At 60.1% G+C, this 57,671-nt stretch carries 43 protein-coding genes, 1 tRNA gene and 1 pseudogene (1 of these 45 cut by a window edge); 24 read left to right on the top strand and 21 right to left on the bottom strand.

The window, feature by feature from the left end:
- Positions 1–1,198 (top strand): glycosylhydrolase-like jelly roll fold domain-containing protein (locus QVP03_RS07525; protein ID WP_369677401.1); only part of this gene is annotated, 1,198 nt, incomplete at its 5' end.
- Positions 1,199–1,324: 126 nt separating this feature from the next.
- Here the strand turns inward: QVP03_RS07525 and QVP03_RS07530 are convergent.
- The 3 genes from QVP03_RS07530 to aspS form a co-directional block, all read right to left on the bottom strand.
- Complete coding sequence (locus QVP03_RS07530) at positions 1,325–1,819, bottom strand: metallophosphoesterase family protein (RefSeq protein WP_022332895.1); 495 nt, start codon at positions 1,817–1,819, stop codon at positions 1,325–1,327.
- A gap of 75 nt (positions 1,820–1,894) precedes the next feature.
- Positions 1,895–3,169, bottom strand: coding sequence for a replication-associated recombination protein A (locus QVP03_RS07535; RefSeq protein WP_022332896.1), 1,275 nt, complete (start codon positions 3,167–3,169; stop codon positions 1,895–1,897).
- Between the two features lie 130 nt (positions 3,170–3,299).
- Positions 3,300–5,054, bottom strand: coding sequence for an aspartate--tRNA ligase (aspS, locus tag QVP03_RS07540; protein ID WP_018694831.1), 1,755 nt, complete (start codon positions 5,052–5,054; stop codon positions 3,300–3,302).
- 189 nt (positions 5,055–5,243) lie between these two features.
- Between aspS and QVP03_RS07545 the strand changes: the two genes are divergently transcribed.
- From QVP03_RS07545 to QVP03_RS07560, 4 genes are all read left to right on the top strand, one after another.
- The gene (locus QVP03_RS07545) at positions 5,244–5,693 is read left to right on the top strand and encodes a nucleoside deaminase (protein WP_018694832.1); all 450 of its coding nucleotides are present in this window, start codon (positions 5,244–5,246) and stop codon (positions 5,691–5,693) included.
- Between the two features lie 105 nt (positions 5,694–5,798).
- Complete coding sequence (locus QVP03_RS07550) at positions 5,799–6,758, top strand: tetratricopeptide repeat protein (protein WP_022332897.1); 960 nt, start codon at positions 5,799–5,801, stop codon at positions 6,756–6,758.
- Between the two features lie 93 nt (positions 6,759–6,851).
- Complete coding sequence (locus QVP03_RS07555; protein WP_022332898.1) at positions 6,852–6,974, top strand: hypothetical protein; 123 nt, start codon at positions 6,852–6,854, stop codon at positions 6,972–6,974.
- Positions 6,967–9,108 (top strand): fimbrillin family protein, encoded by a 2,142-nt coding sequence (locus QVP03_RS07560; protein WP_022332899.1) that lies wholly within the window; start codon positions 6,967–6,969, stop codon positions 9,106–9,108. Before QVP03_RS07555 ends, QVP03_RS07560 begins: the two co-directional genes overlap by 8 nt.
- An 83-nt stretch (positions 9,109–9,191) precedes the next feature.
- On the opposite strand, the gene queG is transcribed toward QVP03_RS07560, so the two are convergent.
- Positions 9,192–10,100 carry a tRNA epoxyqueuosine(34) reductase QueG gene (gene queG, locus QVP03_RS07565; protein ID WP_022332900.1) on the bottom strand — a complete coding sequence of 303 codons (909 nt, stop codon included), beginning with the start codon at positions 10,098–10,100 and terminating at the stop codon, positions 9,192–9,194.
- Positions 10,101–10,199: 99 nt separating this feature from the next.
- On the opposite strand from queG, the gene QVP03_RS07570 reads away from it, so the two are divergent.
- A complete protein-coding gene (locus tag QVP03_RS07570) occupies positions 10,200–11,879 on the top strand; it encodes an AMP-binding protein (protein WP_022332901.1) in 1,680 nt (559 codons plus the stop codon).
- Between the two features lie 30 nt (positions 11,880–11,909).
- Here QVP03_RS07570 and QVP03_RS07575 read toward each other — a convergent pair whose 3' ends face one another.
- The 3 genes from QVP03_RS07575 to QVP03_RS07585 all read right to left on the bottom strand — a co-directional run bounded on the left by QVP03_RS07575 (position 11,910) and on the right by QVP03_RS07585 (position 17,655).
- Positions 11,910–12,152 (bottom strand): helix-turn-helix domain-containing protein, encoded by a 243-nt coding sequence (locus QVP03_RS07575; RefSeq protein WP_055203540.1) that lies wholly within the window; start codon positions 12,150–12,152, stop codon positions 11,910–11,912.
- A gap of 350 nt (positions 12,153–12,502) precedes the next feature.
- Positions 12,503–15,736: a glycosyltransferase family 117 protein gene (locus QVP03_RS07580; protein WP_022332903.1), complete on the bottom strand. Its 3,234-nt coding sequence runs from the start codon at positions 15,734–15,736 to the stop codon at positions 12,503–12,505.
- Positions 15,737–16,047: 311 nt separating this feature from the next.
- Positions 16,048–17,655, bottom strand: a complete 1,608-nt coding sequence (locus QVP03_RS07585; RefSeq protein ID WP_117507020.1) for a DEAD/DEAH box helicase — start codon at positions 17,653–17,655, stop codon at positions 16,048–16,050.
- Between the two features lie 182 nt (positions 17,656–17,837).
- Between QVP03_RS07585 and cysS the strand changes: the two genes are divergently transcribed.
- The 5 genes from cysS (at position 17,838) to QVP03_RS07610 (ending at position 24,183) form a co-directional block, all read left to right on the top strand.
- A complete protein-coding gene (cysS, locus tag QVP03_RS07590) occupies positions 17,838–19,313 on the top strand; it encodes a cysteine--tRNA ligase (RefSeq protein ID WP_022332905.1) in 1,476 nt (491 codons plus the stop codon).
- Positions 19,314–19,533: 220 nt separating this feature from the next.
- Positions 19,534–20,937 (top strand): MATE family efflux transporter, encoded by a 1,404-nt coding sequence (locus QVP03_RS07595; RefSeq protein ID WP_022332906.1) that lies wholly within the window; start codon positions 19,534–19,536, stop codon positions 20,935–20,937.
- Positions 20,938–20,945: 8 nt separating this feature from the next.
- Entirely contained in the window at positions 20,946–21,590 is a 645-nt protein-coding gene (locus tag QVP03_RS07600) for a cytidylate kinase-like family protein (protein ID WP_022332907.1), read from the top strand.
- 19 nt (positions 21,591–21,609) lie between these two features.
- On the top strand, positions 21,610–22,722 hold the full coding sequence (gene prfB / locus QVP03_RS07605; RefSeq protein ID WP_022332908.1) for a peptide chain release factor 2: 1,113 nt from the start codon (positions 21,610–21,612) through the stop codon (positions 22,720–22,722).
- Between the two features lie 243 nt (positions 22,723–22,965).
- Positions 22,966–24,183, top strand: coding sequence for an exo-beta-N-acetylmuramidase NamZ family protein (locus QVP03_RS07610; RefSeq protein ID WP_022332909.1), 1,218 nt, complete (start codon positions 22,966–22,968; stop codon positions 24,181–24,183).
- Between the two features lie 387 nt (positions 24,184–24,570).
- Here the strand turns inward: QVP03_RS07610 and QVP03_RS07615 are convergent, their stop codons facing one another.
- The 4 genes from QVP03_RS07615 to serS form a co-directional block, all read right to left on the bottom strand.
- The gene (locus tag QVP03_RS07615; protein WP_022332910.1) at positions 24,571–25,152 is read right to left on the bottom strand and encodes a sugar O-acetyltransferase; all 582 of its coding nucleotides are present in this window, start codon (positions 25,150–25,152) and stop codon (positions 24,571–24,573) included.
- 193 nt (positions 25,153–25,345) lie between these two features.
- Positions 25,346–26,224, bottom strand: a complete 879-nt coding sequence (gene bla, locus QVP03_RS07620; RefSeq protein ID WP_217733937.1) for a class A beta-lactamase — start codon at positions 26,222–26,224, stop codon at positions 25,346–25,348.
- Between the two features lie 67 nt (positions 26,225–26,291).
- The gene (locus QVP03_RS07625; protein ID WP_018694847.1) at positions 26,292–26,459 is read right to left on the bottom strand and encodes a DUF362 domain-containing protein; all 168 of its coding nucleotides are present in this window, start codon (positions 26,457–26,459) and stop codon (positions 26,292–26,294) included.
- Positions 26,460–26,511: 52 nt separating this feature from the next.
- On the bottom strand, positions 26,512–27,783 hold the full coding sequence (gene serS, locus QVP03_RS07630; protein WP_022332912.1) for a serine--tRNA ligase: 1,272 nt from the start codon (positions 27,781–27,783) through the stop codon (positions 26,512–26,514).
- Positions 27,784–27,987: 204 nt separating this feature from the next.
- On the opposite strand from serS, the gene QVP03_RS07635 reads away from it, so the two are divergent.
- The 4 genes from QVP03_RS07635 to QVP03_RS07650 are packed head-to-tail and all read left to right on the top strand — an operon-like array spanning position 27,988 to position 34,196.
- Positions 27,988–29,802 (top strand): peptidase U32 family protein, encoded by a 1,815-nt coding sequence (locus QVP03_RS07635; RefSeq protein ID WP_022332913.1) that lies wholly within the window; start codon positions 27,988–27,990, stop codon positions 29,800–29,802.
- 21 nt (positions 29,803–29,823) lie between these two features.
- Positions 29,824–32,877 (top strand): glycoside hydrolase family 2 TIM barrel-domain containing protein, encoded by a 3,054-nt coding sequence (locus QVP03_RS07640; protein ID WP_172977232.1) that lies wholly within the window; start codon positions 29,824–29,826, stop codon positions 32,875–32,877.
- Positions 32,878–32,885: 8 nt separating this feature from the next.
- Entirely contained in the window at positions 32,886–33,896 is a 1,011-nt protein-coding gene (locus QVP03_RS07645) for a class I SAM-dependent methyltransferase (protein ID WP_022332915.1), read from the top strand.
- A 12-nt stretch (positions 33,897–33,908) separates the two neighbouring features.
- Complete coding sequence (locus QVP03_RS07650; RefSeq protein WP_022332916.1) at positions 33,909–34,196, top strand: hypothetical protein; 288 nt, start codon at positions 33,909–33,911, stop codon at positions 34,194–34,196.
- On the opposite strand, the gene QVP03_RS07655 is transcribed toward QVP03_RS07650, so the two are convergent.
- The 4 genes from QVP03_RS07655 to QVP03_RS07670 form a co-directional block, all read right to left on the bottom strand.
- Complete coding sequence (locus tag QVP03_RS07655) at positions 34,161–34,880, bottom strand: hypothetical protein (protein WP_022332917.1); 720 nt, start codon at positions 34,878–34,880, stop codon at positions 34,161–34,163. The genes QVP03_RS07650 and QVP03_RS07655 overlap by 36 nt on opposite strands.
- Before the next feature lie 30 nt (positions 34,881–34,910).
- Positions 34,911–35,483 carry a chromate transporter gene (locus QVP03_RS07660; RefSeq protein WP_022332918.1) on the bottom strand — a complete coding sequence of 191 codons (573 nt, stop codon included), beginning with the start codon at positions 35,481–35,483 and terminating at the stop codon, positions 34,911–34,913.
- The gene (locus QVP03_RS07665) at positions 35,480–36,022 is read right to left on the bottom strand and encodes a chromate transporter (protein ID WP_022332919.1); all 543 of its coding nucleotides are present in this window, start codon (positions 36,020–36,022) and stop codon (positions 35,480–35,482) included. Before QVP03_RS07665 ends, QVP03_RS07660 begins: the two co-directional genes overlap by 4 nt.
- Positions 36,023–36,114: 92 nt before the next feature.
- Positions 36,115–36,834 (bottom strand): 16S rRNA (uracil(1498)-N(3))-methyltransferase, encoded by a 720-nt coding sequence (locus tag QVP03_RS07670; protein WP_022332920.1) that lies wholly within the window; start codon positions 36,832–36,834, stop codon positions 36,115–36,117.
- A gap of 96 nt (positions 36,835–36,930) precedes the next feature.
- On the opposite strand from QVP03_RS07670, the gene QVP03_RS07675 reads away from it, so the two are divergent.
- The 3 genes and pseudogenes from QVP03_RS07675 to QVP03_RS07685 all read left to right on the top strand — a co-directional run bounded on the left by QVP03_RS07675 (position 36,931) and on the right by QVP03_RS07685 (position 42,423).
- Positions 36,931–39,102 (top strand): M3 family metallopeptidase, encoded by a 2,172-nt coding sequence (locus tag QVP03_RS07675; protein WP_022332921.1) that lies wholly within the window; start codon positions 36,931–36,933, stop codon positions 39,100–39,102.
- A gap of 73 nt (positions 39,103–39,175) precedes the next feature.
- A pseudogene (locus QVP03_RS07680) lies at positions 39,176–41,260 on the top strand (M3 family metallopeptidase).
- Between the two features lie 155 nt (positions 41,261–41,415).
- Positions 41,416–42,423: a hypothetical protein gene (locus QVP03_RS07685; protein ID WP_022332925.1), complete on the top strand. Its 1,008-nt coding sequence runs from the start codon at positions 41,416–41,418 to the stop codon at positions 42,421–42,423.
- A gap of 387 nt (positions 42,424–42,810) precedes the next feature.
- Here QVP03_RS07685 and QVP03_RS07690 read toward each other — a convergent pair.
- Positions 42,811–42,881 (bottom strand) — tRNA-Gln (locus tag QVP03_RS07690).
- Positions 42,882–43,019: 138 nt separating this feature from the next.
- Between QVP03_RS07690 and QVP03_RS07695 the strand changes: the two genes are divergently transcribed.
- Complete coding sequence (locus QVP03_RS07695) at positions 43,020–44,264, top strand: nucleoside permease (protein ID WP_022332926.1); 1,245 nt, start codon at positions 43,020–43,022, stop codon at positions 44,262–44,264.
- A 67-nt stretch (positions 44,265–44,331) separates the two neighbouring features.
- Here QVP03_RS07695 and QVP03_RS07700 read toward each other — a convergent pair whose 3' ends face one another.
- A complete protein-coding gene (locus QVP03_RS07700) occupies positions 44,332–44,775 on the bottom strand; it encodes a GNAT family N-acetyltransferase (protein WP_022332927.1) in 444 nt (147 codons plus the stop codon).
- A 45-nt stretch (positions 44,776–44,820) separates the two neighbouring features.
- Between QVP03_RS07700 and QVP03_RS07705 the strand changes: the two genes are divergently transcribed.
- Positions 44,821–45,684, top strand: coding sequence for a nitroreductase family protein (locus QVP03_RS07705; protein ID WP_022332928.1), 864 nt, complete (start codon positions 44,821–44,823; stop codon positions 45,682–45,684).
- Positions 45,685–45,844: 160 nt separating this feature from the next.
- Here QVP03_RS07705 and QVP03_RS07710 read toward each other — a convergent pair whose 3' ends face one another.
- The 4 genes from QVP03_RS07710 to QVP03_RS07725 all read right to left on the bottom strand — a co-directional run bounded on the left by QVP03_RS07710 (position 45,845) and on the right by QVP03_RS07725 (position 52,109).
- Positions 45,845–46,612: a DNA/RNA non-specific endonuclease gene (locus tag QVP03_RS07710; RefSeq protein ID WP_256166041.1), complete on the bottom strand. Its 768-nt coding sequence runs from the start codon at positions 46,610–46,612 to the stop codon at positions 45,845–45,847.
- Between the two features lie 63 nt (positions 46,613–46,675).
- Entirely contained in the window at positions 46,676–48,781 is a 2,106-nt protein-coding gene (locus tag QVP03_RS07715; RefSeq protein WP_022332930.1) for a BACON domain-containing protein, read from the bottom strand.
- A gap of 12 nt (positions 48,782–48,793) precedes the next feature.
- Complete coding sequence (locus tag QVP03_RS07720) at positions 48,794–48,982, bottom strand: hypothetical protein (RefSeq protein ID WP_022332931.1); 189 nt, start codon at positions 48,980–48,982, stop codon at positions 48,794–48,796.
- 256 nt (positions 48,983–49,238) lie between these two features.
- Positions 49,239–52,109, bottom strand: a complete 2,871-nt coding sequence (locus QVP03_RS07725) for a putative LPS assembly protein LptD (protein WP_022332932.1) — start codon at positions 52,107–52,109, stop codon at positions 49,239–49,241.
- A gap of 142 nt (positions 52,110–52,251) precedes the next feature.
- Here QVP03_RS07725 and QVP03_RS07730 point away from each other — a divergent pair, with 142 nt between their 5' ends.
- The 4 genes from QVP03_RS07730 to alr all read left to right on the top strand — a co-directional run.
- On the top strand, positions 52,252–53,538 hold the full coding sequence (locus QVP03_RS07730; protein ID WP_022332933.1) for an N-acetylmuramoyl-L-alanine amidase: 1,287 nt from the start codon (positions 52,252–52,254) through the stop codon (positions 53,536–53,538).
- Between the two features lie 13 nt (positions 53,539–53,551).
- The gene (locus QVP03_RS07735; protein WP_022332934.1) at positions 53,552–54,553 is read left to right on the top strand and encodes an MlaD family protein; all 1,002 of its coding nucleotides are present in this window, start codon (positions 53,552–53,554) and stop codon (positions 54,551–54,553) included.
- A 20-nt stretch (positions 54,554–54,573) separates the two neighbouring features.
- A complete protein-coding gene (locus tag QVP03_RS07740) occupies positions 54,574–57,069 on the top strand; it encodes an endonuclease MutS2 (protein WP_022332935.1) in 2,496 nt (831 codons plus the stop codon).
- Positions 57,070–57,189: 120 nt separating this feature from the next.
- On the top strand, positions 57,190–57,671 hold the beginning of the coding sequence (alr, locus tag QVP03_RS07745; RefSeq protein WP_022332936.1) for an alanine racemase. The gene runs 1,888 nt beyond the window's last position; 482 of the gene's 2,370 nt are visible here — the first part of the coding sequence; it begins with the start codon at positions 57,190–57,192; its stop codon lies beyond the right edge, outside the window.

Genomic DNA, 57,671 nt, shown 5'->3' on the forward strand with positions numbered 1-57,671 from the left:
GAGCGTGATGCTTCTGGGAGCGGTACCCGCCTCGGTGGATGAACGGACGGTGCTGGACAACCTGCCCGGCACGGCGTCGGGCGTGGAGGCAGCCGGCGTGCGGTACGACTGGCAGCCCTATGCGTTCTCATGGCGCTGGGGCGTCGAGGGCGACTTCGGGCATCAGGGCTGGCACGGCCTGAAGGCGGAGATGTACGACGATTTCATCCGCCTGGGTGCGACCGAACGGGCTTTCAACGGCATGGTTCGCAAGGCCGAGGCATCCGGAATGAAGGATTATTACCTTTACACCTGCGTGGATGCCCCGCGCGACGGGTTGTACGACGCCGAATGGGGCGGGATGCAGCCCGTGGGGTTCTATGTCGGCGGGGAACGGCGGGAGCCTGCGCCGCAGGTCGCCCTGAAGCAGGGCATCAACGAGATCGTGCTGCATTACGATTCGTTCGGCACGGCGCGGTTCGCCCTGCGCGACGGTGCGGCGGACATCGCGCCCGAGACGCTGGCCGAGGCCCCGTTGCGGATGAAGTTCCGCGGCGACCGGGCGCTGCTGCCGTTCGACAGCCGGAAGACGGCGGATACGCGGGCGCGGTTCACCTTTACGGCGGCGCCCGGGCTGGAGGCGCTGGAATTCACGGCTTTCGGCCGGAAACCCGAAGTGCGTGCCGACGGCCGGAAATGCCGGGTCGCCGAGGTCGCACGCCGCAGCGACGGCGCCGTAACCTACAGTGCCGTGTTGCCCCGGCGTGCCGAACTTCCGGCGGAGGTGTCGCTGACGCTTACCGAAGAGCGCGGGTATGCCGGCGGTGCGGCGATAGACGGCCCTGTGAAGCTGGTTTGCGGGGCGGGACGCTATACGGCCGGCGATTGGTGCCGTAATGATGCCTTGCGTACTTATTCCGGTGCGGCGTGGTACGGCCGGGACTTTACGCTGACGAAGAAACCCGCGGGTCGTGTGACACTCGACCTGGGCGAGGTCGTCTCGACGGCACGGGTGCTGGTCAACGGTCGTGAGGCCGGTTTGAGGCTGACGTCGCCCTGGCGTTTCGATGTGACCGGACTGTTGCAGGAAGGTGCCAACCGGATCGAAATCCGGGTTTGCAATACGACGGCCAATATCTTCCTCTCTTCGCCGACGGTCTACCGCGGCGATACGAAGGCCGGAATACTCGGCCCGGTGCGGATCGAGATCGCCGAATAATCTGCGGCCGGGAGTGTTAAGGCAGGCGCCGCAATTTTGCGGCGCCCGCCTTAATCGGATGAAGCCCCGGCGTGGATTCTCCGGCGTATTTTCGGGCGGGCGTCTTCGGTACGTCTTCGGGGCGGATTATTTCCGCGGCCACTCCCCGACCTCCATGTCGCGCATGTCGGCGCCGTCGATCACCAGCCGCACGGCCGTGCGGACTTTGTGGAAACCGTATTCGCCGGCTGCGCCCGGGTTGACATGCAGCAGGTCGTAAACCGGATCGTAGACCACCTTGAGGATATGCGAATGCCCGGCGATGAAGAGTTTGGGATGCAGCGCCTGTATCTTTGCCGCTGCGCGCGGGTCGTAATGGCGCGGGTAGCCGCCGATATGGGTCATCAGCACCCGCACGCCCTCGCATTCGAATGCGAGGAAATCAGGGTAGACGCGGCGTGTGAGCCCTCCGTCGATGTTGCCCGAGACGGCGCGCAGGGGTTTGAACGACGCGATCGTGTCGGCCAGTTCGAGCGAGCCGATGTCGCCCGCATGCCAGATTTCGTCCACGTCCTTGAGGAATTCGCGCAGCGTGTCGTCGAATGTCCCGTGGGTGTCGGATATGATGCCGATGCGTTTCATTTTATAGTCTTGATGCGGATTGCCGGGCCGGGAATCGTGCGTATGCCGCGCGTGCCGCCGGAAATCTTCGATGTACTATTTATACTTGTCCTTCCACAACTCCTGCATGCGCTGGGCGATCTTCGCCTCGGTGGCATTCCCGGTGTTGGGTTCGTAGAATTTCGTCCCTGCGAGGCTTTCGGGCAGGAACTCCTGCTCGGCGAAATTGCCCGCGTAGTCGTGTGCATATTTATACCCTTTGCCGTAGCCTGCCTTGTCCATCAGCTTGGTCGGGGCGTTGCGCAGGTGCAGCGGCACGGGGCGGTTCGTGGTGTCGTGCTCGACCAGCGACATCGCCTTGTTGATGGCCATATAGGCCGAGTTGCTCTTGGGGCTGGTGGCCAGGTAGATCGTCGTTTCTGCCAGCGTGATCCGCGCTTCGGGCATGCCGATCTTGTGTACCGTGTCGAAACAGGCGTTGGCCAGCAGCAGTGCGTTGGGGTTCGCCAGCCCGATGTCCTCCGAGGCGAGGATCACCAGCCGCCGTGCGAGGAAGCGTGGCTCCTCGCCCCCGGCCAGCATGCGCGCCAGATAGTAGATCGCGGCATTGGGGTCGCTGCCCCGCACCGATTTGATGAAGGCCGAGATGACGTCGTAGTGCTGCTCGCCGTTCTTGTCGTAGAGGGCGATGTTCTGTTGCAGGCAGTCGGTGACGTACTGGTCGGTGATCGTCAGTTTGCCCTCCGTCGCCCCGGCCAGTATGTCGAGGATATTGAGCAGCTTGCGGGCGTCGCCGCCCGAGAATTTGAACAACGCACCCGTCTGCTTCACTTCGATCTGGCGTGCTTTCAGTTCCGTGTCGGTCGTCAGCGCCCGGTCGAGCAGCGTTTGCAGGTCTTTGTCCTCCAGCGATTTGAGGATGTAGACCTGGCAACGGCTCAGGAGCGGCGAGATCACCTCGAACGAAGGGTTTTCGGTCGTGGCGCCTATGAGTGTCACGACGCCCTGCTCGACGGCTCCCAGCAGCGAATCCTGCTGGCTTTTGTTGAAACGGTGGATTTCGTCGATGAACAGGAAGGGCGGCTTGGCGTCGAAAAAGCGCTGTTTGCGGGCCGACTCGATCACTTCGCGCACGTCCTTGACGCCCGACGTGACGGCCGAGAGCGTGAAGAACGGACGGTCGAGCTGCGTGGCGACGATCTTCGCCAGCGTGGTTTTACCCACGCCCGGCGGGCCCCAGAGTATGAACGACGGCACGTTGCCCGTTTCGAAGAACTTGCGGAACACGCCGTTCTTACCCACGAGGTGCTCCTGCCCGATATATTCGTCTATCGTGCGGGGGCGCAGTCTTTCGGCTAAGGGAGCTGACATGATCCGTGTTGTTTTATGATCCAAAAATAGGTATTTTTCCCGGAACAGGCAAATGCGGTGCCGTGGATGCAGGCAAAAAAAGGTGCCGCCGTCAGGCGGCACCCTGTATCGCACGGAACCCGGCCGGGCGTTACTCTTCCGGCTTTACCAGCGAGAGGCAGAGCTCGTCGAGCTGCGCCTGGTCGATGCAGCCCGGGGCGTCGAGCATCACATCGCGGCCCGCATTGTTCTTCGGGAAGGCGATGTAATCGCGGATTGAGTCCGAGCCGCCGAAGAGCGAGCACAGGCGGTCGAAGCCGAACGCAAGGCCCCCGTGAGGCGGCGCGCCGTATTTGAAGGCGTCCATCAGGAACCCGAAGCGCAGCTGTGCCTGTTCGGCCGTGAAGCCCAGCACTTCGAACATCTTGGCCTGCAGCTTCGAGTCGTGGATACGGATCGAACCGCCGCCGATTTCGGTGCCGTTGCACACGAAGTCGTAGGCATTGGCACGTACGCGGCCGGGGTCGCTGTCGATATACTGTACGTCCTCCGGCTTGGGCGAGGTGAACGGGTGGTGCATGGCGTAGTAGCGCTGCGTTTCGTCATCCCACTCGAAGAGCGGGAAGTCCACGATCCAGAGCGGCGCGAACTTCTTCGGGTCGCGCAGTCCCAACTGCTGGGCCACTTCCAGACGCAGGGCGCAGAGCTGTGTCAGCGTTTTGAACTTCTTGCCGCAGAGGATGAAGACCATGTCCCCGGCCTTGGCGCCGCAGCGGCCGGCCATCTCCCGGATCTCGTCGGGCGTGTAGAACTTGTCGACCGACGATTTTACGCCCTCCTGTTCGACGCGGATCCAGATCAGCCCCTTGGCGCCGATCTGCTGGCGCTTGACGAACTCCGTGAGGGCGTCGATCTGCTTGCGCGTGTAGGCGGCGCAGCCCGTGGCGGCGAATCCCGTGACGTATTCTGCGTCGTCGAAGACCTGGAAGCCGTGGCCTTTCGCAAGGTCGGTGAGGTCGGCGAACTCCATGCCGAAGCGCAGGTCGGGTTTGTCCGAACCGTATTTCTCCATCGCCTCGATCCACGGCATACGGCGCAGCGGCTCAGCCAGTTCGATGCCCATTACCTCCCTGAACATGTGCTTGGCCCAGCGCTCGAAAATTTCCAGCACGTCTTCCTGCTCGACGAACGACATCTCGCAGTCGATCTGTGTGAACTCGGGCTGGCGGTCGGCGCGCAGGTCTTCGTCGCGGAAGCAGCGCACGATCTGGAAATACTTGTCGTAGCCGGCGACCATCAGCAGCTGTTTGAGGGTCTGCGGCGACTGGGGCAGGGCATAGAACTGGTTGGGGTTCATGCGGCTGGGGACGACGAAGTCGCGGGCGCCTTCGGGCGTCGAGTTGACCAGATAGGGGGTTTCGATCTCGAGGAAGCCTTCCGCGTCGAGGAAGCGGCGGATTTCCTGCGCCATCTTGTGCCGCAGGATCATGTTGCGCTGCAACGGCGGGCGGCGCAGGTCGAGGTAGCGGTATTTCATGCGCAGGTCGTCGCCGCCGTCCGAAACCTCTTCGATCGTGAACGGGGGAACTTCGGCTTCGTGGAGTATGGTCACCTTCTGGGCGGCGACCTCGATGTCGCCGGTTGCCATCCTGGGATTTTTCGATTGCCGCTCGATGACCTTGCCGACCACCTGGATGACCCATTCGCGGCCCACGCAGCATGCCGTTTGGCGGGCTTCGGCGGGCGAGTGCTCCTCGATGACGACCTGAGTAATGCCGTAGCGGTCGCGCAGGTCGATGAAGGTCATGGCGCCGAGGTTCCTCACTTTCTGCACCCATCCGGCGAGGGTGACGGTCTGGTTTACGTTTTCGGCTCTCAGGCAGCCGCACGTATGGGTTCTGTACATAGGGGTTTGTATTTTTTGTTTGTTTTGTCCTTGCAACCCGCAAAGTTAAATAAAAGAAGCGAAATACGGAACGCGGGCCGGGATTTTTATTTGGCGCGTGGCGTGCCGCGGCGGCTCCTGCGCGGGATAATCCGCCGCCGGACGAGGCCGTTTGTAAAAGTTTGTCTATTTTTGCGGAAAATACCCGAAATGGAAGAACAGCGGAAAACCGACGAAAAATTCATGCGCCTCGCACTAAACGAGGCCCGCAAAGCGTTAAATGAACAAGAGGTGCCGATCGGTGCGGTAGTTGTAGCCGACGGTGCGGTGGTGGGCCGTGGCCACAACCTTGTCGAAACGCTCTCCGATCCTACGGCCCATGCCGAGATGCAGGCCCTCACGGCCGCGGCGTCGACCCTCGGCGGCAAATACCTGCAAGGGTGTACGTTATATGTCACCGTCGAGCCGTGTATCATGTGCGCCGGAGCCATCGGCTGGGCACAGGTAGGGCGTGTGGTGTGGGGTGCCGACGATCCCAAGAAGGGTTACAGGCGTTATTCCGAGGCGGTCTTCCATCCGAAAACGACGGTCGTGCGCGGCATCCTCGGCGGGGAATGCGAGGCATTGATGACCTCTTTTTTCGCCGGGTTACGCGATTAGGCCGCATTTAGATTTTGAAAAAAAGGAAAAAAAATATACTTTTGCATCCAACGTACCCGCAAACCGGGATGTATGAACTGAAAAACTTAAAAAACGAATAGGAGAATGAAAAAATTATTAGTATCGGTAATTGCGCTGTTCGGGGCCGTATCGCTCTCGGCGCAGGATGTTACGGCAATTTACAATGAGGCGGCGGCCGCTTTCGGAGCAAAGAATTTCACCGAAGCAGCTACCAAGTTCGAACAGGTCATCGACCAGGGCATGGACAACGAGAGTGCCGCTTCGATGGTGGCTACGGCAAAATCGACGCTGCCCAAATGCTATTTCATGCTGGGCGGCGGTGCGTTGAAGACCAAGAATTACGACGAGGCGCTGAAGAACTTCGAGAAATCGGCCGAGCTGGCCGAACTTTACGGCGACATGAACCAGATGGCCAAGTCGAACGGCTGGGTTGCCAAGATTTACCAGATACAGGGCGGCGACGCTTTCAACAATAAGGACTATGTCACCGCGTCGGAAATCTTCGCCAAGGGCTATGCCGCCGACCCCGACAACACGGGCATGGCGCTCAACCTGGCGATGAGCTATTGCGAAATGGCCATGAGCAGCGGCGATATGTCGCAGTACGAAAAGGGTATGGAAATCTACGAGGCCGTTGCTGCCAAGACGCACCCCAAATATGCCGAAGATGCCGCCAAGGCCAAGGAGGATATGGCGCTCTATACTAACAATATGGTTGCCAAGATGCAGGTTGCCAACGATTTCGACGGGATCATCAAGATGGCCGATGACCTGCTGGCCAAGAATCCCCAGAGCGCACTGGCGCAAAATGTCCGCCTGCAGGCTTATGCCAACAAGAAGGACTATGCCAAGGTCATCGAATTGGGACAGGCTGCTGCCGATGTACAGACCGATCCGGCCGACAAGAGCCTGATGTACTACCTGCTGGGCGCCGCTTACAATGCCAAGGAGATGAAGCCGCAGGCTATCGCCGCCTTCAAGCAGGTGACCGACGGCCCGGCTGCCGAGAATGCCAAGGCTGCCCTGGCCGAACTTTCCAAGTAAGAGGGTAAGTGCCGATCGTAAGCGGGCTCCGGAAGGGGCCCGCTTCTTTTTGGTACGGAATATGCGTTGTCCTGCGCAAATCAGCTTTTTATTATGGGACGAGAATCGTATATGCGACCCGAAACCGAGGTGCTCGACGTCAGTGTCGGGCTGGGTTTCGCGGCTTCGGTAGAGGGAAAGGTCGAAGGTTTCGACCGGGAGGACTGGGATGAATAGGTTTACGTGGATTGTGGCGGCCTATTGCGTGCTGCTGAGCGGTTGCGCCGACGACGGCCTGCAGGATGTACTGCCGTCGCGGACGGTGACGCGCAACGTGCGGATCGCTGCTTGCGTCCCGTCGACGCGCACCGAACTGGCGCCGGACGGGTATAATGTGCTTTGGTCGCCGGGCGACCGTATCGGCGTCTATGTCAAGAGCGGCGACACGTTTACTGCGGAGAATGTCCCCTTGGCCTTCGAAGGGAAGGAAGCGGCTTCCGGAGGTTTTTTCAGCGGAGACATTACCCTTGCGGAAGGGGCGTCGGAGTACACGCTCTATGCCTATTATCCCTATTCGGAACAGACGTCCGCGGATGCGACCGGCGTGGGTTTCACGCTGGCGTCGCAGCAGGTGCAGGCGGCAACGGGCGATTCGTCGCACCTGGGGGATTACGACTTCCTGGTCGCCGATGCCTTGACCAGTGCCACGGGGGATTTCGGTGCCCTGCTTTTCAGGCACGCTTTTGCCATCATCGAGGCAGACCTGACGGGATCGGGAGAAATGGCCGGAAAAAACATCGCTTCGGTAATGCTTTTCAATACGGACGCCGCTTCGGTCGCCTCGAACGGTGCCCTGACCGATATGGCCAATATGACGGGCGGGTTCTCGTTCGACCTGACGGCGCCGGCGGGCAACAATACGGCGACGTATACCTATCCGTCCGTGCAGCTCAACCTGTGCGGGCTGACCTTTACGGAGCCGCCCGTACTCGGGACGTCGCCCGTAAAAACTTATTTTACGGTGAATCCCGCCGACTATTCGCGCGGCGACGGCCGGGTTTATGTCGTGGTGAATACGACCGACGGTTATACGGCGACCTATTCGCGGCCGGGACTGGTCATCGGCTCCGGGCAGATGAAAGTCATCACACAGGATATTGCCGCGGGAACCGCGCGCCAACCCGTCATAGACCTGACGGCGGATGGTAAGACGGCCAACTGCTACATTGCCACGCTTTCCTCGCAGGCCTATTCGTTCGATGCGACGGTCGCCGGCAACGGCGTGATTACCGACGGTTTGCTGCAGGCCGTACAGAAGTTCGAGGGACGTACGCTCTCGGCCTCGCTTTCTGGCGGTGAGGCCCGCCTGCTGTGGCAGAGCAACCCCTATCTGATCGAACCGGGAAGCATCTCCTATGCCGGCGGCAGAATCGGATTTTCCCTCTCGGGGCGTCCCGTTTCGCTCGGGGGAAATGCCGTGATCGGGCTTTTCGCCGATGCCGCAGCTACGGAGGCGCTCTGGAGCTGGCATATCTGGATTACCGACAAGACCAATGACGAGCTGCTCGCACAGGCGGAAACGTATACGATGTACCCGGCCTATGAACAGGCTTACGGAGCCGGAACGGCCGTCATGATGGATCGAAACCTCGGGGCGATCTTCAAGGAGGACGGCGCTTACGCCCGGTCGTTCCGGGCGCCGCTCTACCAGTGGGGACGCAAAGACCCCTTCCCGTGGGGGCTGGTGGTGTTCGATGCGCAGAGCGTACCGCATAATTACATCGACGGATGGCGTCCGGTGCAAACGACGGGTGCCCCCGGCCAGTATGTGGGCTACGTAGGCAATACGTGGTACGCCACGGCGCATCCCGACCTCTTTATCGCGACCGTGGCCGGGACGTCCTATGACTGGTATTACGGAGGGGGCAAGGGCAACGGGCCGGATTACCGCAACAATGAACTCTGGGGTAACCCTACGGGCTATACCGTGGGGCAGACTACGACCAAAACACTCTTCGATCCCTGTCCGCCGGGATGGAAGATGCCCCACCCCTATGTTTTCAGTGCATTTACCAAGACAGGCAATACTGCGACGGTGGCCAGCGGCGACGTGAACACTACGGGCTCTTTCGTCCAGGGGTGGAATTTCGTCTACGACGGTACGAATACGACCTATTACCCCGGTGTGGGTTACCGTTACGACGAATACGGTACCTTCTCGTTTACGCCGTCGGGATATTACTGGTCAAGCGCCCCGGCGCCCTCGGATACATTCGGGGCATGGGTGTTCGGCCTTACGGGCGCCAGTATCTACCAGCGCTACTCCGACCCGCGCGGGTTCGGGTTGCCCGTGCGGTGCATGAAGGAGTGATCCATCCTCCCCGGGATGAGGATTGCTTCCGAGTCGCTTTGCTCCGGGACGGTGCTGCTCCCAGCGATGTTGCCGGGGCGGGGTTATTCTCTGCCGATGTTGCTTCGGATGCGTGCCAGTCCGCTGCGGGTCAGCGGTGTCGTGCCCATGCGGGCTTCGAATTCCGTTTCGTCCATCGCCAGCCATGCCTCGGCGTCCATCGCCAGCGGGTCGAACACGGGGTCGAAGGCCGGGTTGGTGTGCATCGGGGCTTTCTGGTTGTGGGGGCAACAACTCTGGCAGCGGTCGCAGCCGAAGATCCAGCCGTCGAGGCCGATTCCTTCGGTGGGCTCTTTCTCGATCGTGTGGCAGGAGATACAGCGTCCCGTGTCGATTACCTTCGGGGCGACGATAGCGCCCGTCGGGCAGCTTTCGATGCAATTGTGGCAGCGTCCGCAGCGCGACCCTTCGAAAGGCGGGTCGTAGGCGTCGGCATCGTCCGTGAGCAGCAGTTCGCCCAGCAGGACATAGGTGCCGAAACGGGGTGTCACCAGCAGCGACTGACGGCCTATCCAGCCCAGCCCGGCTTCGACGGCCAGTTGTTTTTCGAGCAGCGGGGCCGTGTCGACGAACGCCCGCCCCGACAGATCGGGGCGGGAGGCGCAAAGTGCATCGAGCATCCGGCCGAGCATTCCCTTGATCGTCGTGTGGTAGTCGGCCGCACAGGCATAGGAAGCTACTTTCGTGCGGTGTCCGGGAGGGTAGCCCTCGCCTGCGCGGTTTTTGTAACTCACGGCGCAGACCACGGCCGTACGTGCGCCCTCAACCAGTTTGCGCGGGTCGGCGCGCTTCTCGACATTGCGCTCCATGTAGGCCAGCGACGACTGGTAGCCCTTGCCGAGCCATGCCCGCAGCATCGACTCGTTCTCGACCAGGTGCCGGCACGGAGCCAGGCCGCAAAGGTCGAACCCCGCATCGGCGGCAAGTTTTTTGATGTACTGATGGTCGAGCATTTTATTATTTTGGTTCAAAAATAGTGATTTTTAACCGGAAATTAGTAATTTCGCCCCAAACTTTCGCGTTATTGAAACGTAGTTAAAACGAAACGTATTATGACCATCAATACACTTTACGAACTGGTCCGCAACAGCGTGGAGAAGTTCGCGTCGAAAGTCGCATTTTCGATGTTCGAAGGCGACGACGTGACCTATGCCGAGGTGGGCCGGCGTATCGAAAAAGTGCAGGAGATACTTACCGGTGCGGGGCTCCGTGCCGGGGACAAGGTTGCCTTGCTCAGCAGCAACATGCCCAATTGGGGAGTCTGCTATTTCGCCGTTACTTCGGCCGGCATGGTCGCCGTGCCGATCCTGCCCGATTTTTCGGGTGAGGAACTCGACATGATCATCGCGCATTCCGAAGCCAAGGCCCTGCTCGTTTCCGACAGGCTCTTTACCAAACTCTCGAAACAGACCATCGAACGGCTGAACGTCGTGGTGCGCACCAAGAACCTGGGCGTCATTGCTCAGCGGGTCAGGGGGGAGGGCACCATGGCCGTGCCGAAGCCCGATGACCTGGCCGTGATCATCTATACCTCGGGTACGACCTCGAAGCCCAAGGGGGTGATGCTGACCCACGCGGCACTCTGCGCCCAGGTCGGGATTTCGTCGGGCATCTTTCCCGTACTGCCCGACGACGTATTCCTCTCGGTGCTGCCGCTCTCGCACACCTACGAATGTTCCATCGGTATGATCTATCCCTTCTCGATGGGTGCCAGGGTCGTTTACCTCGACCGTCCGCCCACGGCCTCGGCACTGATGCCGGCGCTGCGGGCCGTGCGTCCCTCGGTCATGCTGATCGTGCCGCTCATCATCGAGAAGATCTACCGCCACCAGGTGCTGGCCAAATTCAATTCCAACGGTTTCTGGCGGACGCTCTATAAGGTGGGATTCTTGCGCCGTTACCTCCATCGCGTCGCGGGCAAGAAACTGCTCAAGCTCTTCGGCGGGCGGCTGCGGTTCCTCGGCATCGGGGGCGCCAAACTCGACGGCGGTGCCGAAAAGTTCTTGCTGGAGGCGAAAGTGCCTTATGCCATCGGCTACGGGCTCACCGAGACCGCGCCGCTGCTTGCGGGCGCCGCACCTTCGCAGGTGCGCCTCGGCTCGACCGGGCCCCAGGCGCCGGGCGTGCAGTTGCGCCTGGAGCATATCAACCCCGACACCCGGCAGGGCGAGGTCGTGGCGCTGACGCCCAGCGTCATGCTCGGGTATTTCAAGAACCCCGAGGCGACGAAAGAGGTCTTTACCGATGACGGCTGGTTCCGCACGGGCGATCTGGGCGAGTTCGACAAGGACGGCTGGCTTTATATCAAGGGGCGCCTGAAGAATATGATCGTAGGCCCCGGCGGCGAGAACATTTATCCCGAGGATATCGAAACCGTACTCAATTCGCACGTATATATCGCCGATTCGATCGTCACCGAACAGGAGGGGCGCCTCGTGGCATTGGTGCATTTCAACCGAGATGAGATCGAGGCCATGGTCGACAACTGGCGCGAGGAGTGGGAGACGAAGAAGGAGGCCTGGGAGGCCAAGACCGAGCAGCTCAAGAAGGAGATCATGGATTTCGTGAATGCCAAGGTCAACCGCTTCTCGCGGATTTCGGAGGTGGTCGAGGAAAAGGACGATTTCGCAAAGACTCCGACGCACAAGATCAAACGGTTCCTGTACAACAGGAGCAAAGACAACGACAAACCGCAGCGGGAACAGCCTGCCGGAAAACCCGAAACCAAATGACAAGACGCCCCTCCGCGGAGGGGCGTCTTGTCATTCTGCGTCAGACCTGTCTTCTACCTGGTCGAAGAATGCGCCGAGCGATATGCCGTAATAGCGGCAGAGGCGGGCGAGGGTGCTCACCGTGATATTGTATTTCTCGGTCTCGATCTTGCCGATATGGATGCCCGTGTCCTCGTAGACGGTTTCCTGGGAAACACCTTTTTCTGCACGCAGTTCCCTGAGCCGACCTGCGATCGCCTTCAGTAATGTTATGTCCCGCCAAGGTTGTTTCATGTTAACAAAGAAACAAACCTCCCCAATATTTGATAATGATTTATACATCATTATCGGGGAATTTGCCTATCTTTGTCATCATACAGGAAACGCGCCAAAACGGCTTGGCAACTCACTGTGCGGGATGAGGCGTCACTGAAAATGTGTACCCGTTGCTGCCGATACCGTTTTGACCGCAGGGAACCCACCGAGGCGGGGGTTCCCTGTCTTTTTACGGCGGGTGCCCGGGGACGGGATGAGGCGGTTTTGGTTGTTGCAGCTGCACTGTTTCCGCCCGGAAGCCCCGATCCGTAATATGGGAAAAGCCCCTCCGCAAAGGAGGGGCTTTCGCCTTTTGTCCGTGGTAGTTGCTATTGCGCGGTGTCTTTGCGCGGGATAAGGGTCGTATCGACCTGGTGGGGCTTGTCGCCCACATCCACGAGGTTCTCCTCTTCGACCCCGAGCGAACGGTAATAGGCGTTGATCTCGCCGATGATTTCCTTGCGACCGGCATATACAGCCAGGTAGTAGACGTCGCCCAGCTGGTCGAGTTTCTCGTCGATGATAGGCGACACCATGTCGCCCTGCACGCCGTCGAAACGCAGGTAATATTCGATGTACTCGATCAGCGTCCTGGCGTATTCGCGCAGCAGTGCGTCGCCCTTGTCGGCCGCATCCTCCACGCCCATCGCCGAAGCGGCGTAGTACGCTTCGAGGAACGGATAGGTGTTGGAGTCCGTAAAGCGTATCTGCGACGGGGGCAGCTTCTCAAGCCCCATGTCGAGCAGTTCGACGGCTTCCTGCGCGCGATCCTGCCGCAGTAGTTCCTTTGCCACGCGGGCAAAGGCATCGCGGGCGTGCGAGGCGCTCAGGTTGTATTGGATGAAGTAATCGGCATATACCCTCGGGTCGGCCAGATTCCCGTAGCGGAATGTCTCCTTGAGCAGCGGCGCCGCGTAATCCGCGTCGATGCGCCCGATTTCCCAGGGGTTTTGCACGGGAGTGAGGATCGGCACGAAACGGTAGGCGTAGCCGTCGAACTGGAGGTAATCCATCAGTCCGAAATCCTGCAATATGTAGACCTGCGTCATGTAGAGCGGGCGCTTCCAGTCGAAGTTGGCCAGCATGTCGAGGATCATGAGCTGCGTCTTGTCGATCGAGTTCTTCCGCAGGTTGATGTAGACCGTGTCGACCATCTGGGCGCGGTCTTTTTCGGCGACGATGCCCGAGGCGATGGCGTTCTCCTTGTTCACTGGTAGTGCGATGCGTTTGGTCGGGATGTAGTCGGTCATCGTCCCGTCCGAGAGCTTGATCTTGCTGCGCGGGTCTTCGCTGCGCACGAATTCGATCACGTCCTTGATGTCCACCGCGCGGTCGAAGCGGTTGTCCACCGGCACCCAGTCGTTGGTGAAGGTATACTTGCTCTTGGGCAGCGAGAAGGGTACGCCCGGGGCGTCGTTGGCCTTGGTTTTCATCTCGTCGATGTACCATTCGCCGCCCAGGTAGGAGGTGTTCATGATACGCACGTCGGGGCGTACGCCGTAGATCTCCTGGTTGTTCCAGAGCGGGAACGTGTCGTTGTCGCCGTAGTTGAGGATGATCGAGTTGGGCAGCGTCGACATCAGGTAGTTCCAGCCGATATCGCGCGCCATGTAGCGGTGCGAACGGTCGTGGTCGTCCCAGTTCTGCGCCGCGAGGATCGTCGGCACGCCCATGCAGACCACTGTCGCCGCCACGGCGGCCGTGACGTTGTTGCGCCTGGTGAGCCATGCGACCAGGTCGCGGATGGCCAGTACGCCGAACCCGATCCATATGCAGAATGCGTAGAACGACCCCGCGTAGACGTAGTCGCGCTCGCGCGGTTCGCCCGGCGAAGTGTTGAAATAGAAAACCAGTGCGATACCCGTCATAATGAAGAGCCACATGACGATCGAGAAATTCCGCTGGTCGCGGTTGAGCTGGTAGATCAGTCCGATCAGCCCCAGCAGGAACGGCAGGAAATAGTAGGTGTTGCGGCCTTTGTTGTCGGCGATCTCGCGCGGCAGGCCGTCCTGCGGCCCGAGGTATTTCTCGTCGATCCACTTGATGCCCGACAGCCAGTTGCCGTCGGTGATCGTCACGCGGGTGGGCTGTATGTCGCTCTGGCGCCCTACGAAATTCCACAGGAAATAGCGCCAGTACATGTACGAGAGCTGGTAGTTGAAGAAATAGTTGAGGTTCTCGAGGAACGTCGGCTCGACGATCGTGCGCGGTTCGTACCCGTCGTCGTATACCTTCTTGGTGCCGAAGTCGAGCACTTCGCCCTGCATGGGGCGTCCCTGCGAGTCGCGGACGATTTCGCCCTTTTCGTCGCGCATGATCTCGGTTTTGGTGCGGTAGGCGGCCCATTGCTTGTACTCCTTCTCTCCTTTGCGCGCATCCCACATGCGGGGGAAGAAGTGGATGAATTCCGGGGCGTGGGTATATCCCGTGATGACCGATGCGGGCTTGTACTTGCCGTCCTCGTCGAGGTAGTAGAAATGCTTTTCCTTGTACCCTTCGGGCGGGGCCGAGTAGTAAGCGCCGAACAGCAGCGGACGGTCGCCGTACTGGTCGCGGTTGAGCACCGACATCAGTGCGTGGGGGTTGTTGGGGTTGTTGCTGTTCATCGGCGGGTTGGCGGCGGCACGGATCGTCACCGAAGCGTAGGACGAGAACCCGATGAGGATCATGGTCGTCGAGAGCAGGATGATGTTCCACACGACCTTGCCTTTGCGGTGTGTGTACCACGAAGCCCAGCCCATGCCGCCGATCAGCGCCAGTGCGAAGAGCACCATGCCCGAGTTGACGGGCAGCCTCAGCGTGTTGACGAAGAAAAGGTCGATCATCGCCCCGACGTAGACCGTGTAGGGGATGATGATGTTGTTGACGAAGATCAGGATGGCGCCCGCGATCAGCGTGGCGTAGACGATGCCCTTGAAAGTCACCTTCTCCGTCTTGCGGAAGTAGTAGATGAACACCAGCGCCGGGATGGTCAGCAGGTTGAGGATGTGCACGCCGATCGACAGTCCCATCATGTAGGCGATCAGTACGATCCAGCGCGACGAGTGGGGCTGGTCGGCCTCCTCCTCCCATTTGAGCATCAGCCATACGACCAGCGCCGTGAACATCGACGAGAGGGCGTAGACCTCACCCTCGATGGCCGAGAACCAGAACGTATCGGTGAAGGTGTAGGCCAGGGCACCCACGATGCCTGCACCCAGGATGGCCCACACGTTGGCTCGGGTGAGCTGGCTGCCGTCGCGGGTCACGAGGCGCCGCGCCAGGTGGGTGATCGTCCAGAACAGGAACAGGATGCAGAATGCGCTGGCGATGGAGTTCATGCCGTTCACCGCCATGCCCACAAAGTCCGGGTTGCCGGCGGCGAAGAGCGTCGCCAGGCGCGCCAGCATCATGAACAGCGGGGCGCCGGGAGGGTGCCCGACTTCGAGTTTATAGGAGGTTGCAATGAATTCCGAGCAGTCCCAGAGGCTCGAAACCGGTTCCATCGTCATCAGGTATACCAGTGCGGCGATGGCAAAAACCGCCCAGCCGACGATGTTGTTCCAGCGTTTGAAGGATGTCATATTTTTTCGGTATGTTTCGCTTTATGTCCTGCAAAAGTAATCATTTAACGGCGAAATCCAATCAATATTACCTGCCGAAGGCGGAAAGTTGCTATTTTTAAGGCTTTTCGGAGTCGGACGGGATTCCCCGGTTTCCCGTCGTCCGGTTGCCGTGGTGTCTGCTGGCGCCGGTGCGGGTTTGTGGCGTGGCCGTTTTCGAATGGCTGGCCAGGACAAGGTGGTGGGCCGCGATGTGCAAAAATGTGAAATGCCGGAGCGACGCTCCGGCATTTCCAGATGGTGGTGTGGCTGGCGGGCACGCTGCCCGGTGGTTATTTGCGGCCCGGCCTGAGGATGCCGGACAGCCAGCTGCCCATGCCGGATTTTTTCTTCTCCGGCGCCTGTGCTTTTCGGGGTGCCTCGGGGCTTACCGCTTCCCGTTTGTCCCGGGCGGATTTCTGACTTCCGGATTTTCGGTCATCCTGTCTCCGTTCCGTGTTTGCGGCCGCTGCGTTTTGCCTGTCCGGTTTTTGCCTGCCCCGGTTACGGTTGCGGCGGCGTGCCGGGCGTGCCGCGGCGTCCTTGTCCTGCGGCTGTTGCCCGTCCGGGGTCTGCTTGCCGCCGGTTCGTTGCCCTTGCGGTTTCGGATCGCCGGGAGCCTGTCCCTGCGGCTTGCGCCTGCCCGGCCTCTGTCCGGCCTGACTTTGTGCGGGCTGTTTTTGTGCGGCTCGCTTTTCCTCCGCTTGCTTCTGCCCTCCGGTTTGTGCTGTATCCGGTTTTTTCCCGGCTGGCTTTTTCCGGCTGTTTTGTGCGGGAGCCAGTTCCCCGGAATCCGGGTCGAGTTCCAGTCCGGTCAGTTTGAGGATGTCTTTCAGCAGCGGGCGTTCCTCCTCCGAGCAGAAGGCGATGGCCTGTCCGTCGCGCCCGGCGCGTCCCGTGCGGCCGATGCGGTGGACATAGGTCTCGGGCACTTCCGGCAGGTCGTAGTTGATTACCAGCGGCAGTTCGCTGATGTCGATTCCCCGCGCGGCGATGTCGGTGGCGATCAGCACCCGGCAGGCCCCCGAGCGAAAGTCGTTCATGGCCCGTTCGCGGGCGCCCTGCGACTTGTCTCCGTGGATGGCGCGTCCTTCGATGCCCGCTTTGGTGAGGATACGGGCGATGCGGTCGGCGCCGTGCTTGGTGCGCGAAAATACCAGCACCGAGCTCTCGGGGCGTTCGCGCAGCAGGGAGGCCAGCAGCGTCCGTTTTTCGGCCTTTTCGGCGAACAGGACGCTCTGGCGGATGGTCTCGACCACCGAGGCCGGGGGCGTCACGGTGACGTGGGCCGGATTGCGGAGCATTGTATTGGCCAGTTTTACGATGTCGTCGGGCATCGTCGCCGAGAAGAAGAGCGTTTGCCGCTCGCGGGGCAGCAGCGGGAGGATTCGCCGGATGTCGTGGATGAAACCCATGTCGAGCATCCGGTCGGCTTCGTCGAGGACGAAGAAGCGGATGTCGGCGAGCGAGACGTAACCCTGGCCGATCAGGTCGAGCAGGCGTCCCGGCGTGGCTACCAGCAGGTCGATGCCGCGTTGCAGCGCATCGACCTGCGGCCGCTGGTTGACGCCGCCGAAGATCACGCAGTGGCGGATGTCCGTGTAGCGGGCATAGTCGCGGCAGCATTCGTCGATCTGGGCGGCCAGTTCGCGCGTCGGCGTGAGCACCAGCGCCTTGATCGTGCGCCGCCCTTTGGTGCGCGGCTCGGCCGCGAGCAATTGGAGGATCGGCAGCGTGAAGGCCGCCGTCTTGCCCGTCCCGGTCTGGGCGCAGCCCATCAGGTCGCGGCCTTCGAGTGCGGGCGGGATGGCTTGTTGCTGGATCGGAGTGGGGGTCGTGTAGCCTTTTTCGGCCACGGCACGCTTGAGTGGTTCTATCAGGTTCAGTTCCTGGAATGTCATTGCATATCGGTTTTGTCCCGGCGTCGTGCGCCGGATAATTCGGTGTTGATAATATACGGAGGGAAAAACGGGAAGCGTCAGACCAACGCGCACTATTATTGGCACAAAGGTACGATTAATTCCGCGATTCTGGTGCATCTCGATTAAATTTCTTATTTTTGCACAATAATTTTTCGCAATTTATGGAATCGAAACTCGTACTTTACAATACGCTCACTCGCCGCAAGGAGGTGTTCGAACCGCTGACTCCCGGCCGCGTGGGCATGTATGTCTGCGGCCCCACGGTCTACGGCGACCCGCACCTGGGGCACGCCCGGCCGGCGGTGACGTTCGACTTGATGTTCCGCTACCTGAAGTCCTGCGGCTACAAGGTGCGTTACGTGCGTAACATAACGGATGTGGGGCACCTGGAGCACGACGCCGACGAGGGGGAGGACAAGATCGCCAAGAAGGCGCGCCTCGAGCAGCTGGAGCCGATGGAGGTGGCGCACTACTATACGGAGCGTTACCACCGTGCGATGGATGCGCTCAACGTCGAGACCCCGTCGATCGAACCCTATGCCTCGGGGCATATCATCGAGCAGATCGAGTTCGTCAAGAAGATCCTCGCCGACGGCTTTGCCTACGAGTCGAACGGCTCGGTCTATTTCGACGTGGAGAAATACAACGCCAAATATAATTACGGCAGGCTTTCGGGTCGTAACCTCGACGACATCATCGCCAACACGCGCGAGCTGGACGGGCAGGGCGACAAGCGCCACTCCTATGACTTCGCGCTGTGGAAGAAGGCATCGCCCGAGCATATCATGCGCTGGCCTTCGCCGTGGGGAGAGGGGTTCCCCGGCTGGCATATGGAGTGCTCGGCGATGAGTACCCGTTACCTGGGCGAACGCTTCGACATCCACGGAGGCGGCATGGATCTGATGTTCCCGCACCACGAGTGCGAGATCGCGCAGTCGACCGCCGCGCTGGGGCACGATTCGGCACGTTACTGGGTGCACAACAACATGATCACGATCAACGGCCAGAAGATGGGCAAGTCGCTGGGCAACTTCATCACCCTCGAGGAGCTCTTCACGGGCAGCCATAAATTGCTGGCGCAGGCCTATTCGCCGATGACCATCCGCTTCTTCGTGTTGCAGGCGCAGTACCGTTCGACGCTCGATTTCTCGAACGAGGCCCTGCAGGCCGCCGAGAAGGGGCTCGACCGTCTGATGAAGGGCGTCGAATCGCTCGGGAAGGTCAAACCCGCCGAAACGTCGACTATCGATCCTTCCGAGCTGGAAAACCGCTGCCGCGCGGCGATGGACGATGACCTGAACTCGCCGATGGCCATTTCGGCGCTGTTCGACTGGGTGCGCATCATCAACCAGCTGGTCGACGGGCAGCAAAGCATCACGGCCGCCGACCTCGAAGAGCTGAAAGCCACGGTTTACCGTTACACGTTCGATATCCTCGGCCTGCGCGACGAGAAGGCCGCAGGTGCGGCTTCGGGGCGCGATTATGTGACCCCGCTGGTCGAGATGCTGCTCGACGAGCGTCTGAAAGCCCGTGCCGCAAAGGACTGGGCGGCTTCCGACCGCATCCGCGACGGGCTGGCCGCAGCCGGTATCCGTGTCAAAGACCGCAAGGACGGCAGCGACTGGGAACTGGAATAAGCGGAAAAAGGGAAGATCCGGATCCCGGGCGGAACTGTCGCCGCCGTGCGCGGACGGTCGGGGCGGGCGCCCCTGCGGGTGTGCCGCTGTGGCGGGATGGCCTTGTGCAGTATGCCGGGCGTGTCCCCGCTCCCGTTCCGGAGGTGCCTGTGTGCCGTAATCAAGGAATAGTTGGGTAGTTCGTCCGGCTTTCGCCCGGACAGAGTTGATAATATATGATATGTCTGCAACGATAAAAGGGGCGGCGACGGAGCTCGGAACGGAGCGTATCCGCAAGCTGCTCATGCAATATGCCGTGCCGGCGATCATCGCCATGACGGCTTCTTCGCTCTACAACATGGTCGACAGTATCTTCATCGGCCACGGGGTAGGGCCATTGGCCATTTCGGGCCTTGCGCTGACCTTCCCGCTGATGAACCTCGCCGCGGCTTTCGGTTCGCTGGTGGGTGTGGGTGCTGCGACGCTGGTGTCCATGCGCCTCGGGCAGCGAGACTACCAAACGGCGCAGAACATCCTGGGCAACGTCGTGGTGCTGAACCTCATCATCGGCCTGGCATTCGGTTTCACAACGCTGCTGCTGCTCGATCCGATCCTCTACTTCTTCGGGGCGAGCGAGGCGACGATCGGTTATGCCCGCGACTACATGTCAATCATCCTCATGGGGAACGTCATCACGCACATGTATCTGGGCCTGAACTCCGTGCTGCGGGCTTCGGGGCATCCGCGCAAGTCGATGTACGCTACCATCTATACGGTGGTCATCAACGCGGCGCTCGACCCGCTGTTCATCTACGGCTTCGGGTGGGGTATCCGCGGCGCGGCCATCGCCACGGTGCTGGCGCAGATTATCGCGCTCATCTGGCAGTTCCACATTCTTTCGGACAAGAGCGAACTGCTCCATTTCCGGCGCGGCATCTACCGCCTGCGCCGGAAGATCGTGCGCGACATCCTGGCCATCGGCATGTCGCCGTTCCTGATGAACCTGGCGGCGTGTTTCATCGTCATCCTGATAAACAAGGGGCTCAAGCAATATGGCGGCGACCTGATGATCGGGGCCTACGGCATCGTCAACCGCCTGGCATTCTTCTTCGTGATGATCGTCATGGGTATCAACCAGGGGATGCAGCCCATTGCGGGTTATAACTTCGGTGCGCGGCAGTACGACCGTGTGCTGCGCGTGCTGCGGCTGACGATCATCGGTGCCACGTGCGTCACGGGCGCCGGGTTCCTGATGGGCGAACTGGCGCCCCGGCTGGCGGTGTCGGCCTTCACGAACGATCCCGAACTGATCCGGCTGGCGGTCGAGGGAATGCGCATCGTCTTCGTCTGTTTCCCGATCATCGGGTTCCAGATGGTGGCGACCAATTTCTTCATGAGCATCGGCATGGCCGGCAAGGCGATCTTCCTGTCGCTTTCGCGCCAGCTGCTGTTCCTGATGCCGGGACTGATTTTCCTGCCCCATATCTTCGACGTCCATACCCGTTGGGACGGCAGTTGGGGCGTATGGTGCGCGATGCCGCTGTCCGACCTGATGGCGTCGGTCGTAGCCTTCTTCATGCTGGTATACCAGTTGCGAAAATTCCGGGCGCAGATGGATGCGGCCCGTTCAACGAACCTCCAATAATGCCGATTATGGAAGATAAATTCGTCATCAACATCGGGCGCCAGCTGGGCAGCGGCGGCAAAGCCGTCGGCGAGGCCGTGGCACGCAGGCTCGGGATCGGGGTCTACGACAAGCAGCTCATCAACCTGGCTGCCGAGCAGAGCGGCCTGTGTCCCGAAGTGTTCGAACGGGTCGACGAAAAGGAGTCGCGCAACCTCTTTTCGACGCTCGTCGCTTACCTGCGCTCGCCGTTCGTGGGAAGCGAATATGCCGGGAGCAACGTGCTCAGCAACGACGCCCTGTTCAAGATCCAGAGCGACGTGATCCGCGACATCGCCGCGCGCGAGTCATGTGTTTTCGTCGGCCGCTGTGCCGACTACATCCTGCGCGACCATCCGCGGGCGGTGAATGTCTTTGTCGCGGCCGACCGTGCCGACCGTTGCGAGCGGCTCTGCCGCCAGTGCGGCATTACGCCCGGGGAGGCCGAGGCCCGGATGGATCGGGAGGATGCGCGGCGCGCGGCGTACTACAACTATTACAGCAGCGGTACGTGGGGCATGGCTTCGACCTACCACCTCTGCGTCGATTCGTCCGTGCTGGGGATCGACGGCACGGTGGATTTCGTGCTGGAGTTCGTGGAGCGCAAACTGGGTGTGAAGCCCGGGGCGATTTAATTGTCAATACGGTAAACTTATGATACTTGCAGATCAGATAAAGGAGTTGGAGCAGCGCCGCGAGGCTTTGGAACGATGCCTGGGTATCGACCAGAAACGCATCGACCTGCGCAACGAGGAGGAAAAGACCCAGGAACCCGATTTCTGGGACACCCCCGACAAGGCGCGCGAGCAGTTGCGCAAGGTCGCCGCCATCAAGGCATGGGTCGACGACTACGATGCCGTGGCCAAGGATGTCGAAGACCTGGGGCTGATGCCCGATTTCGTGAAGGAAGGGGTCATGAGCGAGGTGGAGTTGGACGACCATTACGCACAGACGCTCGAGCGCATCGAAACGCTCGAAATGCGCAACATGCTGCGCCGCGAAGAGGACAAGCTTGGGGCGATCATGGACATCAACGCCGGGGCCGGGGGCACCGAGGCGCTCGATTGGGCGTCGATGCTCCTGCGCATGTACACCCGCTGGGGCGAGGCGCACGGTTACAAGGTCAAGGTGCTCGACTACCAGGCCGGCGACGAGGTGGGCGTGAAATCCTGTACGCTGGAGTTCGAGGGCGAGTATGCCTACGGGTACCTCAAGAGCGAAAACGGCGTGCACCGCATGGTGCGCCTTTCGCCTTTCAATGCCAATAACAAACGCCAGACGACTTTCGCCTCGGTGTTCGTGTCGCCTGCCGTGGACGATACGATCGAGGTTACGGTCAACCCGTCGGACATCGAGTGGGATACGTTCCGTTCGAGCGGCGCCGGGGGGCAGAATGTCAACAAGGTCGAGACAGCCGTGCGCCTGCGCTACCACGGCAAGGACGCCGATACGGGCGAGCCGGTGGAGTTCCTGATCGAGAATATGGAAACCCGTTCGCAGCTGATGAACCGCGAGAATGCCATGCGCATCCTCCGTTCGAAGCTCTACCAGCGGGAACTGGATAAACGCATGGCCACGCAGCAGGCGCTCGAGGCTTCGAAGAAGAAGATCGAGTGGGGATCGCAGATCCGCTCCTATGTCTTCGACGACCGGCGTGTGAAAGACCATCGCACGGGCGTGCAGACTTCGGCTGTCGAGGCGGTGATGGACGGCGACCTGGATGCCTTCATCAAGGCCTACCTGATGGAATACGGCGCCGAGGCGTAGCTCCTCCGCGGTCGGTTCCGACAACCGGTTCGCGTACGGCCGGTATTTCCCGTCGGACGATCCGTATTGTATCGGGTGCCCGGTTCTTATTGCCCAGTCCACTTCTGCCGTGCCGCCGGCCCTTGTGTCCCGCCGCACCCGCTGCCGGGCGGAGGCAGGGCAGGCTGCCGGAGGATTCCCTGCCGGGGGGGCGATATCCGGCGGGCAGGAAGCCCGGGCGTTATAAATTGTTATCTTTGCCGTATGAAGAAATTTGTCATCTCCCTGTTGTCCGTTATCTTCCTTTGCGCTGCGGCCACGGCGCAGGTATTGGTCGGTATGACCGACACGACGGCTTATTTCCCGCAGCTGGAAGGGCGGCGCGTGGCGGTGCTGGCCAACCATACGGCCGTCGCGCGGTTCTGCGCCGGTGCGCCGGGAGCTGCGGCGGACACTGCGGTTCGGCTGCCGGGGGCGGCGTCCGACGGGACGATACACCTGGTCGACCTGCTGCACGGTCGGGGCTTCGACGTGACCGGCATTTTCTCCCCCGAGCACGGGTTTCGCGGTACGGCCGACGCGGGCGAGCATGTCGCAAGTTCGGTGGATGCTGCGACCGGGATCCCGATCCGCTCGCTCTACGACGGGAATACGAAGCGCCCTTCGGACGAAGCCATGCGGTCGTTCGACGTACTGGTGGTCGACATGCAGGACGTTGGTCTGCGGTTCTATACCTACTATATCACGATGCTCCGCATGATGGACGCCTGTGCCGAATCCGGCCGCAGCGTCATCGTGCTCGACCGTCCCAACCCCAACGGGCACCACGTCGACGGCCCCGTGCTGGACATGAAATACAAATCGGGCGTAGGGGCGTTGCCGATCCCCGTGCTGCATGGCCTGACGATGGGCGAAATCGCCCGGATGGCCGTCGGCGAAGACTGGGCCGCAAGCTGCGACCTGCAAGTCGTGCGTTGCCGCAATTATACGCACGACACTCCGTACGAGTTGCCCGTCGCCCCGTCGCCCAACCTGCCGACGCAACGGGCCGTCTACCTCTATCCCTCGGTGTGCCTCTTCGAAGGTACGGTCGTGAGCCTCGGGCGCGGTACGGATAAACCGTTCGAGGTTTACGGACATCCCGACATGACCGGCTGCCTGTTTTCGTTTACGCCCCGTCCGACTGCGGGAGCCAAACATCCGCCGCTCGAAGGCAGGCTCTGCCACGGCGTCGATTTGAGCCGGATGCCGCTCGGCGAAGCCCGGGCGGAGGGCCTGACCCTGAAATATGTGATCGAAGCCTGCCGCAACCTGGGACTGGGCGATAAGTTTTTTACGCCGATGTTCGAAAAGCTCATCGGCGTGGGGTATGTCCGTGAAATGATCCTTGCCGGAGCTTCGGAGGCCGAAATCCGTGCCCGCTGGGCGGACGACGTGCGGCGCTTCCGGAAGCTGCGCGGGCGTTACCTGCTTTACGAATAATCTGACAACCGCCCCGGATGATTCCGGGGCGGTTGTCAGATGAAAGCGGGATGGCCGGTGCTTGATTTGGCGTGGAAATAGTGACGCCTGCTTCGTTGCAGCCGCCCCGCCGGATCGCCGCCAGCCCTCCCCTTTACGGGGGAAAGGGTGCGGGTACTCTTTCCCCCGTAGGTCTTGCAACGCCTGTCCGGAAAAATTTCCCATGCCCGAGCACGCCGCCTGCCTTGCAACACGGACATCCATGTGGCGAGGGCGGAAACCGGCAGACAAAATATTTCGGTTTCTATGCTTTCCGGTCTTTGTGATTATTACGGAATTTCCCGCGAGGAGTTTTTCAGGGGTGTCGGGTCGGCCGAATAAAAGCGTCCCAAAAGGGACGCTTTTTCGTTAAATGACCTCCGTGATCCGGTCGTCCTCAGTGACGGGCCGGATGACCCGGCACGGGTTGCCGAAGGCGATGACCCCGGCCGGGATGTCGCGCGTTACGACGCTGCCGGCGCCGATAACCGTACCGTCGCCTATCGTCACGCCCTGCATGACCACGCAGTTGCCGCCGATCCAGACGTTGTCGCCGATGGTGACCGGAAGCGAACGCATGACGCCCGCGTTGCGCTGGTCGGGCAGCAGGGCGTGCGTCACGGTGTAGATGCCCACGTTGGGGCCGATGAATACGTGGTTGCCGATGGTCACGGGTGCTTCGTCGAGGATCGTGAGGTTGAAATTCCCCGTAAAGTCCTCCCCGATTGAAATCTGCGACCCGAAATCGCAGTGGAACGGGCTGTGGATGCAGAATGTGCCGCCCGTGCGGCCGAACAACTGCCGGATGATCGCATTGCGTTCCTCCTCGCGGCTCGAGGGCAGGCTGTTGAACCGGAAGACCAGTTCTTCGCAGCGTTGCAGTGCCTTCCTGATCTGCGGCTTGCGGGCGTAGAGCCACATGCCGGTTTTCATCTTTTCAAGGTCGTCCATAATTTTATTTTTCGTAGTTGTTTATTTCTATGCCCTGTCGGACGCATTTCCCGGGTTTGCCGTGCCGCGTGGCTAACTCTCCTCCGGGAAGGGGAGGGCAGGCTTGCCAATGCGGCCACAGGCGGTGGGCAACAGCGGGCGGAAGCGAAAATCCGGGCCGGGGATTCCTGCTATGTCGCGTTGTATAATCCGCTCATTCCGAGCTGAAATATTCGTATGCCGCCCTGGAGACCGCAGCGGCGATGGCAGCATTTGCGGCGTCGTTTTCTTCCGATTCGGTGACGAATACCGCGATGCAGTAGCGGCGTCCGTCGGGCAGGAGCACATAGCCGGCATCGTTGTCCGCGATGCGGATGCCTTCGGCCGTGCGGTCGGATGAGCCGGTCTTGTGTCCGATCACGATTTCGGCTGGCAGCCCGGCCTTCAGTTTGTTTGCGCCCGTGGTCGTTCCGCACAACAACCGTTGCAGGAGAGCGTTGTACTCCCCTTTGAGCAGCCTGCCCTGCAGGAACAGGTCGAACAGTGTACAGACGGACGAAGGGCGTGCCTTGTTGACCCGCTGGTTCCCGATGCCGTGGTGCATCTCCTCCTCGCTGGCGGCGATGCGGATGCCGCCGATCCCCAGCGAACGGACGTAGGCCTCTACGGCTTCGGGGCCGCCTGCTTCCCGCAGCAGAATGTCGCAGGCGATGTTGTCGCTCTCCGACACCATGTAGCGGAGCAACTGCCCGAGCGTCAGCGTGCCGCCGCCTGCGGGCAGCGAATCGCGCATCGGGCTGTATGTGCCGGGTAGGAGCAGGTCGGGCGTGATGCTGATCGGCTGCGTGAGCGGTATGCCTTCGCGCTGCATGCGGTCGAGCACGGCCAGTGCCACGGGAAATTTAAAAACGCTCATCATCGGTAACAGGGTGTCGTTGCGCGCAATTGTTTCCCCGCCGGGCGTGCGGACGGCGACCCCGACGAAGGCTTTGTGCTCCGACACGATTTCATCCAGCCGGGATTCGAATTGTCGTGTCGCCGTATCGCAAGACGCTGCGAGAACCGACAGGCATAGGAGCAGGAGTTTTTTCATAAGCTGGCAGAGGATAAAAAAGCACACCTTTTCGGGGTGTGCTTTTTTTCGGATTTTTCCGTGTTGCTTATCCTTCGATGATAGCCTCGCTCGGGCAAACGCCGGCGCAGGTACCGCAGTCGATGCACTTATCGGGATCGATGACATAGATATCGCCGGCCGAGATCGCTTCGGTCGGGCACTCGCCGATGCAGGTGCCGCAGGCAACGCAGGAATCAGTGATTTTGTAAGCCATTTTTGTTGAAATTTATTGTTAAAAGTTGTGTTGTGTCAGCAAATATAGAAACTTATTTGATAATATCAAAACCCGTATAGGGGATCAGCGCCTCGGGAATCCGGATGCCGTCGGGGGTCTGGAAATTCTCCAGCAGGGCGGCCACGATACGCGGCAGCGCCAGCGACGAGCCGTTGAGCGTATGTGCCAGCTGTGTTTTCTTGTCGGCATCACGGTAGCGGAGCTTCAGGCGGTTGGCCTGGAACGACTCGAAGTTGGAAACCGACGAGACCTCCAGCCAGCGTTTCTGCGCCTCGGAGTAGACCTCGAAATCGTAGGTCAGCGCCGAGGTGAACGACATGTCGCCGCCGCACAGGCGCAGAATGCGGTAGGGCAGCCCCAGCGACCTGACGATAGACTCCACGTGCGCCACCATGCCGTCGAGCGCTTCGTACGACGCTTCGGGCAGGCTCAGCTGCACGATCTCGACCTTGTCGAACTGGTGCAGGCGGTTCAGTCCGCGCACGTCCTTGCCGTACGAACCGGCTTCGCGGCGGAAGCAGGGGGTGTAGGCGGTCATCTTCACCGGGAAGTCCTTTTCGTCTAGGATCACGTCGCGGTAGATGTTCGTCACGGGCACTTCGGCCGTCGGGATCATGTAGAAATTGTCGGCCGTGGCGTGGTACATCTGCCCTTCCTTGTCGGGCAGCTGGCCCGTGCCGAAGCCCGAGGCTTCGTTAACCATGATCGGCGGTTCCACTTCGAGGTAGCCGGCCCGGGTGTTGCAGTCGAGGAAATAGTTGATCAGCGCACGCTGCAGACGGGCTCCCTTGCCTTTGTAGACGGGGAATCCGGCGCCCGTGAGTTTCACGCCCAGGTCGAAGTCGATGATGTCGTATTTGCGTGCCAGTTCCCAATGGGGCAGCGGGTTTTCGGGCAGCTGGGTATAGCTTTCGACCAGCTTCACGACGAGGTTGTCCTCGGCGGTCTTGCCTTCGGGCACGATGTCGGCCGGGAAATTGGGCAGCGAGACGATCGCTGCCTGCAACTCCTCCTGCACGTCGTGCGATTCGGCCTGCAGGCGGTTGGATTTTTCCTTGAGGTCGGCGACGAAGCGCTTGCGCTCCTCGGCTTCGTCGCGGCGGCCCTGTCCCATCAGCGCCCCGATCTCCTTGGCGGCTTTGTTCTGCGCTGCCAGCGTATTGTCCAGTTCGGTCTGGATGGCCTTGCGGCGGTCGTCCAGCGTTTCGATCCTGGCGATGACCGGTGCGGCGTCCACTCCCTTCTTGGCGAGCTTGCGGATCGCGGCCTGCTTGTCATCGCGGATTTGCTTTATCGTAAGCATGGTATCCTGTGTTTTTGTGTGTATTCGTGTTTACAAATTGCAAAATTATAAAAAACACGCCAACTTGCACTCCTGTCGCTCCGTTTTTTGCCTGTTTCATAAAAAAACGGAGTTTCACCGCGTGCGGGAGCCCGGATGACATTTTTCCGGGGTCACAAGTCCGCATTTGTCGCGGATTTTGTTAATTTTGCAAAAAATAATGCGTTGAAATCCGTCGAACTACTCGCTCCCGCCAAAGATTTTCAGTCGGCCGTCGCCGCCGTGGACTACGGTGCCGATGCCGTGTATATCGGCGGGGCGAAGTTCGGAGCCCGTTATGCGGCAGGCAATAGCGCCGGCGAGATCGCCCGTGTGGTGGAATATGCCCATCGCTACGGAGTGCGGGTGCATGCCACGCTCAACACGCTGATCTACGACGACGAGCTGGAGGCCGCCGGGCGGCAGGCCCGCGAACTGATCGCGGCCGGGGTCGATGCGCTGATCGTGCAGGACATGGCGCTGCGGCGCATGAACCTGCCGGTCGAGTTGCATGCTTCGACGCAGATGTGCAATATGACACCTGCCCAGGCGCGTTTCCTGGGCGAGTGTGGGTTCGCCCGGGTGATCCTCGAACGGGCGCTTTCGCTCGGCGAAATACGGGACATCTGCGCTGCGACCGCGGCCGAGGTGGAATGTTTCGTCCACGGGGCGATCTGTGTTGGTTACAGCGGCCGCTGTTTCCTCTCGCGGTCGGTGTCCGACCGCAGCGGCAACCGCGGGGCGTGCAGCCAGCCGTGCCGCCTGACTTACGACCTGACCGACGGCCGGGGACGTACCTATATTGCCGGGAAACACCTGTTGTCGGTGCGCGACCTGAACCTTTCGGCGCATATCGGCGAGTTGCTCGACGCGGGCGTCACTTCGTTCAAAATCGAAGGGCGGCTCAAGGATGTCGGTTATATAAAGAACATTGTGGCCTACTACCGTCGCGAGGTCGACGCGGCGCTGGCCGTAAGGCCGCATCTGCGGCGGGCTTCAGCCGGGGAGAGCATCCCGGATTTCACGCCCGATACGGCCAAGAGCTTCACGCGCGGGGAGTCGGAATATTTCTTCGCGGGCAAGCGGCCGGGCGTGGCGTCGTTCGATACGCCGAAGGCGGTGGGCGAGTATGTGGGCCGTGTGGTGCGGGTCGAAAAGAACAGGTTCCGTCTCGATCGGGGCGGTTTGCTCGCCGCGGGCGACGGCATCTGTTTCCTCACCGACCGGGGGTTCGCAGGCACCAATGTCAACGCCGCCGACGGCGAATGTGTGACGCCCAACCGCATGGAAGGTATTGTGCCCGGGACGGAGGTCTACCGCAATTACGACCACCGTTTCAACCAGCTCCTCGCCCGCAGCCGTACGCGCCGCGTGATCCCCGCCTCGGTGCTGGTCGAAGCGACGGCAGGGGGTGTTAGATTCAGCTATACCGACTGTGAGGGTGTGACGGCTTCGGCCGCACGCAGCGTCGCCCTGGAAAGGGCTAAAAATGCCGCGGCCAATACCGCGGCATTGCGGACGCAGGCGGTGAAGGGCGGCGATACGGTTTTTGCCGTGCGCGGGGCCGAAGTGCGGGGCGGCGACTGGTTCGTCCCGGCGTCGCTGGCCGCGGAGTTGCGCCGCGAGGGGCTCGATGCATTGTCGAAGGCCCGGTCGGAGCGCGGCATCGGACACCGGATATTGCCCGAAGGCAGGGCGGAATATCCAGCGGAATGCCTTTCGGCGGAGGAAAATGTCACCAACCGCCTCGCTGAGGCGTTTTACCGCGACCACGGGGTCGGGCGGATCGAACGGGGGCTGGATCTCGCGGCTTCGACGGCGGGGCGCCGCGTGATGCGTTCGGCCTACTGCATCCGCCGCGAGATCGGCGAGTGCCTGAAGGAGCATCCCCGCCTGCGGGGCGAACTGTGGCTCGAACGCGGCGGTTCGCGCTATCGGCTGGAGTTCGACTGCGACCGGTGCGAGATGAGCCTGGTGGACTGTACCAAGACGAAATTATGAAACCTAAACGATAACTCCATGATGAAAAAAACTCTTTTGATCCTTGCGGCAGCGCTTTCGGGCGTGTTGGCTGCCGGCGCCCAGACCGGGCGTGAATGGCAGGATCCTGCCGTCAATGAAATCAACCGCCTGCCGATGCGCTCGTCGTTCGCCGCGGGCGAGCGCCTGTCGCTCGACGGCGTATGGAAATTCCACTGGGTACGCAACGCTTCGGAGCGTCCGTCCGGCATCGGGGCCGTCGACTACGACGATGCGGCGTGGGGCAGCATGCCCGTGCCGGGGATGTGGGAGCTGAACGGTTACGGCGACCCCGTCTATGTGAATATCGGCTATGCCTGGCGCGGTAATTTCAGGAACGATCCGCCCTATGTGCCCGATGCCGAGAACCATGTGGGTTCCTACCGGCGCACGTTCGACATCCCGGCATCGTGGGGCGGCAAGGACATCTTCCTTTCGATCGGTTCCGCCACGTCGAACGTCTATGTCTGGGTCAACGGACGTTTCGTCGGTTACAGCGAGGACAGCAAGCTGGCCGCGCAGTTCGACATCACGAAGTTCGTGAAGCCGGGCGAAAACCTCATTGCCCTGCAGATGTTCCGCTGGTCGGACGGCACCTACCTCGAAGACCAGGACTTCTGGCGCTTCGCGGGCATTGCCCGCGGCGTGGAGCTGACTGCCCGCGACAAGGCGCACCTCGAAGACGTGCGTATCACGCCCGTGCTGGATTCGGAATATAAGGACGCCACGCTGCGCGTCGAGGTGGAAACCACGCCCCGCGTGAAGTCGGTCGGTCTGACGCTGCGCGATGCGGCGGGCGGTGTCGTGGCGGAACATCGATTGCAGCCTGCCGGCGGCAAGGGCGGGTATGTCTTCGAGGTCGCCGACCCGGCCAAATGGTCGGCCGAGACCCCGAACCTCTATACGCTCGAGATCGCCGTGTCGGACGGCAGGGGCGTGACCGAGACCGTGACGCAGCCCGTGGGCTTCCGTTCCGTGGAGATCAGGGACGCACAGTTGCTCGTGAACGGGCAGCCCGTGCTGATCAAGGGCGCCGACCGCCACGAGATGGATCCCGTCGGCGGCTATGTGGTGAGCCGCGAACGGATGATCGAGGACATCCGCATCATGAAAGAGATGAATATCAACGCCGTACGCACGAGCCACTATCCCAACGACCCGCAGTGGTACGAGCTGTGCGACCGCTACGGCATCTATGTCGTGGACGAGGCCAACGTCGAGTCGCACGGCATGGGCTACGGCGACAACACGCTGGCCAAGGCGCCGGCTTATGCGCAGGCACACATGGAACGCAACCGGCGCATGGTGCTGCGCGACAAGAACCATCCTTCGGTCATCATCTGGTCGATGGGCAACGAGGCGGGCATGGGCCCCAACTTCGAGGCATGCTACCGTTGGATCAAGGAGTACGACCCTTCGCGTCCGGTGCATTACGAACGTGCCGTGTACGATCAGGACGGGGCCTTCACTGACATCATCTGCCCCATGTACTGGGGCTATGAACAATGCGAGAAATATGCTCGCAACAACCCCTCCAAACCGCTCATCCAGTGTGAATATGCCCATGCCATGGGAAATTCGATGGGGGGCCTAGACCATTATTGGGAACTGGTGCGCAAATACCCCTCCTACCAGGGCGGTTTCATCTGGGACTTCGTCGACCAGGGGCTTGTCCGCTACGAGCCCGACGGCCGTGTGTCGTTCCTCTACGGCGGCGATTTCAACGACTACGATGCGACGGACAACTCGTTCAACTGCAACGGTATCATTGCCCCCGACCGCACGTGGCACCCCCATGCCTACGAGGTGCAGCGCCAGTACCAGAGCATCTGGACTACGCCCGTCGACCTTGCGCAGGGCAGGGTCGAGGTCTATAACGAAAATTTCTTCATCGGGCTGGATGCCTACGAAATGGAGTGGCAGCTGCTTGCCGACGGCCGTGTGGTGAAGGCCGGCCGCATCGGCGACCTCGATGTCGCTCCGCAGCAGCGCCGTGCATATGAGCTGGGATTCACTGCAGCCGATTTCTGCCCGCAGGCGAAGGAAATCCTGGTGAACGTGGCCTATAAACTCAAAGAGAAGCAGCCGCTGCTCGACATCGGCCATACGGTGGCCAAACAGCAGTTCGTCGTACGCGAGTACGACTGTAAGGCCGGTTTCGGCCTTGCGGCCTCGGCGCGTCCCGTAGAGGTGACCCGCTGGGAACGCGGTGTGCGCGTCGAAGGGGATACGTGGCAGATGTTCTTCTCGCGCGACGGGTTTCTGGCTACCTATACGGTCGACGGCCGTGAGCTGATGGCCGAAGGGGCCGAACTGCGCCCGCAGTTCTGGCGTGCCCCGACCGAAAACGACCTCGGGGCGAAGTTGCACCAGCGGCAGGCCGTATGGAAGAACCCCGAACTGCAGCTTACGAAGTTCGACGCTGCGGTCGAGGACGGGGTGGCCGTCGTGGAGGCCCTCTATGAGCTGCCCGCCGTGAAAGCTACGCTGGCGCTGACCTACCGCATCAACGGTGCGGGCGAAATGGAGGTCTCCGAGCGGATGACCGCCGACAAGACGGCCGAGGTGCCCAACCTGTTCCGCTTCGGTATGACGCTCACGATGCCGGCGCGTTACGACCGTGTGGTTTATTACGGCCGCGGTGCGCACGAGAACTATGCCGACCGCCTTTCGTCGGCCGACCTGGGGCTTTACGAGCAGCGTGTCGCCGACCAGTACCACGATGAATACGTGCGTCCGCAGGAGTCCGGCACCAAGGGCGGCCTGCGCTGGTGGACGGTGGCCGACAGCGCCGGTACGGGGCTGACGATCCTTGCCGATGCGCCGTTCTCGGCCTCGGCGCTGCCGTACGCCACGGCAGACCTCGACGTATCGAATTTTCCGCCGCAGCAGCATTCCGGGACGCTCGTGGCACGCGATGCCACGTTCGTGAACTTTGACCTGCTGCAATCGGGCCTGGGCTGTATCGACAGCTGGGGCGCATTGCCCGAAAAGCAGTTCCGGGTGCCCTACGGCGATTATACGTTCCGCTTCATGCTGAAGCCGACGGTAAAGTAACCATAAGCATGCAAGGACAGTTGACACCCTCGTTCGGGGATTACGAACTGATCGACACGGGGGATTTCGAGAAGCTCGAACGCTTCGGGCAATACGTTGCCCGCCGTCCCGAACCGCAGGCCATCTGGCGGCGCTCGCTCCCCGAGGGGGAGTGGCGCCGCATGGCCGACGCGGCCTTCCTGCGCGATGTGCGCAGCGACGAACGCGGCGAGTGGCGCCTGCGCCCCGGCATGCCTCCGCGCTGGACGGTGGCCTACGAATACAAGGATATGGCGCTTCGTATGCGCCTGGGGCTCACCTCGTTCAAGCATGTCGGCATTTTCCCCGAACAGGCCGCCAACTGGAATTTCATCTACGATAATTGCCGGGCGCTGGTTTCGGGCGGGACGTTTCCTGCGGATATTTCCGGCGCGGCTGCGGCCGGGAGTTCCCTGCCGGCACACGATGTTGCAGTGCCGTCAGGCGCCGGATCGGGCCGGGACGGGCACTCTGCCACCGGCCCGGGGTGTTGCGTCACGCCGCGCGTGCTGAACCTCTTTGCCTATACGGGCGGGGCGAGTCTCGCGGCATGTGCCGCAGGGGCGGATACGACGCATGTCGATTCGGTGAAGCAGGTGGTCACCTGGGCGCGCGAGAACATGGAGCTGAGCGGACTGGACGGCATCCGGTGGATCGTCGAGGATGCGCTGAAATTCGTGCAGCGCGAAGTCCGCCGCGGCAACCGTTACCACGGCATCGTCCTCGATCCCCCGGCCTACGGGCGGGGTGCCAACGGCGAGAAATGGATTCTCGAGGACAACATCTGCGAGATGCTCGAGTGCTGTGCCCGGTTGCTGGAGCCGCGGGGGGCGTTCCTCGTGCTGAACCTCTATTCGATGGGATTGTCGTCCACGCTGGCCCGTACGGCGGTGCGGCAGGCGTTCGGTGCGCCGCGTACGGAGCAGTACGGCGAACTTTGTTTCACGGATCGTGCGGGCAAGCAACTGCCGCTCGGTACGTACTACCGTTTTACACGTTAAAAACTTGGAACCATGAGTATCCTGATCGTATTGTTCGGCCTGCTGAGCGACTGCCTGTTGTCCGTCCTGGTGGGCATCATCGGCAGCAGCCGGCGCATCGGCTTCGGGCTGGCATTCCTCGTGAGCCTGATCTTCACGCCGCTCGTGGGGCTTATCATCACCCTGCTGACCGACCCGTTGCCGTACGGCGGCCAGCGCTGGGGCTGCGTCGGCACGTTCGTGGCCATCCTCGGCCTGTTGTTCCTCTGCGCCTTCCTGATCCTGTTACTGGCCGGAGGCGCCGTCGTCGCCATGTTCTGATTTCCCGTAACGCCCCTCCAGCAGGAGAATCATGTTTTCGAGTTTCTTCTCGTACTCTCCGAAAAACCAGTCGTCGAAGGCTCTGGGGATCAGCCCGATCCAGTTTCGTACCGTTTTGTCGGCGAGCGTTTTCTCGAATCCTTCGTGGTAGGGTGAATTCCAATGGAGATTCTCCATCTGGGAGGGCAGCATGGCCTGCATGCGCTGGTCGTAATACAGCTCCATGTAGTCGTCGAACGCCGCGAGTTCCTTATAGCAGCGCAGCAGGTCGATGAGGGTCTGCTTGTCGGCGATATGCGAGGCGATGCCCGTCGTCTTGAGCATTTCCAGGGCATCGTTCGACAGGCGGTAGGGCTTGCCCATGCCGCCTGTGATGTAGCGCGAATAGGTTTCGACCGTGTCGGACGGGAACCCTGCGAGCGAAAAATCCGCTTCCAGCAGGCGCCGTGCCACCCATTTGTCTTTGCCGTATGTGTACCTGTAATCCCGGACGACCTGCAGGTTGTCGTGCAGTTCGGATGCGACGAGTTGCATGGCCTGCCGTACCTCCCGCTGTTTGGCCGCTTCGGTGATCCGGGCGGTCAGCCACAGGGTCAGCAGTACGCCGCCCGTGACGATCGAGAACTGGCGCGCGTAGTCGCCGATTTTCCACTTTTTAATTCGTTTCTTGAGGGGTTTCTTCATGGCTGCGAGGGTGTTTCCCTTCCGGGATGCTCAGAATATGTAGTATATCAGGATGCCCGCCGCGGCCGAGAGGCAGATCAGCAGGATGGGGTTCACTTTTTTGACCGAGGCGACGAAGACGCCGCCGAACAGCGCCCAGCTCCAGCCGTCGATGAAGTTCTGTTCGTCGGGTGCTTTGCTGTGCGGGAACATCAGCAGCAGTGCCGCCGAGGCGATCATGCCGATGACCACGGGGCGCATGCCCTTCATGGCTCCTTCGACGACGGGGTTTTGCTTCAGGCGGAGGAAGAAGCGCGTGATGAGCAGCATCAGCGTGAGCGACGGCAGGCATACGGCAAACGTCGCCAGCGCCGCACCCAGGATGCCGCACCACGCGTTGCCGGCCTGTGCGCCGACCGTGTAGCCGACATAGGTGGCCGAGTTGATGGCGATGGGCCCGGGGGTGATCTGCGAGATGGCTACGATGTCGGCGAATTCGGCGTTGGTCATCCAGGCGTGCTGCACGACCACTTCGTTCTGGATGAGCGAGAGCATGGCGTAGCCGCCTCCGAAGCCGAAGAACCCTATTTTCAGGTAGCTTACGAATAGTTGCCAGAAGATCATTTGCCTGCTTTTTTAGCGATGAATAATGTCCATGCGATACCGATGGCCGCCGCTGCGATCAGGATATAGATCGGCGACCAGCCCAAGTACCATACGGCCAGCGCCGACGCGGCGATCACCGCGAACATGGCCCAGTGCATCCCCCGCGCCAGCGAGATCACCGGCACGACGATCAGTGCCACCACGGCCGGGCGCATGCCTTTGAATGCGGCGTCCACGACGGGGTTGTGGCGTATGTCGGCAAACAGGAGCGCGATCGCGAGGATGATGACGAACGACGGCAGGACGCTGCCCAGCAATGCCGCCACGGCGCCTTTCAGCCCCCGCATCTTGTAGCCTACGAATACCGAGGTGTTGATGGCGATGGGCCCCGGGACGGATTGTGCGAGGGTCAGCAGGTCGAGGAACTCCTTGTGCTCGATCCAGCCGCGCTTGGCGATCAGCTCCTGCTCGATGAGCGGCAGCATGGCGTATCCTCCGCCGAAGGTGAAAAGCCCGATCTTGAAGAAGGAGGCGAAAATGGTACGAAGTCGTTGCATGTTTTCCGTGTTCTTTACTTAATCCGGCGTGTGCGGCGGCCCTGTCGCAGGGACGGGGTTCCGGGGGCGGCTATGCTCCCCGCCCGGCCGTTTTATTGTCCGGCGTTGGCCACCGACGCCATGACCGTGGCGACGACGGCTGCGGTTTCGGTGCGCAGGCGCTGCGTGCCGAGGGTGATCTCCTCGAATCCGTTGGCACGCGCGAAAGCGATCTCTGCGTCCGAGAAATCGCCTTCGGGGCCGATGAAGACCAGCGCCGACTCGCCTTTGCGGAGCGTCGCGGGCAGGTAGATTTTGCCTGCGGGCGACAGCGCCGGGGCACAGTGGGCGATGAATTTCCGCCCCTCGAACGGCCTGGCTGCGGCCTCGCGGAACGGCGTAAGCGGGTGCAGCTCCGGGCGGTAGGCCTTGAGCGACTGTTTCATCGCCGCCGTGATGACCTTCCCCGCGCGTTCGGGTTTGAAGACGCGGCGTTCGCTGTGTTCCGTTTCGAGCGGGACGATGGCGCTGACCCCTACCTCGGTGGCCTTTTCGAGGAACCATTCGAAGCGGTCGGCGTTTTTGGTCGGCGCCACGGCCATTACCAGCCGGTAGGGGAGCGGTTCCCACTGCGTCTGCGTCGTGGTGACGCGCACCACACATCGCTTTGGGTTGTCGTCGGTGATTTGGCAACAAAATAAATTGCCCCTTCCGTCAGTTATATGGAGGGTATCGCCGCGCCCCAGGCGCAGCACGCGGACACAATGTTTCGACTCCTCTTCGCTCAGCGTATAGAGGGGCGGCGTGATGTCGGGGGCGTAAAAAAGTTGCATACCTGTTATAAATTATTAACTTTGCATCGCTGTGCGGACGCATCGAAGATGCCTCCGCCGTCGGCGATTGCAAAGTTACACAAAATAACACGATAGATGAAACGTATTGCAGGATTATTCACAACACTTTTACTGCTTATGACACTTGCGTCATGCGATTCCCGGAAAACGGCCGGGGAAAACCCGTTTTTCACCGAATGGGATACGCCGCACGGCGTGCCGCCGTTCGACAAGATCCTGCCCGAGCATTTCATGCCCGCCTTCGAACGCGGCATGTCGTTGCACGAGGCCGAAATCGACGCCATCACCTCGAACAAGGACGAGGCCACGTTCGAAAACACGATCCTTGCCTATGACGATGCCGGGCAAATGCTCGCGCAGACCGAACTGGTGTTCGGCATGCTGTGTGCCGCCGAAACCAACGACCGCATGCAGGCCCTGCAAGAGCAGGCCATGCCCCTGCTGGCCGCGCACAGGGACAAGATCCGCCTCGACGACAAGCTCTTCGTCCGTGTGAAGGAGGTTTACGACAGGCGTGCGGCGCTGGGGCTCGACGCCGAGCAGATGCGTCTGTTGCAGAAGACCTACGACTCCTTCGTGCGCGCCGGGGCGTTGCTCGACGCCGAGCAGAAGGCCCGCCTGAAAGAGATCAACGGGCAGTTGTCGCTCACGGCCGTGAAATTCGGGAATAACATCCTCGCCGAAAACAACAATTTCGTGCTCGAACTCAAGTCGGACGAACTCGACGGGCTGCCGGCAGGCATCCGCGACGCCGCCCGCGAGAAGGCCAGGCAGATGGGCAAGGGCGACAAGTGGGTCTTCACGCTCCACAAGCCCAGCCTGATCCCGCTGCTGACCTATTCCACCAAGCGCGACCTGCGCGAGAAGATCTATAAGGCTTATCTGAACCGTTGCAATAACGGCGACGAATACGACAACAAGCAGCTCATCAACGATTTCATCCGCCTGCGCACGGAGAAGGCACACCTGCTGGGCTATCCCTCTTACGCCGCCTATGTCGTGGCGGACGAGATGGCCGGTACGACCGATGCCGTTTACGGCCTGCTCGACCAGATCTGGACGCCGGCGCTCGAACGCGCCAAGGGCGAGCTGGCCGAGATGGACACGCTTTTGCAGAAGGACATCCCCGGTGCCACCTTCGAATCGTGGGACTGGTGGTATTACGCCGAGAAATTGCGCAAGCAGAACTATGCCCTCGACGAGGAGATGCTGCGTCCCTACTTCTCGCTCGAGAACGTGCAGGGCGGCATCTTCTACCTGGCCAACCGCCTCTACGGCATCACCTTCCAGCCGATCGTCGTGCCGCTCTACCATCCCGATGCGGTCGCCTACGAGGTGCTCGATGCCGACGGCTCGCACCTGGGCGTGCTCTATTTCGACTATTTCCCCCGCGACGGCAAGAGCCAGGGCGCCTGGTGCGGCAACTATGTCGAGCAGACCTATAAGGACGGCAAGCGCGTGGCGCCCGTGGTGAGTGTCGTCTGCAACTTCACGCGCCCGGTGCGCAATACGCCCGCACTGCTGACGCTCGACGAGACGGAAACGCTCTTCCACGAATTCGGCCATGCGCTCCACTTCCTGTTTCACGACGTGAAATACCGCGGCCTCTCGGAGGTCGAGGGCGATTTCGTCGAGCTGCCTTCGCAGGTCATGGAGAACTGGGCATTCGAACCCGAGATGCTGAAGCACTATGCCGTGCATTACCGCACGGGCGAAGTGATCCCGAAATACCTCGTGGACAAACTCCGCAAGAGCGAACTCTTCAACCAGGGTTTCGCCACCACGGAACTGATCGCCGCGTCGCTTTCCGACATGGATATCCACTCGGTCACCGAATACGAACCGTTCGACCCGATGGCATTCGAGCGGCAGGCGCTCAACGAGAAGCGAGGCCTGATCCCGCAGATCGAGCCCCGCTACCGTTACCCCTATTTCAGCCATATCTTCGACGGCGGCTATTCGGCAGGTTACTATTTCTATACCTGGGCCGAGGTGCTCGACAAGGATACGTTCGAGGCCTTCCGCGAGAGCGGCGACCTGTTCAACAAGAAGATCGCCGCAGATTTCCGCGCCAAGCTGCTTTCGCGCGGCGGTTCGGAGGACGGCATGTCGCTCTACCGGGCATTCCGCGGCGCCGACCCCGACAAGCGGGCGATGTTGCGCAGCCGCGGACTCTGGGACGAACCCGAGCCGGAACCCGCCGACGAAGGCGAAGCGCTCCTTCAGCCGGAAATACGGCAGGAATAGCCTCCATCCTTAAAATTAACCCAATATTTGCAATAACATGAAAAAAGCATTTATCATCATGACCTTTTCTGCGATGGCGGCCGGGTGTGCCGACAATTCGATCCCCAAGGCGCAGCTGCCCGAATTAGATACTTCGAACCCCTTGCTGGCCGAGTGGGATACGCCCCACCAGACCCCGCCGTTCTCCGAGATCGAACTCTCGGACTACGAGCCTGCGTTCGACGCGGCCATCGCCTGCTCGCGTGCCGAGATCGACGCGATCGTCGGCAACCCCTCGAAGCCGACCTTCGGCAATACCATCGTGGCCCTGGAGCGCCACGGTGCGCTGCTGGATCGTATTTAGGGTATTTTCTTCAACCTGCTCGAAGCGGACACGTCCGACGAAATGCAGGAGATCGCACTGCGCGTGCAGCCCAAGCTGACCGAACTGTCGAACGACATCTCGCTCAACCCCGAGCTCTTCGCCCGCGTGAAGGCCGTCTACGGGAAACCCGGCCGCGGCCTCTCGAAAGAGGACAAGAAGCTGCTCGAGGATACCTATCAGAGTTTCGCACGCAACGGGGCCGCCCTGTCCGACGCGGACAAGGAGCTCTACCGCAAGTATTCGTCCGAGTTGTCGGCCGCGACGCTCCAATTCGGCCAGAACGCCCTGGCTGCGACCAATGCCTTCTCGATCAACATCACCGACCCGAAGGTCGTGGCCGAACTGCCGGACTTCGTGAAGGAGGGCATGGCAGCCGATGCCAAGGCGCGCGGTGAAAAGGGCTGGACGGTGACGTTGCAGGCACCGAGCTATGTGCCTTTCCTGACCTATTCGTCGAACCGTGCGCTCAAGGAGAAACTCTGGCGTGCCTACAATTCGCGCGCATTGGGCGGTGAGAACGACAATACGCCGGTCGTCAAACAGATTGCCAACCTGCGCCTGAAGATCGCCAACCTGCTGGGCTATAAATGCTATGCCGACTACGTGCTCGAACGCCGCATGGCCGAGAACACCCCGACGGTCATGGCCTTCCTCGACGAGCTGCTCTCCCAGACCAAGGCCTATGCCGACCAGGACTATAAGACCGTCGCCGACTATGCCGCTTCGCTCGGGTTCAAAGGCCAGCTCATGCCGTGGGACTGGGGCTATTACAACGAGAAGTACAAGCACGAGAAATATGCGCTCAACGACGAGCTGGTGAAACCTTATTTCAAACTCGAAAACGTCCGCAAGGGCGTCTTCATGCTCGCCAACAAGCTCTACGGGCTGAACTTCACGCCCAACGACAAGATCGAGGTGTACCATCCCGACGTGACGGCCTACGACGTGACCGACCAGGACGGCCGTTTCATGGCGGTACTCTACCTCGATTTCTTCCCCCGCGAATCGAAGCGTTCCGGGGCATGGATGACCGAGTTCCGGGGCACGAAGATCGTCGACGGCAAGGAGACCCGTCCGCTGGTGTCGCTGGTGATGAACTTCACCAAGCCTACCGAAACGGCCCCTTCGCTGCTGACCTTCGACGAGGTGGAAACCTTCCTCCACGAGTTCGGCCACTCGCTCCACGGTATGCTGGGCGAGGGCAAGTACGAGTCGCAGACCGGAACGAACGTTTACCGCGACTTCGTGGAGCTGCCTTCGCAGATCATGGAGAACTGGGCTACTGAGAAGGAGTTCCTCGACCTGTGGGCCGTGCATTACCAGACGGGCGAGCCGATCCCGGTCGAGGTGGTCGACCGCATCGTCGCCGCGCAGAATTACCTGGCGGCCTATTCCAACGTGCGCCAGCTTTCGTTCGGCATGACCGATATGGCATGGCATACGATCACCGAGCCTTTCGAGGGCGACGTCGAGCAGTTCGAGGTCGCATCGATGGCCCCGACGCAGGTGCTGCCCGTAGTTCCCGGAACGGCGATGGCCCCGGCATTCGGACATATCTTCTCGGGCGGCTATGCCGCGGGGTATTACGGCTACAAGTGGGCCGAAGTGCTGGAGGCGGACGCCTTCTCGCTCTTCAAGGAAAAGGGCATCTTCAACCGCGAGGTCTCCGGCTCGTTCCGTGAGAATATCCTTTCGAAGGGCGGTACCGAGCATCCGATGGAACTCTACGTGCGCTTCCGCGGCCACAAACCCGAAACCAGGGCGCTGATCGAGAAAATGGGGCTCGGCAAATAACCGCATTCCCATACCCGATAAAAAAGGGAACCTCCCAACAGGAGGTTCCCTTTTTTACGGTGCATTTCTTTTGCCCTGAAATGTTCCTTGTGATGAATATTTTACTAAATTTGCGGTTGGGATTGAGAATTTTATTACGCTAATACACTTGCACTATGCCTCTGGAAAAACTAAATGCGGCACTGATCGGTGCTATACAAAATAGTACCCCGGAATATACCAATGCGGCGGCCATTCTGACGGACAAGCTCAATATCGGCCGCGAGGCGGCTTACCGCCGGCTGCGCGGCGAAGTGCCTTTCACCTTCGGGGAGGCGGGCGTACTTTCGGCGCAGATGAATTTTTCGCTCGACCGCACGGTCGGGGCCTTGGATTTCGGGAATGTGCTTTTCCGGCTGAGTTTCAGTGATTACCATACGGCGCTCGAAGATTACACGGGGGTTATCGACCAGGATACCCTTTTCTACCGTGAGGTTTCCTCCGACGTCGATGCCGAACAGGCCATCGCCGGAAATTCGTTTCCGCGGATGCTTTACATGCGTTATCCGAAACTGACCAATTTCAAACTTTTCAAATGGCTCTACCAGCAGGGGCTCATCGACTGTTCGGGGGCTAAATTCGAGGATATGAAAGTGCCGGAGGTGCTTTTGCAGAGCTACCGCGACCTGGTGCACGAAGCGCAGCTGATGCCTGCCACGACCCTGATATTCGACGGCAGTTGTACCAAACGCTGGGTCAACGCCATCTGCGCATTCCGCAACATGCATCTGATTAGGGACGAAAGCGTCGAAGTGCTGAAAGCCGAGTTGTTGCAAATGCTCGACGACCTGGAAGAGATTTGTGTTTCCGGGCAGTTCCGCAGCGGGCGGCCTGTGTCGGTCTTTATTTCGGATATGGATATCGAAGCGACTTACTGCTACCTTTCGGCACGGCATTACCGGGCGAGCTGCCTCGAGGCGTTCTCGATCAACTCGCTGCGCAGCTCCGATCCGGACATGTTCGAGCACACCAAACGCTGGGTGCTGGCCCTGAGCCGGTTTGCGACGTTGATATCATGCAGCGGGGAATTGCAGCGGATCCATTTCTTCAAGCGGCAGCGAGCTGTCGTGGCAGAATTGGAAAGGGAGGGCTTAGAACCCTCCCCCGAAGTCTTCCAGGAATAAACGGAACCTTGCGTCTAGCTCCTTGGTGTCTATCCTGTGCTTCAAATCCTGACGGATTTTCCACTTGCGTCACTTTTGCGGGTGTAGCCCGCCCCTTGCACAATCCCACTTGAATTCTTCATATCTCCTGTGCAATACAAAAGTAGGGTAAGGCTTCGGGTAAAACAAGACGGAAAACGGGTGTGCGTGCAGATTGATTGTCTGTTTTTGATGCCTGGTTTTGAGTACGGCTCGGATTTTGAAATTAAAATTTCAGGTGTGGGTGATAATGCTGATATCCGACGGAAGCGTGGTTTGTTTGTTTCGCATTGCGAAACAGGCTGTTCGGGGGGGGGAGGAGCGTGGAGGAAGAATGAAAAAAGCGAGGAGACTTCCTCGCTTTTTCAGTTGAGCTACCTGGATTCGAACCAAGAATAACAGGACCAGAATCTGTTGTGTTACCATTACACCATAGCTCAATGACGTTTTGGTGATGCAAAAGTAGAACTTTATTTTTCAATTGCAAAGAAAATTCACAAAAAAAATTAGTACATTTGTTTTAATCATTTTCCGACCGAATGAACTTGTAAATAAAAACAACCTAAAATCAGAGAATTATGGGAATTAAATTCCGCCTTATCGTCATGAACTTCCTCCAGTATGCCATCTGGGGTTCGTGGCTCATCTCGCTGGGCGCCTACCTTGGCGGTGGCCTCGACTTCACAGGGCTGCAAATCGGAAGTTTCTTTGCCACGATGGGCGTTGCGTCGTTGTTCATGCCCGCAGTGATGGGTATCATTGCCGACCGGTGGATCCCGGCGCAGAAGCTGCTCGGCATCTGCCATCTGGTGAGCGGCGGGTTCCTGATTGCCGCGGCTTCGCAAACGGCCTATGGGCCTTTATACAGTTGTATGCTGCTGAGCGTGATGTTCTACATGCCGACCATCGCCCTGTCGAATTCGGTGGCATACAATGCCCTCGACCTGGCCCGGCTCGATACCGTGAAACATTTCCCCCCGATCCGCGTGTGGGGTACGGTAGGCTTCATCGCCGCGATGTGGTTCGTCGACCTGACGCATATCGGCGGCGTGCAGATCAAGCTGACCGAGTGGCAGCTCTATGTCTCGGCGGTGCTGTCGTTCCTGCTCTCCGTCTACTCGTTCTCGCTGCCCGGCTGCCCCGTCGACCGCAATGTCAAGGCCAGGTCGTGGGTCGATACCCTGGGGCTGCGTGCGTTCACGCTCTTCAAGGAGAAGCGCATGGCCATTTTCTTCGTTTTCTCGATGTTGCTCGGCGCCGCGTTGCAGATAACCAACGCCTTCGGGGACTCCTATATACAGAGCTTCGGCTCGATGCCCCAGTATGCCGATTCGGCGATCGTGAAACACTCGGTGATCCTGCTTTCGCTGTCGCAGATGTCCGAGACGTTATGCATCCTGCTGATCCCGTTCTTCCTGCGGCGCTTCGGGATCAAGAAAGTGATGCTCATCTCGATGCTGGCGTGGGTGCTCCGCTTCGGGTTCTTCGGCGTCGGCAACCCGGGCTCGGGTGCCGCGTTCCTCATCCTTTCGATGGTCGTCTACGGGGTGGCATTCGATTTTTTCAATATCTCGGGTTCGCTGTTCGTCGAGAAGGAGACCAGCCGCGAGATCCGCTCTTCGGCACAGGGCGTCTTCATGATTATGACCAACGGCTTCGGTGCGTTCTTCGGTTCGTATGCCGCCGGTGCCGTCGTCGATGCCTGGGGATGGCCCGATTCGTGGTATATCTTCGCCGGCTATGCCCTCGTGGTGGCCGTGGTCTTCGCTGTCGTGTTCAAATACAAGCACAACCCCGAAGAGATGGTCTCGGTGAACCATTAATATAAGTATGGTTCCGGCGGCGCGGGGAAACCTCTCGCCGCCGGAATTTTTTTACCCGGGTGCCGGGCTACGGGCGGAGCATTTTGACGTGCGGGATACCTGCTTCGAAATAGGTGTCCGAGACCGGTGCGAACCCGAGGGTGGCGTAAAATCCGGCCAGGTGCTCTTGTGCCGAGATGCGGATGGGCTGGGGGCCCCATGTCCGGGCAATATAGCGCAGCGCTTCGGACATCAGGCTGCGGCACAGCCCGCGGCGGCGGTATGCAGCATCGACCAGCACGCGGCCGACCGAGGTTTCGGCGTAGGCGATCCCTGCTGGGATGATCCGCAGGAAGGCCACTACGCGGCCGCCGTCCTCCATCCACATGAATACGCTCTGCGGGTCAACGGCGTCGGCATCGGGTTCCGTGATGTGCTGTTCGAGGAAGAAGACGGCCTCGCGTGCCTGCACGATACGGTGGTATTCCCGGGTGGAGAGTTCGCTGAAATGTTTTGTGAGGACAGGGGACATGGCGGTTTGTAATTGATGACAAAGGTACTTAAAATTTCGGAAGATATGGATACGATCCGTGTGGATGGTGTGAGCTGCATCCGTTGCGGCCGATGTGTGAAGGTGTGCCCTTCGCAGATTTTCGTACAGGAGAAGGCGGGCGGCCCCGTGGCGCTCTCGAAACCCGAGAACTGCATCGTCTGCGGGCACTGCGTCGCGGCCTGCCCGACGGGGTCTGTGGCACATGCGGAATTTCCGCCCGCCAAGGTGCATCCGGTCGACTATGCGGCCATGCCCACACCTGCTCAGGTCGAACTGCTGATGGCTGCGCGGCGCTCGAACCGGGCGCTCTCGCAGCGCCCCGTGCCGCAGGAGATGCTCGACCGGATCGTTGCGGCCGCCGACCTCGCTCCGACGGCCACCAATGCCCGGCAGTTGGGCTATACGCTCGTGACCGACCCTGTGCTGCTGCGCCGTATGAGCGAATATACGCTCGGCGTGTTCGGCAAACTCGCGGATCGCCTTTCCCACCCGCTCGTGCGCCCGTGGCTGAGCCGTTTGCTGCCCGACGTCTACCGCTATGTCCCCGTTTTCCGGAAAATGCGCCGCGAATATGCCGGGGGCAACGACCGCATCCTGCGGGGTGCGACGGCCGTGTTGCTGATCCATGCGCCGAAGGAGAGCCGTTTCGGCGCCGAAGATGCCAACCTCGCCTACCAAAACGCTTCGCTGATGGCCGAAGCGCTCGGGGTAAGCCAGATATATATGGGCTTCGTGCTGACCGCCGTGCGGCAGGACAGGAAAAAGGGGCTCTGCAAGATGCTGGGACTCGGCGGCCGCCGTATCTGTGCCGTCATGGCGCTCGGGATGCCGCAGTTCCGCTACCCGAATTATATCGACCGCACGCCTTCCCCTTTGGAGCGGAGATAGGCGTGCGGGGCTTCCCGGAGCTGTGCCCGGGATATTTCAGTTGCTTTTTTCGAGTTTTTTGGCGGTTCGCGTCATCTGTCCGCTCCACCCGGTTGTCGCCGGGATACAAGGAGAAGCGGCCTCTGCTGTGCAGGGGCCGCTTCTCCTTTGCGGCTCGGTGTCAGTTGCCCGAAAGACCCCACTCCCCCGGGGAGTAGCTGCTTTTCGGAGCGTTCGGCACGTTGACGAAGAATTCGAACCCGCATTTGGCTTCGATCTCCGTCACGGGTACCGCACAACCGTCCGGTGTCTGGGTCTTGTCTGTGGTTTGTTCATACCAGAATCCGATGCATTGCAGTTCGTCGGCCGCAAGGGTGGTTACGGATTGTCCCGTGGTGCCCTGCTTGGTGCGCAGCAATACCTTGTAATAATGCGTCGGTACGGGGCATGGGTTACCGCCGTTGTCGGTCGTCGTACCCTCTGTCCCATCGAAATAACATCCCGTTACCACATAGAGCGTATCGGCGCACATCCATCCGCGGACTCTGTTTTCCAGGGTGCCCCATGCACCGCTGTTGAATGTAGCGAGCTGTGGCGTCATGTTCGAATAGTAGGAAATCTGCTTGTTCGCCAGGTTGCTCACTTTCCGGTCGGCGTTGGGGACTTGGTGTCCCTTGTTGTAAGGTGCTCCCACGCCGCCCACCATCTGCTCGGTCTTTCCCAGCGACGGGTCGGCCGAGTAGGCCCGCTCTTTCGAAGCATTCGGGGCTGTATAATAGGCGTGCAGCGGATATGCCGCCCATAGGGCCGCCTTTTTCGCCTTGTCATAACCCATTGCGAAATTGCGCGGGTAGGAACCGTTGCCCGTCGCCGCCACGTCGGTGATGTAGTGGCATATCTCGGTCACCGAAGTGTTCGCTGCGGGCAGTTCCGCCCACGATTTTCCCAATGCCGCTGTTCCTGTTCCCGGGGTAGGGTCTGGGGAAGGATCGCCTCCTTCCCCGCCCGGAGTTCAATTCGCCGGTTGCCAGGTTATGTCGCCTATCGTCGTTCTGTTCTGATTATTTTGTTTTATGGTAATAGTGGCGTCATAACCTTGACAGTCGATTGTCGGTATTTCGAATGCGCTTTTACTGTTTCCCGGAATAGTGATACTTGCTGCCGTGGCACCATTGGCTGTTATGGTGACTGTTGCCGAACCTTTGCTTGAGGTCAACGCATTGAATTTAAGGGCTGTAATGCCTCCTGGGATCGTTACGGACATTGAGCCGTTTTTACCGATGGCTGCATATTTGTCGTTTATTACCACGACTCCGGCATTGGCAAGCGCCGTTTTGTCTGTGTTGGCCTGATTAGGATTACCACAGCCACTATAACTCCATTGCGGGGTTCCAGTGGTTACTCCGTTGAATGTGCCGCTGGAACCATAACTGGTAGTGCTGGGCACGGTGTAATTTTCGAAAGTCTCGGTTTCCCACATTACAGCCCCCGGTTTTGTCTGGGTGACGCTTACGGTTTGCGCTTCGGCGCCTTCGTACGATAATGTGATGGTGCCGGAACGTTCCTCGCCCTGATTTGCGTCTATTGTGAAAGAAACGCCGTCGACGTTGTAAACGAATGAATTGAGCCAGGAAACGTCTGACGATGCGACGACCGACACCCCGTTTGTGGGATTTTCAACCGTGTAGTTGATGGTTTTGGTAGCGCTTTCCGCAGGAACGGACAAGGTCGTTTCCGATGTGATTTTCAGTACCGGCGGCAGGGTGATGTCATGGCCGGGAACGATCTGTATGCTTTCGATAATTATTCTTTCGTTTGTGGCGGAGGGCTCGATCCTGATTTTCGTTTTCGAATTTTGTGCGTCGAATTTCAGCAGGTAGGTTTTGAACTCCTCGGTTAGGTCTGCGGTCGTGATTGCCGCGGATTCTCCGGCGGTTACTTTGATTCCGGAAGTATCTTTCGGCCAGACTTTAGCCGAAATCAGTACCGAGAACGGTGCGGAGAGATCCAGTTCGCTGGTGACGATATACCCGGAGTTTTTGCTCGAACTCATGCGGAGGCCATGCGGGGAGTCGTATTGATAAACATAGGAGTTCCCCGCGGAATACAGGTCGTTTCCGTTTTTGTCTTTGCGGGACAGGATATTTGTTGCGGAGTTTCCTGTCAGGTCACTGAAATCGTCGGTAAACGGCAGGCTCAGACCGGTTGCCGCGGCTGTGATGTGTTCGTCTGAAAGATTGACATTCAAAGTGGTGATCTTTCCTGTTTCCAGATCGATTTCATTGGACAGGACAATCTCTTTTTTGATGACATACCCTTCTGTCGCTGCTTCGACGACCAATTTCGACCCCGCAGCCAGCAATCGCGGATATACGCTTAAATAGGTGCCGCTGACACCGTTGATAACGTATTCCGTATTTGTCGTATAGGTCGCCGTTACGGTGTTGGAGCCGTTATAATAGGGTGCATACATCGTGTAGTTCAAGAGGTCTACAACAACCCGGCCTGCCAGTGTGTTGTCGCCATCGGTCGTAATGGACAGTGACGATACGTGCTGGTCGGCCAATTTGGTGTCTGTAGACTGGTCTTTGAGTACGACTTTGACAATGGCACTCAACCGCCTGAATTCCAGATTGGCGACTTGCTGTCCCTCGGAATCGAGTGTAAGCGGTTTGCTGACCAGGATGTCGGCTTTGCCGTCGAACGAGTTGGCTGTCGGGGTTTGGTTTGCCGGCAGATCGACCTTTGCGCCCGTATTATCGCCTACTTTGTCGATTCCGTTGGCCGTGAATGGATAATAAGCGTAAATCGTTGATGAAATGTTCGCGTTACCGGAAAAAGTCGTTGTTGCGGCGCGCTCCGTCGCATCGTTCGTGAAGGGGTAGTTGGACTTCGTCCCGTCGGTACTGATGCCGATCTGATCGCCGACAGACCAATAAGGGGTCAATCCGTCGATCTCGGTGCGGACTTCCGGTTTGAGCTCAGGGTTCCCGGCCGTAAAAGTCATCTTGACGAGTTTGCCGGAAGGGGTGTCGATGCTGCTGTCTTCCTTTTGGCAGGCTGTAGCTGTTACAGCGGTGAGAGCTGCAAACAGTGTGATTTTAGAGAGACTTTTCATAGGGCTGCGGTATTAGAGTTCGTGTTCGCTTCCCGATCCGATACCTCCTGCACCGCCGCCGCTGCCCCAATCGTCATAGACGTCGGGTGGGGTGGGCGATGTTGCAAACCCTTTTTCAGTCTCGATGTCGATCGTCTCAATTACGGGCGGAAGATAGGTCGAATTTCCCCCCCCCTTGCTGGTGGACAGATTGTAATTCATAAGGCTAAATTTTTTTGGTTGAAACATTTTCGTATCAAATATAGCAAAAAAATAGTCTATTCCCGTTAAAAAATTGTGAAATTCCGGTTCCCGGTCAAAATATATACACAAACGTCTGTTTTCCTGCCGGGTTTTGTCTGTTTGGCGTATTGTTGCCGGTGCCGACGGCGGGAAACGACGACCGTGCCGCATTGCCGCAGCCGGTAGCCGGATTGTCTGGGATGAAAGGGTGGGTGGATGAGCCGGGGATCGGGATTTAGTACATATTGTCGTACATCGACTGGCTCTTGTCGTATTTGAGGTCTGAAAGCGATGCCGCCTTTACGCCGATGTTGAAGCTCCAGCTGCGGTGGAACCCGAAGGGTATCCACGAGAACGACATCTGCCAGCAGTGCAGGTCGCGCGAGATGGAGATCGACGAGGTGGTGAGTTTGTTCGCCTTGATGTCGTAACCGCCCTGGAACGTGATGCCGGTCTTGGGCGTTATGGTAAGGCTGCCGTTGAAGCTGACGGTCTGCGTGACGTTCTTCTTGTATCCTTTGGGCGGGTAATTGCCCGTCGATATGTTGTAGTTGATGGCATAGTTGAACCCGAAGTTCCACGGCAGCGAGAAATCGTAGTACATCTGCGACATGTATTGCCGCCGCAGTACGGGATCCATGTTGCCGTAGGGGTCGTAGTAGGGGTTCATGTATTCGGGCGGGATGCTGGTGATGTCGTTGATGGCCGATTGCGAGCGGTCTTCGCGCGATTTGAACGTATAGCCGAACGACCAGCCCGTCGAGACGATACGCCCCGGGAAGAAGAGCTTGTTGTAGCGTTTGCCGTCGGGGGTCAGCCGGTAGGGGTCGAGCGTCATCGAGAGGTTGATGCCGAAATTCTTGAAGAGCGGCGTGCGGAACGAGATCGGGATGGTCGAGAGCCCCATCGAGTCGGCCAGGAAATTGTACGACCCGCTGATGCGCAGCTCGTCGATCAGCTTGATCTTCTTCACGCCCGAGGTGTCGCGCTTCGACAGTACCTTCATTTCGAGGTTCTGCGACAGCGAGAAGTTCATCGACATCGACCGTCCGGAACTGGGGACGCCGTATGCGTTGACCGAATAGGGCGAATAGGTGGTGAAACGTCCTGTCGAGTCGGTCTGCCGCGTCTTGTAGTAGCCGTATTTCGGGTCGCCGAAGTCCGGCGTATAGGCGAATCCGATCGAAGGGGTGAGCGTGTGGCGGATGGCCTGGATCTTACGATCCTTGCGCTTCTTGGTGAAGTCGTACATGCCGTATACGGTCGTCGATGCCGAGACGTTGAAGTTGTAGTTGTAGAGGCGGTAGAACCCGTATTGCGTCGGCAGCGTGTCCACCTTGTTCGTGACGGGGTTCCAGTCGAATTCGACTTTTTTGAAATACCACTTCTCGTTGTAGGTCGCCGACGGCGAGATGTTGATGTAGTTGAACAGGTTGAACGACGCCGATATGGGGATGTTGTGCTCGATACCGTTCTTCATGTTGTCGAGCGTCTCCTTCGAGAAGATCTTGTCCTCGGTGGTCGTCACCGAGTTGGTCATCTTGCCCGTATACTGCATCGAGATCTTTTCGTACCACCGCTCTTTGCCCATGCGCTCCTTGCGCTTGAAGGGGTAGAAACGCGAGACGTTGAAAACCACGGTCGGCAGCGTTACCGAGAGGCTTTTGTTCTGCGAGTTCTGCGAGATGGACATGTTCGCCGAGAGCGAGAAGGGGGTTCCCGCCCAGTTCTTCGAGTAGGCGATCGACGAGTTGGTCTGCGTCGAGAGGATGTCGTTGAGGTTGGTCGCCGAATATTTGCTGTAACCGCTCGTAGCGAAGTTCACCGATGCCGAGAAGGTCGACCCGGGGTTGGCCTTGGGATCCTGGGAGTGCGTCCACTGGATGCGGAAGTTGCTCTGCTTGATATAGTCCGGCTCGCCTTTTTCGCCCGTCTTGATGTTCGAGTACTGCATGTTGAAACTGCCGCTGTACTTGTAGCGTTTGATATAGCGCGATGCGGCCGACGCCTCCCACGAACCGAGCGTGTAGATACCGCCGCGTACGGCCAGGTCGGCATAGTCGCCCAGTGTGAAATAGTAACCCATGTCGCGCAGGAAAAACCCCTTGGAGTATTCCTCGCCGTAGGTGGGCATCAGCAGACCCGATTTGGGACCCATGTTGATCGGGAAGAAGCCCTCGGGGATGCCGAGGAAGTAGATCGGCACGTCCTCCATGACCAGGTAGGCCGGCCCCGTGACGACTTTCTTGCCGGGGATGACCTTGGCCTTGGTCATCGCCAGGTAGAAGTGCGGGTGGTCGGTCTCGTCGCAGGTCGTGTATTTGCCGTGCTGGATGTTGACCGTGTTGTCGGGCATTTTCTTCACGCTGCCTCCGACCAGCCAGCCGTCGCCCTGCTGCGTCGCCACGCCCTTGATCTTGGCCTTCTTCGAGGTGAGGTTGTAGGTGATCGTATCCATCGTGTACGATGCGTCGCCCTCGGAGAATTCGGGTTTGGTGACGATCGGTTTGCCTTCGAGCGAGTCGGGCTTGCCGTATGCATAGACCATCTTGGTGTCCATGTTGATCTGCATGTAGTCGGCCTTGAGGTTGCTGTTCTGATAGGTGATGTCGCCTTCGTTGTAAATGTAGACCATCTTGTTGCGCACGTCGTAGACCAGCGAGTCCTTGTTCTTGCCCGTGATCGGGTCGTCGAGGAACGCCCCCGGTTTCTGGGGCTTTTTCTCTTTCACCGTGTCGCGGGCGATGGTGTCCGCCCCGCGGCCTTCGAGCGAGTCGCCTTTCTGCGTGATGAGCGAATCGAGCTGTGCGCCGAAGAGCGAATCGCGCTGCTCCTGCGGCAGGGCTTCGAATGCGGCGCGGCGGCGTGCCTGTTCCCGGGCGGCGCGTGCCTGCTCGCGGCGGTCGCGGCGGCTTTGGGTCGCAGCTTCCAGCACTTCGGCCGCGGCTTCGGAATGGGTCTGGAGGGAATCGGACAGGCGTTGGCGGAGGCTATCTTCGGCTGCCGAGGCAAGCATTCCCCGGGGTACGGACGAGCCGAACACCAACTGGGCGAAGAGTAGGAGTGCCGCCGCCGAAAACAGATATTTTACCCTGATTCTATCCAAAATCCCAATAATTTTTCGTACCTTTGCCGACATGTCGGCAAAAACGCCTGGATCGGAGCCTCGATGCACTCCCGCCGGGTTTTTTAGGCGCGACAAAGATAGGTAAAAAATTACAGAAAGCTCACATTTGGCTCCATTAAATATGCGCACACGACTGTTCCTGTTATTCGCGTTTGCAGCCGTTACCGTTCTAATGAACGGTGCCACGGCCGGGAATATTGCGCACGGGGTCGAAGTTGTGGTCATCGATGCCGGACACGGCGGGAAATTCCCCGGGGCGCACTACGGCAATGTCTACGAGAAAGACCTCACGCTGAAGGTGGCGCTCAAACTCGGGAAGCTCATCGAGGAGGGGATGCCGGGCGTGAAGGTGGTCTATACCCGCAAGACGGACAAGGCGCTGGGCACCGATCTGGCAACCGACCTCCAGGCGCGTGCCGACATCGCCAACAAGGCCGGCGGCGACCTCTTCGTTTCGATCCACGTCAATGCTGCGAAATCCTCGGCGGCACGGGGTGTCGAGACGCTCATCATGGGCGAAAGCCCCAAGGAGCAGCGTTACAACGAGAACGCCCTGTTCGAGAACAACCGCGAAGACCTGATCGACATGTCGGACGAGCGGACGGCGGCCATCGTGCGGGCATATATCCAGAACCTGCAATTCACCTACGGCGAGTACAGCATGGCGCTGGCGCGCTGTATCCAGAATAATTACCTGAAGGCCGGGCGCCATTCGCGGGGCATCAAACCCCAGTTGCTGCGTGTGCTCTATGCCACCGACATGCCGGGCGTGCTGACCGAGATCGGTTTCATGTCCAACGCCCAGGAGATGGCCTATATGAAGTCGGAAAAGGGGCAGGACGAGATCGCCCGCTCGATTTACGAGGGCGTGAAGGACTATTCGGCCTATGTGCTCGAAACGCGCAGGGCCGGGGAGGAGGCTGCGGCCTCCCCGAAGCCCGTTAAAGAGCCCGAAACGCAGGTCGTCATCGGGAAGGAGCCTGTGCGCCCTGCGGGACAGGACAAGGCATCCGATACGTCTGCCGGGAAGTCCGGACGGAAGCCGGGCGGGAAGGCCGCCACCCCGGAAAAGGCGGAGCCGCAGAAGGCTGCGGGCAAATCCGGGGCGCAAAAGCCGGAACCGCAGAAACCGGCCGGGGCCGAAGCTGCCCCTAACCAAGCTGCCCGGCCGTTGCGCTATACCGTGCAGGTGCTGGCCAGCGCGCAGACCGTGCCGACCTCGTCCGCACGTTTCAAATCCTACCGCAACAAGGTGAAACAGTATACCGCCGAGGGGCGGTTCCGCTATAAATATTGCGTCGGCGAGTACGACACCCGTGCCGCAGCCCAGAAACGGCTGGCCGAAGTACGCAAGGTTTTCCCCGATGCCTTCGTCGTGAGCTGCCGGGGCACGCAGATTGTGAAATGAAAATAAACGAGCTATGAAAAGGGAAGTTAAGATCGGCATATTCGCCGTGGCGATGATCGGCGTCGCCTGGGCCGGAATCCGGTTTCTGAAAGGTTTCGACATTTTCAGCCGGAACGTCGAGTATTATGCGGCCTACGACCAGATCAACGGCGTGCAGAACGCGTCGCCGATCATGATGAAGGGCGTGAAGATCGGTTCCGTGACACGGCTTTCGTTCGATCCCGCCCGCAGCGACAAGGTCGTGTTGCAATTCACGATCAAGCGCCAATACCGCATTCCGTCCGATTCCGAGGCCAAAATCTTCAGCAACGGACTGATGGGTGCCAAGGCGATCGAAATCACCTACGGCACGGCTAACACCTACCTCCAGAAGGGCGATACGCTGCGTTCGAGCCGCGACCGCGACCTGATGGACATGGCCGGCTCCGAGCTGGATTTCTTCAAGCAGAAGGTTTCGCAGCTCACCACCGACCTATCGCGCACGCTCGAAAACCTGAACGGCCTGATGGAAACCAATGCGGACAACATCGCCGGGACGCTCGGCAACCTGAACTCCGTGACGGGCGACATGGCCGAGATACTCTCGGCGGAGAAAAACAGCCTGAAGAGCGCACTGGACAACCTTTCGAAATTCTCCGACATGCTCGGCGAGAATGCCGGGCGCGTGGACAGCATCATCGGCGACGTGGATCGTTTCACCTCGCAGCTCACCGAGGAACAGTTTGCCCGCAAGCTTTCGCAGGCCGTGGAGCACCTCGACGGTCTCGTGGCACGCATCGCGCAGGGCGAAGGCACGATCGGCAAGCTCATCAGCGACCCCGAACTGTACGATTCGCTCGAAAAGGCCAGCGACAACCTCGCGGCGCTGCTGGCCGATGTCAAACAATACCCCGGCCGTTACGTCCACCTCTCGCTTTTCGGGCGCAACCCCGAAAAGATGAAGGAGCGTGCCGACAAGAAGGCCGCCAAGGCTGCTGCCAAGGCTGAGCGCGATTCGCTCAGGCGGCTGCAGTAGCCGTTCAATCCGACATAAAGATGATTTATCCTGCAAACTTCGAGCAGAAGATCGGCTTCGACCGGCTTCGGGAACAGGTTGCAGCGCTTTGCACCATGCGTGCCGCCCGCGGGAAGCTCGCCGAAGAGACTTTCTCGACCTCGGCGCGCGAGATCGGGCGGAGGCTGGAACTTGCCGACCAGATGCGCCTGCTGCTCGACATGGAGCACGATTTTCCCGGCGGGGAATATCCCGACGTCGACCATGTCGTTGCCAAACTGCGTGTCGAAGGGACGTTCCTCGACGTGGGGGAGGTGGTGACCCTGCACCGGGCGCTGAGCCTCGTCGGCAGCGTCGTTGCGTTCATCCTCGCCCGCGAAGGGCAATATCCGGCGCTGTATGCCCGCAGCCGCGGCGTCGAGGCATTCCCCGGGATCGTGCAGCGGATCGACGCCATCGTCGATCGTTTCGGCAATATCCGGGACAATGCTTCGCCGGCCCTGCTGGAGATTCGGCGCGCCATCCGCGAACGCGAAGGGCAGGCCGCCAAGCGGTTGCAGGCGGTGCTCGCCGCCGCCAAAGGGGCCGGTATCGTCGATGCCGACGCCCAGATATCGATCCGCGAAGGGAAGGCCGTGATCCCGGTTGCCGCGGCCAATAAACGCAAGCTGCAGGGCTTCATCCACGACGAATCGGCCACGGGGCGTACGTTCTACGTCGAACCGGTCGAGGTCGTGGAGATCAACAACGAGCTGCGCGAACTGGAATATGCCGAGCGGCGCGAGATCGTCCGCATCCTCTCGGAGTTCACCGATTCGGTGCGCCCCGATGCCGGGCTGATCGCCGCGTCGGGCGACTACCTGGCCGAGATCGACATGCTGCGTGCCAAGGGACGCTGGGCATCGCAGAACGGCTGCGTGAAACCGATCATCTCGGACGACGACCGGCTGGTGCTGAAGAATGCCCGCCACCCGCTCCTGCAGCAAACCCTGCGGGCGCAGGGGCGCGAGGTCGTACCGCTCGACATGCAGCTCGACCGCCGCAAGCATATCCTTGTCATTTCGGGGCCCAATGCAGGTGGCAAGTCGGTCTGCCTCAAGACCACCGGCCTCGTGCAGTATATGTTCCAGTGCGGGTTCCCCGTTCCGGCATCGGAGGTTTCGGAACTGCCCGTGTTCCGTTCGATCTTCATCGACATCGGCGACGAGCAGTCGATCGACGACGACCTGTCTACCTATTCGTCGCACCTGCTCAACATGAAGAACATGCTCGCGGGGGCTTCGTCGTCGACGCTGGTGCTGATCGACGAGTTCGGGTCGGGTACCGAGCCGGTCATCGGCGGCGCCATCGCCGAGGCCATCCTCGAACGCCTGCTGACCAAAGGGTGCTACGGCGTCATCACGACCCACTATGCCAATATCAAATACTATGCGTCGAATACCGAGGGCATCGCCAATGGCGCCATGATGTTCGACGTGCAGAATATCCGCCCGCTGTTCCGCCTCGAAACGGGCAAGCCGGGCAGTTCGTTCGCCGTGGAGATCGCCCGCAAGATCGGGCTCCCGGAGGATATTATCCGCGCGGCGGGCGAGAAGGCCGGCAGCGACCATATCAACATCGAGAAGCAGCTGCGTGAGATCGCCCGCGACAAGCATTACTGGGAACAGAAGCGCGACCGCATCCGCTTGACCGACCGCAAGGTCGAGGAGTTGGAGCAGACCTATGCCGGGCAGCTGTCGAAGATCAGGGCCGAGCGGCAGGAGATACTCAAAAAGGCCAAGCTGGAGGCGCAGCAGCTGATCGCCGATGCCAACCGGCAGATCGAGAATACGATCAGGACGATCCGCGAGGCGCAGGCCGAAAAGGAGCTGACGCGCCTTGCGCGCCGCGAACTGGACGATTTCCGCGACGCGGTGACGAAGACCGATACGGCGGACAAGGATGCCGAGGTCGCCCGCGAGATCGAACGTATCGAACGCCGCCGTCAGCGGCGTGAAGAACGCAAGGCGCAGCGGGGCGAGGCGCAGGCGGCGGGGGCTGCCCCTGCCGAAGCTCCGAAACCGCGCGAGGTGGAGGCCGGGTCGAAAGTCCGCATGGCCGGACAGGATATGGTCGGCGTGGTGCAGTCGGTCAAGGGGCGCAAGGCGCAGGTCGCCTTCGGCCAGATACTGACTACGGTCGACCGGAAGATGCTGACCGTGGTTTCGAACAGCGAGTTCCGCGAGGCGACACGCCCGCAGACGGCGCGGACGGTGGTGTCGGCCGGCATTTCGGCCCGCAAGCTCAGCTTCAAAGACCATATCGACGTGCGGGGCATGCGTGCCGCCGAGGCGCTGGACGCCGTGCAGGATTTCATCGACGACGCCCTGATGGTGGGCGTGGGGTCGGTGTCGATTCTCCACGGCAAGGGCACGGGGGCTCTCAAGGAGGAGATACGCCGCTACCTGCGCACGGTGCCTGAGGTCGAAAGCGCCCGCGACGAGCATGCCGACCGGGGCGGGGCGGGAATTACGATCGTGACATTTGACCTTTCGTGAGGACGGCTGCCTCCGGCGCTTCCGCTCGCGGCAGCCGCATACTCCGCGTATGTTCCTGCCCCGCCGGCTTCGTGAAGCCCCGGATGCCATCCGCCCGGCGAAAAACGGATAAGATACAGGATGAACTACAAACTCTCGGAAATAGCCGCCGTTGTCGGCGGGAAATTTACAGGCTGCGATGCCGAAGTGCGGTCGGTTGTCACAGACAGCCGTTCGCTGTCGTGCGAACTGGGCTGCTGCCCGATGTTCGTGGCCATGCGCGGTGCCAATCACGACTCGCACGGCTTCGTCGCCCAGATGTCGGCGCGCGGCGTGCGTGCGTTCCTCGTCGAACGGGATGTCGAGTGCCCCGCCGGTTGCGGCTTCGTGCGTGTGGACAACGCCATCGACGCCCTGCAACGCCTTGCGGCGCACTACCGTGCGCAATTCAGGGGTACGGTCGTCGGCATCACCGGTTCGAACGGCAAGACCGTCATCAAGGAGTGGATCGCCGAAGAACTGCCCGCGGGGATGAAATATTACCGCTCTCCGAAAAGCTACAATTCGCAGCTGGGCGTGCCCCTCTCGGTGCTGATGCTCGAAGGCGACGAGGAGTTAGCCAT

The sequence above is a fragment of the Alistipes sp. CAG:29 genome (genome assembly GCF_000435435.1).
Taxonomy (GTDB): Bacteria; Bacteroidota; Bacteroidia; order Bacteroidales; family Rikenellaceae; genus Alistipes; species Alistipes onderdonkii.

Bases quoted from the DNA above. Each gene is read 5' to 3' on its own strand.
- cysS (WP_022332905.1), top strand. From the start codon at position 17,838: ATGGAATCGAAACTCGTACTTTACAATACGCTCACTCGCCGCAAGGAG.
- serS (WP_022332912.1), bottom strand. From the start codon at position 27,783: ATGCTTACGATAAAGCAAATCCGCGATGACAAGCAGGCCGCGATCCGC.
- QVP03_RS07615 (WP_022332910.1), bottom strand. From the start codon at position 25,152: ATGGACGACCTTGAAAAGATGAAAACCGGCATGTGGCTCTACGCCCGC.
- QVP03_RS07655 (WP_022332917.1), bottom strand. From the start codon at position 34,880: ATGAAGAAACCCCTCAAGAAACGAATTAAAAAGTGGAAAATCGGCGAC.
- QVP03_RS07575 (WP_055203540.1), bottom strand. From the start codon at position 12,152: ATGAAACAACCTTGGCGGGACATAACATTACTGAAGGCGATCGCAGGT.
- QVP03_RS07740 (WP_022332935.1), top strand. From the start codon at position 54,574: ATGATTTATCCTGCAAACTTCGAGCAGAAGATCGGCTTCGACCGGCTT.
- QVP03_RS07670 (WP_022332920.1), bottom strand. From the start codon at position 36,834: ATGCAACTTTTTTACGCCCCCGACATCACGCCGCCCCTCTATACGCTG.
- QVP03_RS07640 (WP_172977232.1), top strand. From the start codon at position 29,824: ATGAAAAAAACTCTTTTGATCCTTGCGGCAGCGCTTTCGGGCGTGTTG.
- QVP03_RS07610 (WP_022332909.1), top strand. From the start codon at position 22,966: ATGAAGAAATTTGTCATCTCCCTGTTGTCCGTTATCTTCCTTTGCGCT.
- QVP03_RS07735 (WP_022332934.1), top strand. From the start codon at position 53,552: ATGAAAAGGGAAGTTAAGATCGGCATATTCGCCGTGGCGATGATCGGC.
- QVP03_RS07700 (WP_022332927.1), bottom strand. From the start codon at position 44,775: ATGTCCCCTGTCCTCACAAAACATTTCAGCGAACTCTCCACCCGGGAA.
- bla (WP_217733937.1), bottom strand. From the start codon at position 26,224: ATGAAAAAACTCCTGCTCCTATGCCTGTCGGTTCTCGCAGCGTCTTGC.
- QVP03_RS07685 (WP_022332925.1), top strand. From the start codon at position 41,416: ATGCCTCTGGAAAAACTAAATGCGGCACTGATCGGTGCTATACAAAAT.
- QVP03_RS07675 (WP_022332921.1), top strand. From the start codon at position 36,931: ATGAAACGTATTGCAGGATTATTCACAACACTTTTACTGCTTATGACA.
- aspS (WP_018694831.1), bottom strand. From the start codon at position 5,054: ATGTACAGAACCCATACGTGCGGCTGCCTGAGAGCCGAAAACGTAAAC.
- QVP03_RS07625 (WP_018694847.1), bottom strand. From the start codon at position 26,459: ATGGCTTACAAAATCACTGATTCCTGCGTTGCCTGCGGCACCTGCATC.
- queG (WP_022332900.1), bottom strand. From the start codon at position 10,100: ATGCTCGACCATCAGTACATCAAAAAACTTGCCGCCGATGCGGGGTTC.
- QVP03_RS07730 (WP_022332933.1), top strand. From the start codon at position 52,252: ATGCGCACACGACTGTTCCTGTTATTCGCGTTTGCAGCCGTTACCGTT.
- QVP03_RS07545 (WP_018694832.1), top strand. From the start codon at position 5,244: ATGGAAGAACAGCGGAAAACCGACGAAAAATTCATGCGCCTCGCACTA.
- prfB (WP_022332908.1), top strand. From the start codon at position 21,610: ATGATACTTGCAGATCAGATAAAGGAGTTGGAGCAGCGCCGCGAGGCT.
- QVP03_RS07535 (WP_022332896.1), bottom strand. From the start codon at position 3,169: ATGTCAGCTCCCTTAGCCGAAAGACTGCGCCCCCGCACGATAGACGAA.
- QVP03_RS07665 (WP_022332919.1), bottom strand. From the start codon at position 36,022: ATGCAACGACTTCGTACCATTTTCGCCTCCTTCTTCAAGATCGGGCTT.
- QVP03_RS07660 (WP_022332918.1), bottom strand. From the start codon at position 35,483: ATGATCTTCTGGCAACTATTCGTAAGCTACCTGAAAATAGGGTTCTTC.
- QVP03_RS07705 (WP_022332928.1), top strand. From the start codon at position 44,821: ATGGATACGATCCGTGTGGATGGTGTGAGCTGCATCCGTTGCGGCCGA.
- QVP03_RS07650 (WP_022332916.1), top strand. From the start codon at position 33,909: ATGAGTATCCTGATCGTATTGTTCGGCCTGCTGAGCGACTGCCTGTTG.
- QVP03_RS07530 (WP_022332895.1), bottom strand. From the start codon at position 1,819: ATGAAACGCATCGGCATCATATCCGACACCCACGGGACATTCGACGAC.
- QVP03_RS07570 (WP_022332901.1), top strand. From the start codon at position 10,200: ATGACCATCAATACACTTTACGAACTGGTCCGCAACAGCGTGGAGAAG.
- QVP03_RS07550 (WP_022332897.1), top strand. From the start codon at position 5,799: ATGAAAAAATTATTAGTATCGGTAATTGCGCTGTTCGGGGCCGTATCG.
- QVP03_RS07645 (WP_022332915.1), top strand. From the start codon at position 32,886: ATGCAAGGACAGTTGACACCCTCGTTCGGGGATTACGAACTGATCGAC.
- QVP03_RS07695 (WP_022332926.1), top strand. From the start codon at position 43,020: ATGGGAATTAAATTCCGCCTTATCGTCATGAACTTCCTCCAGTATGCC.
- QVP03_RS07585 (WP_117507020.1), bottom strand. From the start codon at position 17,655: ATGACATTCCAGGAACTGAACCTGATAGAACCACTCAAGCGTGCCGTG.
- QVP03_RS07720 (WP_022332931.1), bottom strand. From the start codon at position 48,982: ATGAATTACAATCTGTCCACCAGCAAGGGGGGGGGAAATTCGACCTAT.
- QVP03_RS07600 (WP_022332907.1), top strand. From the start codon at position 20,946: ATGGAAGATAAATTCGTCATCAACATCGGGCGCCAGCTGGGCAGCGGC.
- QVP03_RS07555 (WP_022332898.1), top strand. From the start codon at position 6,852: ATGGGACGAGAATCGTATATGCGACCCGAAACCGAGGTGCTCGACGTC.
- QVP03_RS07580 (WP_022332903.1), bottom strand. From the start codon at position 15,736: ATGACATCCTTCAAACGCTGGAACAACATCGTCGGCTGGGCGGTTTTT.
- QVP03_RS07560 (WP_022332899.1), top strand. From the start codon at position 6,967: ATGAATAGGTTTACGTGGATTGTGGCGGCCTATTGCGTGCTGCTGAGC.
- QVP03_RS07595 (WP_022332906.1), top strand. From the start codon at position 19,534: ATGTCTGCAACGATAAAAGGGGCGGCGACGGAGCTCGGAACGGAGCGT.
- QVP03_RS07715 (WP_022332930.1), bottom strand. From the start codon at position 48,781: ATGAAAAGTCTCTCTAAAATCACACTGTTTGCAGCTCTCACCGCTGTA.